The sequence below is a fragment of the Sporosarcina obsidiansis genome (genome assembly GCF_009651005.1).
GTDB lineage: Bacteria > Bacillota > Bacilli > Bacillales_A > Planococcaceae > Sporosarcina > Sporosarcina obsidiansis.
Genome location: NZ_WHVW01000024.1, coordinates 1 through 50,902 on the forward strand (window position 1 = coordinate 1; position 50,902 = coordinate 50,902).

Here is a 50,902-nt window from a genome sequence, read left to right on the forward strand (position 1 = left end):
TGGCGTTTACTCTATTGTAAAAGAAAATAGACTGTAGGAAAACTCCAAATTTCCGGAGTTTGTCTACAGTCTGAGAAGGTCTTGGCGTATTGCCAAGACCTTCTTTTCATTACTTCACTTTTACGCTTCCACCACGGACATCTTCCCTAGCTGTTCAATCGCCTGCTCAATTAATTCCACTTTCTGAACAAGTGCGATTCGTACATAACCTTCTCCTGCCGTGCCGAAAATACTGCCTGGTACCATGACGACGCCTGCTTTCTGAATCGCTTCGAAAACAAATTGTTTATCATCCATATCGAATGGATATTTTGCCCAGACAAACATACCGCCAGCAGATGGAGTGGTGTCCCAGCCAAGTTTCGAGAGACCTCCCATTAAAGCATGGTGTCGTTTGGAGAATTCAGCGCGCAGACGATCTGTGATTTCTTCTCCATGATCAAGAGCGACCGCTGCTGCTTCTTGAATCGGACCAAATGTGCCGTAATCGAGATTGGATTTCAATTCTTGAAGAACTTTAATCATCTGTGCATTCCCAACGAAATACGCGATTCTTGCGCCTGCCAAACTGAAACTTTTTGATAGAGAGTTAATTTCCATACCAACTTCCATCGCGCCAGGCGTAGTCAGGAAGCTAGCAGGTCGATCTCCGGTGAAATAGTATTCCGAATACGCTGCGTCATGCAAGACAATCACTTCATATTTTTTTGCAAAAGCCACGACCTCTTTGAAATACTCTTCACTCGGCATAGCCGGTACTGGATTTCCCGGTAAGTTTAAAATAAGAAGTTTGGCTTTTTTCGCTACTTCCTCCGGTACTTCATTCAAGTCGGGCAAGAATCCATTTTCTGCAAGTAACGGCATGTAATATGGTATCGCTCCAGCCAATTTAATTCCTGCGTCATAGGCGACGTATGCCGGATTTGTCGTGAGGACGTAATCTCCTTCATTACAAAATGCGAGCGGCAAATGAACGAGGCCTTCCTGCGAACCCATTGTCTGCAAAATTTCCGTTTCTGGATCGAGGATCACACCCGTACGTCTTTTATAGTAATTCGCAACGGCTTCATGGAAACGCTTCGTCCCACCTAATGTATAGCCGTATGACGAGGCCAAGGCACTTTGCTCTGATAGGGCTTGACGTACGCGCTCATCAGGCGGAAGATCAGGACTGCCTAGACTCAGATCGATGACGGTGGCTCCTGTTGCTTGCTTTGCCACCGCGGCTGCTTTCAACTCACCGAAGATGGCAGGTGGAAAGATGGACATTTTTTTGGATGGTTCGAAATTCATGAAGACGCACTCCTTAGCTGTTATAGAATAGTTGATTGACCTATTGTAACATGCAAAGTTGCTGCTTGGAAAAACTTTTATTGCAAATGTAATATGTTTGTCTGCTGGCAATGCGGGAATACTACGTATAGCAAAATTCTGAGGAGGATGCATAATGGCTAAAGATAAATATGAGAAAATAGACGATCAAGTACCTGGGCAGACACAATCCGAACAGCCTGGCGTAGAAGAAGAGATGCACCCGGCTCCGATTTATGACGATCCGAATTTTAAAGGTGCGGATAAACTGAAAGGGAAAACTGCTTTGATTACAGGCGGCGACAGCGGAATCGGACGAGCAGTGGCGGTTGCCTTCGCGAAAGAAGGTGCAGACGTAGCGATCGCCTACCTGGCCGATCAGGAAGATGAAGATGCGGATAAAACGATTGATTTAATTGAACATTATGGTGGAAAAGCAAAGAAATATCAGATAGACATTAGTCAGGAAGAGAATTGTCAGCAACTGATCCAACAAGTCATCAAGGACTTTGGCCAATTAAATATTTTGGTCAATAACGCAGGGAAGCAATTTCCTCAGACATCCATTGAAGATATTACGAGTGAGCAGTTGCAGGAAACATTTGAGACGAACTTCTTCGGACTGTTCTACCTTTCTAAAATTGCCGTAGGACACATGAAAAAAGGAGATTGCATCATTAACACGTCCTCTATCACAGCGTACAATGGATCACCTGGTTTACTGGATTATTCCGCAACAAAAGGTGCGATTACCAGCTTTACGCGTTCATTGGCTCTCAACTTGTCTGAGCAAGGCATTCGAGTAAATGCGGTGGCACCCGGTCCAATTTGGACACCGCTCATTCCGGCTACATTTGATGCGAAGACGGTGGCCGAGCACGGATCAGACACACCGATGAAACGTCGTGGCCAGCCTGCCGAAAATGCACCAGCTTATGTATTTTTAGCATCACAGGATTCGAGTTATATGACAGGACAGACCATTCATGTGGATGGTGGAAATTTTGTCGGTTCATAATTGATAATGAAGTTACGGTTTCGCTTGGTTTGAATGGGGTTTGGTGCGGTTCGGACGCACTTTCGATCGGTTTGAACGGACTTTGGCGCGGTTCGGATGCACTTTCGATCGGTCTAAATGAAGTTTCGCGCGGTTCGGACGCACTTTCGATCGGTCTGAATGATGTTTCGCGCGGTTCAGACGCACTTTCGATCGGTCTGAATGAAGTTTCGCGCGGTTCAGAATCCAATTTCATTCCCCCTATATCTAAAAACACGCATAGTCGCGCAGACTATGCGTGTTTCTCGTCATTCCTCAAACGGCCATTTCGGCAACATGCGATTCAGCTTCTTATCGCTACGTTCACCCAATACATATTCCGCCTGCATGATCGTATGAATCTCTCTCGTACCTTCATAAATAACAGGAGCTTTTGAGTTTCGCAAGTATCGAGCAACAGGATATTCATCTGAATAACCATACGCACCGTGGATTTGCAATGCATCATCTGCAGCTTGATTGGCGAAATCACAAGCTTGCCATTTAGCTAAGGAGGTTTCGCGCGTGTTACGTATTCCTTTGTTCTTCAACTCACCGGCGCGATAGACTAAAAGGCGGCTCATCTGATAGCCTGCCTCCATCTTCGCAAGCATTTGTTGAACGAGTTGGTGTTCCCCAATTTTCCGGCCAAATGTTTCGCGGGTTTTGGCGTACTCAATGCTCGCTTCCAAACAAGCATTCAGTAAACCGACTGCCCCTGCCGCCACGGTAAATCGTCCATTATCTAGGGCCGCCATCGCAATTTTGAAACCTTCTCCTTCTTCGCCCACTAAATTTGAAGCTGGCACTCGCACATCCTCAAAGAATAACTCACCCGTGTTCCCTGCCCGTATTCCGTACTTTCCTTTTATCGCTTTCGAAGAAAATCCGGGCATCGTTCGCTCGACAATGAAGGCACTGATGCCATGATGTTTTTTAGACTTATCCGTATAAGCAAATACGAGGAAATGGTCGGCTACGTCACATAGAGAAATCCACGTTTTTTGTCCATTTAATACATAGTCATCACCATCACGCACCGCGGTCGTTTGAATGGCTGACACATCCGAACCAGCACCTGGTTCCGTCAATCCGAATGCACCGATCTTTACACCATTCGCTTGCGGAACTAAAAACTGTTGCTTCTGCTCTTCCGTTCCCCATTGCATGAGCGTCATACAATTCAAACCAATATGCACGGACACTGCTGTGCGAAACGCTGTATCCCCGCGCTCTAGCTCTTCACATAAAATTGCCAATGAATTATAATCCATGCCACTGCCACCATATTTCTCAGGCACGCACACACCCATGAAACCGAGATCCGCAAGACGCTTCCAAATAACTGGGTCAAATCCACCTTGTGCATCCCATTTCGCGATATGCGGTAGTATTTCCGCATCTACAAATTGCTTAGCTGTTTGTCGCAACATCTTTTGTTCATCTGTAAAGGTAAAGTCCATCTTCGTATCTTCCTTTCCAATGAATCTATTGCGCTACAATCACGACGCCACGTTTTTTCATTTCTTCAATATATAGTTCACCTGGCACGATTTTCTCTGGCGGATAAGCACCACGCTTCGTAATGATGCCATTGCCGATCATTTGGGCGACAGCGGATATGGTATTCGCTGTCGCTCTTGCCATAGCAGTTTCATTGGTGGACTGGTCTTTTTCGGTAATCATATTGAATGTAATCGTTGCAGCTTTGCCATCCTTCATTCCGCTCACCAGCACGCGCAACAAGACCGCATCCGACTTGTCTCCTAAACGTAATTGCGGAGATAAGTGAGCCATCATAACATCTCGCACGCGCAGTGGTTTGCCATCGACATAGATAGCAGAATCCCTCGACAACAATCCTACATCAACAAATAGTTGGAATTTCTCCGCGTGACCTGGATAACGAATGGTTTTATATTCTAGAGTCTCTACATCAGGAAACGATTCAAGTAATGTGGACGTGCCACCTGACGTATGGAAAGCTTCCATCGTGCCGTAGCCATCAAACGCAAGCGCTTCTACTTCCGACAAAGAAGGCAGTTCCACAACTTGCCCTTGCCGAATGACACGAGACGGATCGGTATAATGATCGAATAATCCTTCCAATGAAAACACGACGTTGTAGTTTAAAGGTGGCTCAGGCTTCACAGGTACTCCACCTACATATAGCTTGATGGCATCCGTTTTATCGAGTTTGGAAGCACCATACCCTGCTAGAATATTAATCATTCCAGGGGCAACACCGAGATCGGGAATGAGCGTAACGCCTTTAGCCGTTGCTTGCTCATGCAAGGCCAACACTTTTTCCGTCGCCCCACCGATATGACCACCCAAATCGACGACATGCACACCGCGCTCTACCGCACAGCGGGCAACTTTTTCATTGAATGTATAAAATAACGCATTGACCACGATGTCTCCAAGTGCGATGACATCGCTCAGCTGCACGTCATTATTTGCATCGAGCAATAAGATATCAAGTTTATCGGACATCAACTGCTCCGCAAAGTCCTCGGCCTGTCGAATTGCACGGTCCGCTAAATAGACTTTCTTCACTTCATCTTGCTTCACTAAATCCCGCACGACTTCCTTGCCCATCAAACCTGCACCTAGTACGACAACTTTCATCCGCTCATCCCTTCTTCCTGTAGTTCATTCCGTGTCAATTTGTGCGCGTTGCAACTTCCCGCTGTAATCGATATACACGCTCTTCCATTCCGTAAAGACATCAAGTGCCGCTACGCCAGAATCACGATGCCCATTGCCAGTTCCTTTTGTCCCACCAAACGGCAAATGAATTTCCGCACCTGTTGTTCCCGCATTAATATAGACAATACCGGTATCAAGGTCCCGCTGCGCTCGGAACACATTATTCACATCCTGCGAGAAAATAGAACTCGACAAGCCGTACGCCACGCTATTATTCACGTCGATCGCTTCTTCGAGACTACCGACAGTTATAAGGGATACGACTGGTCCGAATATTTCCTCCTGCGCCAAACGGCTATCCCACGCGACATCCGCAAACAATGTAGGTTCGAAGTAATGCCCTTTAGCAAAGTCGCCTTCATGTAAGACATTCCCGCCTGCTACCAGTTTAGCTCCTTCCTGCTTGCCAATTTCAATATAGCTTTGAATTTTCTCTAACGCCTTCGCATTGATCACAGGACCGACTTTGACCGATTCATCGAGCCCATTTCCCATCGTCAACTGGGGCATACGCTCGACTAATCGCTGTTGCAGTTCCTCTTTGATAGCTTCATGTACAATCACCCGGCTACATGCTGTACAGCGCTGCCCAGCCGTACCGAACGCACTCCATAAAATCCCTTCTACCGCCAAATCCACATCCGCATCATCCATGACGATCACCGCATTCTTCCCACCCATTTCCAATGAAACTTTTTTCAAGTGACGACCACCAAGTTCCGCAACATGCCGTCCCGTTTCCGTTGAACCCGTAAAGGAAATGACTCGCACATCTGGATGCTCGATCATCGCGGTCCCCACGTCAGAACCTGATCCAAAGACGATATTCGCCACTCCATTCGGCAAGCCTGCTTCTTCAAAAATCAATGCCATTTCATAAGCCATCATGGGCGTCTCTGTTGCCGGTTTCCAAATGAAGGTATTGCCTGCAACGATCGCAGGAAACGACTTCCATGTAGCAATCGCAATTGGAAAATTCCATGGGGTAATTAAACCGACCACGCCAATCGGTGCACGAACACTCATGGCAAATTTATCCTGTAGCTCAGACGGTACCGTTTCCCCGAACAATCTGCGGCCTTCCCCTGCCATATAATAGGCCATGTCGATTCCTTCTTGCACTTCACCGCGCGCTTCTTCTATGACTTTGCCCATTTCTTTTGTCAGCACTTGCGCAAGATGTTCTTTCTTATCTTTCATGAGTCGCCCAATTTTATATAAATAATCGGCTCGTTTAGGTGCCGGAACGGGTGCCCATTTCTTTTGAGCGTTTTTGGCGGCTTGCACTGCTTTTTCCACGTCTTGTACAGAAGATAACGGAACTTGCGCCAGTTCCTCTCCATTTGCCGGGTTCAGTACAGCCGTATAATTGGCAGCTTCTTTTTGCCAAGCACCATCCACATAGTTTGTAAGTTTCATTCGTCCTGCTCCTTCCTGTTCTGTATAGTTTTCGTTATTGCCTCTAGTAGAATTGTTCGACAATATACTATCCTATTCCTTTAAAGCGCTGGATATTCTGAACCCTACTATATTAAAATGGAGGGAAATAACATTTATGAGTGGTCTTGATAATTAATGGACTATTGGGGGAAGTAAAAGCGAAACGGAGCACAAGATGAGGATGTAATATAAGGTGCGATACTATACCCCGTCGGATATTACATTGTCCAAAAGGTATTGTTATGATAAAAATAATAGAACTTTATACCATAAACGAACCATTATTACTGGCACTCCCTTACTTAACCAAAACTTAATTTTTAAAAAGGGGTGAATACTTATGTTTTACGTAATTTTATTCGAAAATGATGTACCAGGAGTACTCTCCCGCACGTAACGGAGAGATAGCTGCTTCTCTCCGTTACGGCATATAAAGCTTAAATGAAAACGGAGGATATAAAAATGAAAAATACACTTATTGGTTCTTTATATTTAATAGTAGCTTCGAGTATCTGGGGAGGTATGTATGTTGTCGTTAAAGTAGTCGTAGCAGTCATACCACCAGTAGAACTTGTATGGATGCGTTATGTAATAGCATTGGTTGCATTAGTCATAATTGGCCTGGTGACTAGACAAAACTGGATAATTGAAAGACGACACTTTGGCATGATAATTGCTATTGCTATTATAGGATACGTCATCTCTATTGTTACCCAAGAAACAGGCACAATGCTTTCTACTGCACAAATGGGGGCTATTATAACTTCTACAACGCCAGCATTTATGGTTTTGTTTGCCAGCTTGATCCTTAAAGAACGTTTAACTATAAAGAAGGTTGTTTCAGTGAGTTTAGCCACTATTGGTGTGGTTACCATTGTTGGAATTGATGATATTGATATGTCCAGCATGCTTGGAGGAGTATCACTTATTATCGCGGCATTAACTTGGGCGTTCATGTCTGTGCTCATAAAACGTATACCAGATGAGTATTCACAAATTGTCGTTACGACCTATGCTACTTTAATTGCTGTTGTTGTTTTAACTCCTTTTGTGATTCCAAAATTACCACAAATCGATATAAATGATGTAACTAATCCAACCATTTGGGGAGGATTAATTTATTTGGGTGTCATATCGACCTCTATTGCATTTCTATTATGGAGTCGTGGATTACAAATGTTAAATGCCTCCAGTGGTGGAGTTTTCTTTTTCTTTCAACCTATTGTTGGAACATTATTAGGGTGGTTACTATTAGGTGAAACGATCAGTATTCCCTTTTGGATAGGTTCTATTTTAATTCTCGTAGGGGTCTTAATCGTTATTAAAGATAGACAAGAAGAACAAAAACAAACTAACCATTCTTTATCTCCATAAATAGTAGGTAATTATTGCTATTCTCTTACATTTTGCGATTTTCTTACTTAGTAAAAAGTAGATCAAACGGATTTCACACATACTCTCAACTTGTGTCTACTAAAGTAGTAAGACTTTATAGACGTCCCCATCTACAACGCATCCGGGCCATTTAGTAAGCGATGAAACATAAAAAATGCGAAAAGGGTAATGTGAGTGAAACGGGTTGGAATTTTCTTAGGTATACTTGTAGTTATTGCAGTTATGTTTATATTTGTAAACAAATCATTTTATCCATCTCTATTTATCGTGTAATGGGATGGTGTTAATCAGAAGGGAAAAAATAAAGTAGATGAAACGTTTAAAGAAAATAGTAACATATCTTGCCATCGTTATTGTACTAGTACTCGTAATAGCACTTTTCTTTCCCACCTGGACGTCAAATATAAAAGGTGATAACAGTATAAGTACATTAGAACAGGTCCAGATAAATGGAAGCGGTCACGAAATTATGATACGCGGCAATGATAAGGATAACCCTGTCATTATAGTTGTACATGGAGGACCTGGGTCGCCGGAAATACCATATGCTGACCAATACAATGATTTATTGGAAGCCAATTTTACAGTTGTTAATTACGATCAAAGAGCAAGTGGGAAATCACATCATTTTTTTGAGGACTATTCAAATTTATCAACGGATTTATTGGTGGAAGACTTATTGGCTTTGACGGATTATATAGCGGAAAGCCTTGATAAAGAAAAGGTGATCCTAATGAGTCATTCTTCTGGTACATACATTGGAATTCAAGCTGCCTATAAATCTCCTGAAAAATATGAAGCCTATGTTGGTATTGGGCAAATGAGTGATACGAGAGAAAGTGAGATCGAAAGTTTGAATTTCTGTATCACTCAAGCGCAAAAGGCCGGCAATATGGATGATGCTTTATATTTACAGGGTTTAACCGAACAAATCAAACATGGTGATACGGTTACACCAAGAGAGTATGTTATGAAATACGGTGGGTCTACCCGACTCATTGATAATCCTGACGGTGATACCTTAGGTGTTTTATTAAGCAGTGAGTATAACTTATTAGACGCCATTCGTTATCACTATGGGATGGGATATTCTCAAGAAAAATTGGTACCTCATATGTTACAAAATCCATTACCTCAATTAGTAACAAAACTTGAAATTCCTTTATATTTTGTTATGGGTACATATGATTATATGACTTCACGTCATGCAGCGAAGAATTATTTTGATATGCTTGAAGCCGAACAAAAGGAATTTATTGCGTTTGAGAAATCGGCGCATTATCCACAATTTGAAGAAAAAGAAAAATTTAATGAATGGATGTCCGCTACTTTTATTAATAATGAAAAATAAATAGTGTGCCGTCCACACAAAAAAATGCACCACCAATTGGTGGTGCATTTCATTTCTGGACAGCCTCATGACAACTTATAAATTTACAATAGATACCAAATATACTGTGCTTCTTCTGGTGTACCTGGTTTTATATCCGCGCTTCTCGGATACGCGATTCGATCTGCTGATGTATGAATCAATGCCCCTACATACGGATTGGCCTGCTCTGCTTTTTTAAATAGGTCAGCAGTGCGTTCGGAACCTTCTTTCGTTTTTTCCATTTCAATCAACCATGCCAAATACAAATAGGTTGCGTCATGATCGGAAATCTCAGCACAAGCCCTCAATACTTGGCTCGCCTGTCCGATTTCATTTTGATGAATTAATGAAGAAATGGCCAGATAGCGGACGCCTTGGTGATCATACAGATCGAGAGTTAGAATGCGCAAAAATATCTCACTCGACTGGGTGTAGCGTTCTTCCTCGTAAAGCCAGACGCCGTAACTAAGCAAGGCACGCAAATATGGACGATTTGTCGCAAACGCCCACACGTCTTCTGCTTGATCATCGAACTGTTTTTCGCCAGAGAAAATAGCCTGCTTAAGAAATTTCTCTTGTTGTTCACTTGAATTCGTCATCTGTGCTTGCAGCAACAACGCGTCGACATTCGTTTGATCTGCACCATAGGCTTGTTGTGCAAAGTCATGACGTTGTTCAATCGTTTCTGCTGCATACGCCATATAGCAAAGCATCTGCGCTTCTTGCTGTCGATTCGCTGGCTCAAACGGTTGCTGCATCGCTTGCTGGATATAAGTTTGTGCTTCTACTAACGTCTCGAAATTCTGCTGTTTCGAAAGCATATGAATCTGCCAGTTCGTCTTTTCAGTTGGACGCGGATCAGTGCCTACATAATAAGCCGTTCCTGAAGCATTCCCTTCTTGCATCATCTGGTCTAGCTCTTCTACAGCATCTCTTAATACTTCGGTATGTTTTTTGAAGGACGAAACAGAAACATTGAACATCTTACCGACTTCCGCTTGCGTGTACGTAATCGGCATCATCCCCACCTCGACGGCTAGCTGGAATGCTGCAGCCGCTAACACTTCAGGCTTACGGAATTTCGGCTGTCGATCCGTAAAGTAGTATGCCATCAATGAAAGCAACATTTCGTATGCACCCGGGAATAATTCTTCATTTTGAAGCTTGTCATCCAAAATCGTAATCACTTCTCGCTGTAAGGGGATGAAGTTTTGCTCCACTACTTCCATCAACGTCTGTGCATCTAACTTACAAACTACTTCAAAAATATCCACGAGATAGTTCTTGAAAAATTCAAAGCTATTCTTTTCATTGCTTGTTTCGGCAAGCGCCTGAACTTTCGTCACCAGTTCACCGCTCACATGTTCATTGACAGCTACCGCGGAAATTGGCATTACCCAACGCTCTTCATTACGCCATTCTTCTAGCACAATGGCTAGCACAACACGAACGTCCTCTGGCTCGTCCGCCTCTCTCGCCAAGAAATACTCACCATCTCCAAGAATTTCTTTCATTGTATATACATTCTCACGGATCGATGTTACTTCAGCAAACGTAATGAAAGCGTTCTGCCAGCTTTTCAGGATATGACGTACCGCTTTATTTTGCGTGCGATTCAGTGCTTTCACTACATGTCGTCGCCAGAGATCTTTTCGAGCAATGAAGAAATAGTAATCACTCACATTCGAGGCTAGTTCTTCCTCTTCCATCCACTCGCCAAGACGCTTGCCCCATTGCGCCAAAAGACCTTCCAGTTCTTTGACTTCTACTGGTGACAAAGAAGTTTCATAATAGCTGTTCAGAACTTTTTTCAATTCTTCCTGGATTTGATTAACTCCAGGCTCATTCGTTCTGCCACAGCAGTCCTGTACAATCTCCCCGCTTCCGCAAGGACATTTTTCTTTATTCCCTATCACATCGAACACAACCTTTTTCTTTTTACTATAACATAAAAAAAAGAAGCTTCGCATGCTAGCCAGCATGCGAAACCCCCTCTTCTATTTCTCGGATTCTTGCTTTGTTTCTGCCACAGGTTCAAATTGTTGAGGTGTCACGCGTTTGATGAAAAGAGCTAATACTAACGCACCCACTGTAATAATAGTGGAAATAAAGAAGGCATGATTGACACCATCCAGCATTGCCATACGCCCTATTTCTTCTTTCATTGTCGAAATATCTACACCCGCACCCATCAATTCTTTCGCTTGATCGGCAGCCGATTGATCCAACCGATTGGTCATAATTGTCAGTAATAACGCTGAACCAATGGCCCCTGACACTTGCTGGAGTGTATTGTTCATCGCTGTACCATGCGGATTCGATTTCATCGGTAGCGAATTCATACCGTTTGTCATGATCGGCATCGTTACCATCGACATCCCGAACATCCGCACTGTATATAGCATCATTAAATAATAATAGCCAGTATCCAGTTGCAGGCGACTAAGGAAATAGGTCGTGACAACGGATATGGATAAACCTGTATACGCAAGTGCACGAGGTCCATACTTATCGAACAGCCTTCCTGTAATCGGCGACATAATCCCCATGGCAATCGCTCCTGGCAACATGAGGAGTCCTGCATGAAATGGTGATATTCCACGGACGTTCTGCACATAGAGCGGTGTCAAGATCATCCCAGAGAACATAGCAATTGATAAGACAATCGAAATGACAGAAGCCAAAGCAAACATCGGATGCTTATAAATCTTGAAGTCCAACATCGGCTCTTCCATGTTCAGCTGCTCAACGACGAAAATAATTAGCGCAATCGTCCCGATTCCGATCGTACCATATACTTCTATTGCTCCCCAGCCCATTTCACCTGCGGAACTGAAACCATATAACAGTCCGCCGAAACCAATACTCGATAGCACGAGCGACAAGACGTCCAATTTGACATCACGATTCGGTGTAATATTTTTCAATTTGAAAACTGCGAGAATGATCGTCAAAATCGCGATCGGCAAAACAATTTCAAATAGTGTCCGCCATGAGTAATGCTCCACAATATACCCTGATAATGTAGGCCCAATCGCTGGAGCCGTGAACATTACTAATCCGAACATTCCAAGCGCTGATCCTCGCTTCTCGACCGGAAACGCGGTTAACATGACATTCATCAATAAAGGCATCATCAGTGCAGAACCTGATGCCTGCACCATACGAGCTACGATTAATAAACCGAAAGTCGGTGCAATGATTGCTAGGAATGTCCCTAATGTAAACAGCACCATAGCCGTCAAGAAGATCTTTTTATTCGTGAACTTCTGAATGAAAAAGGCACTAGCCGGAATCAAGATCCCATTGACCAACATAAAACCTGTCGTCAGCCATTGGACATCGGACGGACGCACTGAAAACTCATCCATGATGACCGGTAGCGCTATATTGAGCAGTGTATTGTTCAAGATGGCGACAAAGGCACCAATGAATAGAATGGCAATAACCCCATAAGGAGGTTTTTCATGCATTTTCTTAATATCTACTGATTCTTCCATTTCTTCCTCCTATATTTTACTATGAATTTATATCAGAGATTCATTTTATACTGTCGGTCTAATTATTTCAACTAAAAAATATTAACAGATTTGAGAAGTTGATATAATAACCTTATTTGTATATCATACTGTTTATACCAATAGTATAATCAAAATCCGAAAACATAGGTGAGAGACAATGAATGATCGAAAACGGCATGTATTACTAACTGCTAAACAACTGTTCATAGAGAACGGTTTTCAAGCGACATCCATTCAAGACATTTTGGGTGAAGCCCATATTTCAAAAGGAACATTCTACAACTACTTTTCCTCAAAAAATGAATGCTTGATGGCCATCCTAAGAGATGCCTATCACCTATCATTTTTACGCAGGAATGAACTAGCCATCGGTAAAAATCTAACTGATCCACAACTTCTCGCAGATCAAATCCACATTCGTCTGACAATGAATCGAGAACAAAATTTATTACCATTATTTGAAACGGTCGTGCACTCACCTGATGATGAGCTACGACAATTCGTCAAGCATATGCATTTTAGAGAATTGGCCTGGATCGCTAAACGATTAGTGGATATCTACGGTGAGGAAGTGAAGCCGTTTGCTTACGACTGTGCTTCTCTGATTTTCGGCTTTATCCAACATTCACTACATATCTGGAAGAGTTCAACTTTAGAACGTTTGGATACGAAGCATCTCGTCGATTTCGTTATGCAACGTATGGAAGTCGTCGTGCCTGATATTATAGAACGAGACGCGCACTTTTTATCACAAAACTTGTTGGAGACGATTATGACAGGGGCGGAATTTTATCCAATGACGCAAGACGTATTGGTGAGTAAGTTACGAGAATTTATCGAGGCTTTACCTGACAAGGATGATGCTGGAAAGCTATACGGGCAATTTTTGCTAGAAGAACTTTCGACCGCAGCACCACGAATTCATTTATTAGAGTCGGTTGTTCGTTCTTTCCGTCAAGCATTTGAAGGAACTGACCTGCAACTTCAAGCTGTGGAGTTGTCGGCAGCCGTATGGTTGTTTATTGATAAAACAGAATAACGGTGGGTTCGCGCCAAACTATTGCTGGACATAGCGAAACTTTCCAATCAAAAAAGAGGCTGGTGCAGAATATACGATATATTCCGTACCAGCCTCCTGTCTATTCATTTAACAAACCCGATGACTTGGCTCTTCACCTTTTGCCCATGATTGTAACGCTTCTACATTCAACTTCATCATCGCCATTCGTGTTCGTATGGAGGCGCTTCCAATATGCGGCAATACAGTCACATTAGGCAACGTCAACAACGGATGATCAAGTGGAACAGGTTCTGTCTCAAATACATCCAAGCCGGCTGCATAGATTTTCTTCGTATGCAACGCATGGAACAAATCCTCTTCATCGACAATACCGCCACGTGCCACATTGATCAAAATCGCCGTCTCCTTCATTTGATTCAACTCTTTTTTACCGATTAATCCTTCTGTTTCAGCAGTATATGGGACCAATATGAGCACGAAGTCGGATTTTGCAAGCAAGTCCGGTAGCTCCACATACTGACAGCCATACATCTCTTCTGTCTCATGTTTTCTACTGCGATTATGGTACAACACCGTCATGTCAAACCCTTTCGCACGTCGCATAACCGCTTCACCAATCCGACCCATTCCGACGATTCCAAGTGTCGCGCCAAAGACGTCTACTCCAGTAAAACCAAGCGGCTCCCACGATGTCCATCTACCTTCGCGCAATGCGTTTTCGGCACCCATCAGATCGCGAGCAGTGGCCATCAATAAAGCAAATGCTAGATCAGCTGTTGTTTCCGTCAGCACATCCGGTGTATTGGTGACCATGATGCCTCGCTCTTTGGCAGCTTTCACATCAATATTATTATAGCCAACAGCCATGTTCACAATGATTTTCAAATGTGATGCAATATCGAGCACTTCTTCAGTAATTTGATCAGAAATCACTGTCCACAGTGCATCTGCAGTAGCAACTTTTTGCAGTAGCACATCACGCGGAACAGCTTCGCTCGAAGAATGCCACATGTCCACTTCGTACACATCGCGAAGTGGCACAATGACTTCTTCTGGCATCTCCCGACAAATATATAATGTTGGTTTCACGGACATCCCTCCTGTTAGCCACCTATATAGTTCATATTAATTTTTTTGCGATTTTTCACCGTCTGTTCAGACCGTTCATCTGAATAACGATCCGTTCTCCGACTCCACATACCCGCAATTTCATCTAGCAGTTCTTCATCTGTTTTACCCGAGCGAATCAACCCGCGGATATCAAAGCCTTCTGATGCGAATAAACATGTATATAGTTTTCCTTCAGACGATAAACGGGATCGTGTACAAGTCGAACAAAACGATTCCGAAACCGACGTAATGAAGCCGACTTCCGCGTCCGTATCTAAGTAGCGATAGCGTTTCGCCACTTCTCCATAATACTCTTCTTCCGCTGGCTCCATATCATAGACAGCGGCAAGCATGTCATAGATTTCCTTCTTCGTGACCACTTTATCGAAACTCCAGCCGTTGTCATTGCCGACATCCATAAACTCGATATAGCGCAACGTGATGCCCATGTCCTTAAAATACGCGGCCATCGGGACGATTTCGCTTTCATTGACACCTTTTTGCACGACCATATTCACTTTGATCGTAAAACCGATGTCTTGGGCTTTTTTGATGTTTTTGAGAACAAGATCAGGTGAAATGCCACGGCCGTTGATGCGACCAAACAGCTCTGCGTCGAGCGCATCCAAACTAATGTTCAGACGCCTCAAACCCGCATCATAGAGAGGTTGCGCATATTGACCGAGAAGCACTGCATTCGTCGTCAATCCAATATCTTCAATTCCTTCGATGTCATGTAACTTCTGGATCAACTCAGGCAAATCGCGGCGCATTAACGGTTCACCGCCAGTCAACCGAAGTTTTTTTACACCGAGCTTGGCAAATATCCGAGCTAGACGTTCCAGCTCTTCAAATGACAGCAGTTCATTTTTCGCCAAAAACAGAAAGTCATCACCAAATATCTCTTTCGGCATACAGTACGTACAACGAAAATTACAACGATCCGTCACGGAAATTCGCAAATCTCTGATCGGGCGTCCTAGTTGATCAACGACGGCATCCATCTTCTCCATCTCCTTTCAGTTCACACGGCGTGTTAACATTTGTAAAAACTAATCCAGGCAGTGTAGTCAGCATACTTCCTTCAATCCATCGGCCATCATGTCGTGCTTGAACATGCATTACTCGTCGATTGCCTTCATTCAGGGCTTGCCGAATCGTCGGTTTCACGGTCGCTTGCCAAACAGCTACGAGCGGATGGCGCTTCCCTTCCAATGTGACTGCGGAAACATCACCACAATGCGCATCCAACAAACGCTCGATCACATTGGCCTGAATGAACGGCATATCGCACGGCAACACAATATAACGATCAGCCGCTACTGCTTCCATTCCCGTCAAGATTCCTGCTAACGGCCCCAATCCAGCAAACCCTTCCAGGTCTGTCATCACGCGCAAATCTGCAGGGAACCTACCAAGGAACTCAGGTCGCGTAACAATAATAATTTCATCACAAAATGGCCGTAATGCGTCTAATGAATAATGATAAAACTCTTGTCCTTGATATTTTGCAAACGCTTTAGGTGAACCAAACCGTCGTGACTGTCCCCCTGCCAACAAAATACCGACCGTCTTCTTCATCCGCCACTCACAGGAGGGATGAAAGCACACACATCACCCGACTGAATGACATCTTCTTTTCTAGCATACTCTTCATTTATCGCCACATGAATCGTGTCTTTACCAAAACCGGGATAGGTCGCTTCTGCCCAATCCAATAATTCTTCCACTGTTAAAGGCGCACGATCCAAAGATTCCTCTCCTTTACCTGTCAACTCTCGCAGTCTCGCAAAATAATGAACTGTAATCATTGCTACCTACTCCCTTTCTCTGGATATTTCTTTTGCGCTCCGATCCACTCTTCGCCATCTTCCCAAATTTCCTTTTTCCAAATGGGCACCACTTCTTTAATCCGTTCAATGGCATATTCATTCGCCTCATATGCTTCTTTTCTATGAGGAGAAGAAACCGCAATAACTACGGCAATGTCTGAAATTTTCAATTCACCAATTCGATGTGCCATCGCAACTTGAACACCCGGCCATTTTTCTTCCATCTCCGCACCAATTTCCGCGAGTTTCTTCTCGGCCATCGGGATATATGCTTCATAAGCAAGATACAATGTTCGAACTCCATGCGTCCACTCCCGCACATGCCCTGTAAAAACCGTCACCGCCCCAGCTGCTGGATGCAAGACCAGATCGCTGTATGTTTGCGGATTAATCGGTGTATTCACTATTTCAAATCGTTTCATTTATTGTCGCCTCCCAAAGCCACTCTTGTAGCCATTCATCCAATGAAGTCTTATCCGTAAAGATTGCTTGCGTGCTGGCTACCTGGACAATATCCGAGAGTGCCTGCAATTCTGCCCAATCTTCATCACTCCGAACGAGCACTACTTTTTCACCAACTTCGTATTTATATCCTTCGATCAATAAAACGTCTGGATTCCCCGAAGCAGCCAGTGCCTTTAGCTCTCGAAATGAACGTACCTCTTGTTGAACCCATTGTATCATACCCCCACCTGCCACTACAGTGGAGGTGGCTCCCGCTTGAAGAAATTGACTAGTATCTGTATGAGCAGGAGGCAGTTCAGGTGCGCCACCATGTCCATGATGTTTCAACACAGCCACTTTCAGCCCCAAGCCTTGAAGTACAGTAATCCAATGAGAAATAAGCATCGTTTTTCCACTGTTTTTAAAACCAACGACATGCAGCGTTTTCACAGCTCCCACCGTTCTACACCTTGTTCCGCACCAAGTAATAAGATGTCTATCGTCATTCCTTTTTCATAACCGCGTGTTCCACTCGGCAAGACGATGATGCAATTGCCACGTGCGATAGAAGACACGGCGCTCGATTTATTGAATCCAGCAGGAGTTGCCACAATCCCTTGCGGTGTCATACTCCAAGAGGCCCGAATGAAACGGGTAAATGGATTGGGCTTCTTGAAATCTTCTCCGAGCACCGCCTGGGTTCGTGGCATATACGGAGCATGGCAGCCCATCATCGTAAGAATGGCGGGACGAGCAAACAATTCAAATCCTGTAAAACATGCAGAAGGATTACCCGAAAGTCCAAACAATAGCTTGCCACCAAGTACCGCTACTGTCGTCACACTTCCTGGACGCATCGCTACTTTATTGAACAGCACTTCCGCACCCAGACGCTCATAAATAGTTGGCAAATAATCGTAATCGCCAACGGACACACCACCCGTTGTGATGAGTAAATCTGTCTCGCGCAGTGCACGCTCGACAACTTCGGTACACGCATCCAAATCGTCTTCCATCATGCCATAGGACTTATACCCAATGCCCATACGTGTCAATTGCGCACGGATCATCGGACCATTGGAATTCCGAATTTTCCCCGGCACCAATTCATCCGACACATCGAGTAATTCCGTTCCTGTAGCCAACACACCAGCAATTGGCTGTCTCGCTACCTTCACCTCCGAATAACCAAACGTTGCAAGCAGCGCAATCGTCCCGGGATGAATGAGGGTTCCCGCCTCGATCAATTGCTCTCCTTTTCGAGCCTCTTCTCCTTTAAATGAAATATTCTCCCCTACCTGAAACGGTTTACGCAATGTGAATCCGCTTTCATTTTCTACCGTCTGCTCCAACATCACTACTGCATCCGCTTGTTCAGGAATCAATGCGCCCGTCATGATGCGATAGGATTCCCCCGCTTGAATCGGTCGATCGGCTACATGACCCGCACCAATTTCACCGACCACATGAAAAGACTTTCGTGTATCTCCTGATGCCCCTGCCGAATCCTCTGCCCGAATCGCAAAACCATCATATGGTGAACGATCAAAGGGCGGAACATCATGCTTTGCAACAATCGGCTCGGCCAGCACTCTGCCATATGTATCTTCTAATGAAAGTATTTCGGTCCCTATTTTCTGTGCATGTGCTATCACAAGTTCCACTGCTTCCTTCACTTGAATCGGTTTTCGTATTTCTACCACTTACATCTCCTCTTTCTTTTGTTATACTAGCCTGTACAATGTAATGAAATGAAAGGATGATCTGTATGTCTGAACTTACTCACTTTAATGAACAAGGTCGAGCCAAGATGGTCGATGTCTCCGGCAAGGAAATCTCCTTGCGCACAGCTATTGCTACATCATCAATCCTAGTTAACGAATCCATTCACGAACAAATTACCCATGGAACTAATAAAAAAGGGGATGTCTTCGCAGTCGCACAAGTAGCAGCGGTTATGGCAGCAAAAAACACTTCTACTATCATCCCTATGTGCCACCCTCTGCCTCTAACCGGTGTCGACGTCCGTTTTGATTGGGCGATCGATCAAGAAAACGCACATTACGAAGTGCTAATCCAAGCGGAAGTCAAAACAAAAGGCGTCACTGGTGTTGAAATGGAAGCATTAACAGCCGCTTCAGCCGCCGCCCTCACTATTTACGACATGTGCAAAGCGGCCGGCAAAGAGATGGTCATTGGCCCCACTATGCTACAGAAGAAAACAGGCGGAAAGAACGGAGACTACCAACGCGCGGATTAAATCTCGCGCGTTTTTTTATTTGATATAGTTGGCAACCGCGCCAAACCACTATTGCATCGAGCTAACCTTCATGCCATCCGCGCCAATCAACCACTACATCGAACCAAACACTCGCACAACCGAGCATTACCACCATCAAACCAAGCCAAACCCACGTCAGACCGAACCAATCCGCCACTATCCCTTCAAGTGCTTCGTCAACTCATGCACAATATGGGGCAACTCGGGTAAGATCAACTTATCCATCGCGAGCGCCACTGCTTTCGAAGATCCTGGCAACAAAAACACCACTTGCTCTCCAATCGCCCCCGCTGCCGCACGACTCAACATCGCTTTCGATCCCACATCCTCGGTATAGCTCAAAAAGCGAAACAATTCGCCAAATCCATCAAGCGGTTTCGTGAAATATGGTGTGACCATTTCCACCGTAACATCTCGCAAGCCGATTCCCGTACCACCTGTAAAAATCATCGCTTGAATCGTTGCATCCGACAGCCAGACAGACAATTGCTCCGTAATATGCTCGCCTTCATCCAAACAGATGCCATATTCCTTAACATGATGGCCCGCATTCTCCAATTTCTCTCGAATTATCTTCCCACTCTTATCATCCGCTTCTGTCCTTGAATCACTAATCGTCAACACAGCCACCGCAATCGATTTCTCGCGTGCCAACTGTGGTAAATGAGACTCTTCCAAATCCCGTTCCCCCTATCCGAATAATGAATGATACAATTTTCTTCCAATCTTCATATCTTTCAGACCATGAATGAGTAGCCGTCCGTTGCCAAATAAAATGCAACGATAGCCATCCACGTGAAATTCTACAAAAAATGGCGTTTCACGATATTCCGTCTGCAATTGCTGCGCGACCCGCACACCATCAGCCACGGTTAACTCACGTCCGGCATCCGGTATTATCTGCACGGTATCACGCCCACATAACACCGCATATTGCGTGCCAGATTGCTGATGCAGTGAAGGATAGGTCGGATGACTTCCACACGTCTGGCATTGCGAATTTTTCATCCGGCTAATTCCAGCTTCAACGGACGTATTATTCCACACATCAAAATGCAGAAGCTTTGTGCGCATGGCGGACGTATTTCCCGTCAGCCATTTCAACGCTTCAGCACTTTGATGAGCAGCGGAAATCTGGACGGCTGGAGCAATAACTCCTACTGTATCACATGTTTCATTTACAGCTGGTAACACAGGGAGCAAGCAGCGGAAACAAGGCGTCTTGCCTGGAATGAAAGGAAATACGCTGCCAGAACTACCAACCACCGCACCATAAATCCATGGAATATTCAGTTTCCATGCTACATCATTCAGCAATAGCCGCGTCTCAAAATTATCCGTTGCATCTAGCAGAAGATCTGCTTCGCCAGTAATCTCCTCCAATACAGGACCATCTACATGGTTGAGCACTGTATGGATTTCTACATCTTCGCGGATCGTACGCAATCGCCGCTCAGCCGCGATCACTTTCGGCATACTGTGTTGCGCATCTGCTTCAGTGAACAATTGTTGCCGCTGCAAATTGGAAGCTTCTACATAATCACGGTCCGCGAGCGTCACTTTGCCGATACCTGCTCGCACAAGCGTCTCGGAAAGAGAGGAACCAAGTGCTCCACAGCCGATAATAACAGCATGCGAATCAGATAATTGTTGCTGTCCATCTTGTCCAATCGGCTGAAACAATGTCTGCCTTGAATAACGATTCTCCACTTCATCTACTCCCTTTCATTCGACAAGAAGTGAGGCAATCGGTCAGTTTAACCGATTGCCCTTACTTGTAGTGGGACTGATATCGCTGAACGACCCAACATAACGTACGATATCGCCCGTTCCATCTTTTACAGCACTGATAGATAGAAACTCCAAATACTCTTCGCCATTTTTCTTCTTATTCCAAATCTCACCCTGCCAAACACCTTGTTCTTCAATCTGGCGCCACATGTCGTCGTAATACGCTCGATCATGTCGACCAGAACTTAAGATATTCGGGCTTTTTCCTAGCACTTCTTCTTCACTGTATCCTGTGAGACTTGTAAATGCCGGATTGACCGAAACGATCACGCCCGACTGATTCGTTACGAGAATTCCTTGTCTAGTCGAATCAAATACTTCTTTCGAAAGACTCGCACGATCCATAAAGTACAGCCATACAACCAATACGAGACTCGCAAGCGATATCTGCGAGAATGCCATGAAGCCAATCGAATAAGAACCTGTCATCGAGAAAATTGCTGCCAACAACAAAGGAGGGAAAAATCCACCCAAACCGCCCATCATCGAGACAATTCCGTTAACAGTTCCGGCTTGTTTACTGAAATAAAGCGGTACCAATTTAAAAATGACACCGTTCCCAATTCCAGCCGATGCAGCGATCAAGATACTTCCCACCGTATACAACGCAATATCTGGTGAAAAAGCTAATACGATAGATGCAACAGTCAAACCCGCGAAACAACCCATCAATAAGAATAACGGCTGGAACTTATCTCCTAACCAACCACCGAGTGGTCGCAATAAGGTAGCAACCACAATGAAGCCAGCCGTGCGAAGCCCCGCATCCACTTTCTCTAATCCGAAATAATTCACAAGAAAGTTTGGCAAGAACACGGTAAACGCAACAAACGAACCAAACGTAATGAAATAAAATAGCGAGAAGAACCATAGTTTCTCATTTTTATAGACACCTTTGATCTGCTCGACGATCGGTGCTTTTACTTTCACTTCCTTGCGGTCACCGAAGAAAAAGTTCAGCGCGATGAATACAAGCAGTAACACAAGATACATTTTAACAGTCAATGACCAGCCAAACTTCATAGCCAGTACAGGGGCGGAAAACGTCGTGATCGCCGTACCAATATTCCCCATTCCATAGATTCCATTGACTAAACCGTGCTTTTCCTTAGGATAATATTTCGGTAACGATGTAACCCCTACAGAGAAAATCGCACCGCCTACCCCAAGCAATGTACCACCAATCAATAGTCCTGTCACTGTCGATGTTTCACTAATGTAGTAGACAGGAAATAGTAAGACGATAAAACTGATAAAGAACATTACACGCGCTCCATACACATTAGCATAATAGCCGAGCGGAATACGTAAAATCGAACCGAGCACTACAGGAATTGCTGTAATGATGGCCACACGTTCAGGTGGGATATTGATGTCTTCACTGATAAATGGCAATAGTGAAGAGATGAGCACCCAAACCATGAAACCGACAACTAGATTCGCCGTCTGTAACGGCAATTGGATCTTTTGTGTCATATGAACCCATCCATTCTAAAGTTAGTTACTAAACAACTGCAATCACTCTCTCCCTTTTCACTTTACTATTCTATATTCTTACGACTTTGGCAAAATTGAAGTATACATTTGGTCAAACAACCGCTCTTGTTCTTCTGCTCGTAAAACAGACTCTACCATTGGAAAGATCACATTCTCTTCTTTGACGAAATGAATCATCATGACTTCAAATGCTTCTCCCGCATCTTTTACTACATCAGTCATCATCTCGAGTGTGAATGCCGATAGATCTCCTCTTGTATGGTGAAGAAAATGACCGATATACGCATCGATTTCCTCGTGTTCTTCTTGCACCGCCTGAATCGGCCCTTGCTCACTACCTACATATTTCGATAACATCGGAAATAGATAGGTTTCTTCTTTTTCTGTATGGTTTTTTAGAGGATCAATGAATTCTATAACTAGCTTGCGCAATTGCTTCAGCGCAACTAGCCCTTCTTCACGTGAATAGACTTCTTGTTCAAATTCTAGGACGATCGCATGCCATTCGTTCATAATATGCGTTAAGAAACGGTGTTCGTTTTCCAACACTCGTAACACCGGCAATGAAAAGGTAAAACTTGGATTATTCATCCTTCTTCACTTCCCCATTAAAAGTTCAAAAACTTCTTGCGTAGCGCATACTCCACTAATTCAGGACGGCTCTTCAAATGAAGTTTGTCCATCATCTTGGCTTTATGGGCCTCCACTGTCTTCACTGAAATATAAAGCATTTCCGCGATTTCCTTATTGCCATAGCCTTTCGCAACAAGCGGCAGAATTTCAATTTCCCGTTTAGATAAAATCTTGAACGGATCATCTTCATTTGATGCTTGCGAACCTTTCTTCACAAACTCCCGCACAAGCGATGTTGCCATGGAAGGATGTACATAAGTTCCTCCGTCATACACTTCGCGAAGTGCATTGATCAACTCTTCGTCTGGTGCATTCTTCAAAATGTAACCCGATGCTCCATTTTTCAAGACATGGAACATATATTCCTCGTCATCGTACATCGTCAAGATCACTATTTTGGTATCAGGAAAGTCTTCATGTATTTTCCCTGTCGCAATTAGCCCACTTTGACCTGGCGGCATGCTCAGATCAAGTAAAATGATGTCAGGCCTATGCTTGGCAACCAATTCATATGCTTCCAATCCGTCTGCTGCTGTCGCAACGACTTCCATATCGCTCTGATAATTCAAGATATGCATGAATCCTGTTCGGACGACTGCGTGGTCATCAGCGATTATGATTTTCACTCGTTGCTCTCTCCTTCTTCACCGGAATCTCTACTAGGATTTTTGTCCCTTCTTGGGCACTAGAAGCAATCGTCAAGTTTCCGCCAACCAATTCCACACGTTCCTTCATTCCGTAAAGACCAAGACCCGTTCCTTGCGGCGTAAAATCATTGACGTTGAAGCCCACTCCTTCGTCATATATCTGTAATTGTAAATTCTCTTGTATTTCTTTCAAACTTACGAAAACATCTTCCACCTCTGCATACTTCATTGCATTCAAGATCGCTTCTTGACCAATGCGGTACACGACGGTTTCAATTTCACCTTCATAACGGCTTCGCTTTAGATCCGAATTAAAATGGACAGTTAATCCATAATTCTTCTCCAAGGTTTTAATGTGAGTCCGAAACGCCGCCTCCAAACCGAAGTCATCCAAAACAGCTGGTCTCAACTCTACAGACAAATGTCGGATATCGTCCAACAACCGCATCAATGAGCCTTCCGTTTGACGCAACTTTTCCAAGACGTCTTGATCCACATTCATATATTTCAAAACACGTAGATCAACGAGCGAACTTAACATCTCTTGCGCCACACTATCATGTAGTTCTCTAGAAATACGTTTTCTTTCGTTTTCTTGCGCCTGGATCACTTGCTGCACGCGTATTTTCTGGTTCAACACTTCCTGTGTCTGCGTCTGTCTCGTCAAGTTCCGCAACATTAATACCGATACCTGTTCTTCCTTATCAATCACTTGGTACGTTGCACTATAAGGCAACACTCCAAAATCTCTAGTATTTAAGTACAGTTGGAAGGACGTCAGTGTCTCTTGCGGATTGGTCATAAAACAAGAGACACAAGTCATTTGTTCATCCTCACTCGTATAGCCACGGCAGGTGAGACATATCGAGTTCGCTTCTCCTTCAAGTAGCTTCTCATAGAGTTGTGGTTCGATAATTTGTTTGGCCGCTTCATTCATGGAGAGAATTTGACCATTTGCAGCGAAAAAGAACATTGCTTCCGTCGTATGATCATAAAGTTTCTGCAACAAATCCGGCAGTTTATCATTGTTCGATAACATCATCTTTCAATCGCTCCTTATGATGAAACGGTCCAAATTGCGGGCCAACTGCTTGCTTAAACTGCTCAAACGATTCCACCGTCAATTTTTTCGGTTCACGATATCCGATGAGTAGCACACCTTGAACGTGATCATCTCGAAATAAAGGAATCGCACCAAAACTTTTGAGTTTTTCAAATACGACAACGGGATAGTTATAAAGATCTTTCTCGCCCAGTCGTTCTTCAGCGTCTTCGACTAGCATTGGTTTACCTGTCTTGAAAACTAGTCCAGCGATCCCCTTCCCTGAATTCAGGACAATTTTTCGATAACGCAAACTCAGATTTCCAGCCACAAACCGCCACTTTAATTCATAATGGTGCTTACTAAAATCCACAAGCGCTAACCCGATAAAGTCAACACGAAGAGTTTCTTTGAGCTGTTCAATGGCTAACTGGAAATTAAAACTTTGTTGTCCTTTCATAGACATGATCTCCTATTTTCATCATTCGCTCATCGCGGTGTATGTTGTTTCGTAGCCTGATGTTTTCTATATAGAATATAACTTCTACCAACATAATTCAACGGTACACTCCAGACGTGTACCAGTCGTGTGAATGGCCACATCGCAAAAATGAGAAAACCAGTGAAAATATGCAATTTGAACGCAAGCGGTACAGCTGCCATATAGGCTGCTTCCGGCTGAAAAATAAGCAATGATCTGAACCACACAGAAATCGTCTCGCGATAGTCAAATCCTGGCGTCATTGTATTTGTAATCAATGAACTATATACACCAATGAACACGATAAATAGCAATAAAGAATTGACAACTAAGTCGGAAGTGGAAGAAAGTTTTCGAACACTCGCTTTCGTAAAACGGCGCGAAGTTAAGATCAACATCCCTACAAGCGTCATGACACCGAAGAAACCTCCGCCCCACACTGCGCCGATATGGTACATATGATCACTAATTCCCATAGCACGCGTCCATTCATTTGGAATCCCAAGTCCAGCGACATGTCCCAAAATCACTGGAAATATTCCAATGTGGAATAGCAAACTACCGATCATTAATTGTTTCTTCTCAATAAATTCACTCGACTTAGCCGTCCAACCAAACTGATCATTACGGTAACGGAAAATATGACCTACAATAAAAACTGCCATACAAATGTAAGGAAAAATGACCCACAAAAATTGACTAGTCATTGGCAGAAACCTCCCGTTGAATACACGATTTACATGTTTCACGTAGCGCCCGAATTAAATAAAAATATGGGCTTTCATACTTTTCTAGGGCTTTCATTAAAAAGTATGTTCCATCTTCGATTACCGCGAGCAGCATAGAAAAACTTTGCTGTGCTCGCGGGTCACCTTGCCATTCGGCTGCGTAAATAAATTCGCACATTAATGGAAGTAAGTCAGACAGTTCATGGTTCGGCATGTTCAAGCCAAACATTTCATACAAAACTTTTAATCGGGCGAGCATTTGACCACGCTCTTTAGAGTCTTCAAACTTCACAAATGTCATAAAGAGCGTCGCATCTTTTTGAAAATCAAAGGTGTACGTATACATCTCTTGTATTTCATTTATGCTGTAGGTTTGCATCTTTTCCCAATACGTTTGCAAGTCATCATAGCCTACTGTACCGACTGTCACAAATTCATCCCAAACGGAAGGATGAAAGGTCAATTTTTCAGGATAGTTTAGTTGATTGGAGAAAAAACCGAAAATGTGCTTCTTTTCATATAAGAGATCGAGATTAATCACGCCAGATCCCCCCATAGAAATTCTCCTCGTATATCTCCTTGCCTGTTTTCACAGGCGCTCCTGGTGATGCAGGTCCACAACCATCACAACCTCCATCCGATCCCATCACAGAATAGGAATACGGACTTTGATGTGGGGCTTGTTCTCCATATGTGCCCATGCCATCATAACCGGCCGAACCTTGTGATCGATAGACGTTCATTTGCCCCTCTTTATGCGAAGTCGGGATGACGAAACGATCTTCGTATTTGGCAATTGCTAGTAAACGATACATTTGCTTGGTCTGTTGTGCCGTCAATCCAACTCGTTCAAGCTTTGATTCATCAAATTCTTTACCTGAAGAGATGGCACGCATATACGAACGCATCATGGCCATACGTTGTAAACCGCCTTTCACCGTTTCTACATCTCCTGCTGTTAGCATATTCGCTAAGTATTGAAGTGGAATACGCATTTCTTCGATGGCCGGGAAAATCATATCCGGATTTTTGATGGAGTCTTTTCCTTCGAAATAGTTCATAATCGGGCTAAGTGGCGGCACATACCATACCATTGGCAATGTCCGGTACTCCGGGTGTAACGGGAACGCTAATTTATATTCAATTGCTAACTTATAGACAGGCGAGTTTTGTGCCGCTTGAATCCAGTCCTCCGAAATCCCATCTCGAATTGCCTGCTCTATGATTTCTGGATCATTTGGATCTAAGAACAAGTCACACTGCGCTTGATACAAATCTTTTGGATCTGGTGTAGACGCTGCTTCCTGTACACGATCTGCATCATACAGTAAGACCCCCAAGTACCGGATACGTCCTGTACATGTTTCAGAACAGACTGTCGGCAATCCAGATTCCACGCGTGGGAAACAGAATGTGCATTTCTCTGCTTTATTCGTTTTCCAGTTAAAATACACTTTCTTATACGGACAGCCCGTCATACAGTAACGCCAGCCACGGCAAGCTTCCTGGTCGACTAAGACAATACCATCTTCATCTCGCTTATACATTGCACCTGAAGGACAAGATGCCACACAACTTGGGTTCAAACAGTGCTCACATAGTCTAGGCAAGTACATCATAAATGCTTGTTCAAAATTAAATTTGATTTCTTCCTCAATCTTTTCGATGTTCGGATCAGTTGGTCCTGTAATATGCGCTCCCGCTAACTGATCTTCCCAGTTCGGACCCCATTCTGGATCCATATATTCACCTGTAACGACAGATTTCGCACGTGCAACCGGTGTATGCTTCTGATCCGGTGCTGTCGTTAGCTTTTCATAATCATACGTCCAAGGCTCGTAGTAATCTTTCATTTCCGGCATATCTGGATTGTAGAAGATTTTCCCGAGTGCGATTTTGGAGAGCTTCGAACCCGATTTCAGTTCCAGCTTCCCCTTCCGCAACTGCCAACCACCCTTATAAAGTTCCTGGTCTTCCCATCGTTTCGGATAACCGATGCCTGGTTTGGTTTCCACGTTATTGAACCACATATACTCTGCACCTTCACGATTGGTCCATGTCGTTTTACATGTTACACTGCACGTATGACACCCAATACACTTGTCTAAGTTCATCACCATTGCAACTTGCGCTTTAATTTTCAAGCCAGTTGACCTCCTTCATCTTGCGGACCGCGACGTAGACATCACGTTGATTTCCGATAGGTCCGTAGTAGTTGAATCCATAACTGAGCTGTGCATAGCCGCCTACCATCTGAGTCGGCTTCATATGAATACGCGTTGGTGCATTGTGGCTTCCTCCGCGTTGCTCGGTAATTTCCGAGCCCGGCATCTGAATATGCTTGTCCTGTGCGTGATACATAAACATCGTTCCTTTAGGCATCCGGTGACTGACGACAGCACGGGCATTGACGACACCATTTCGGTTGTACACTTCAAGCCAGTCATTATCATCGATTCCATGCTCTTCCGCATCTAGATTCGACAGCCAGACAGTCGGACCTCCGCGGAAAAGCGTTAGCATATGCTGGTTGTCCTGATAGGTCGAGTGAATATTCCACTTGCCGTGCGGTGTTAGATAGCGCAACACTAATGCGTCCTGTCCTCCGACAATTTCTTCATCGCGATCCGCAAAGACGAAAGGCGGAAGTGTCGGTTTATAGACAGGCAGTGATTCACCAAATCCAAGAAAGAATTCATGATCCAAATAAAAATGCTGTCTGCCCGTCAACGTTCTGAACGGAACCAAACGTTCGATATTCGTCGTGAATGGCGAGTAGCGGCGCCCTAATTTATTCGATCCACTAAACACTGGTGTCGGAATAACTTCCCGCGGCTGGGCGGTAATGTTGGCGAAAGTGAAGCGCTCGGCTGCCCGGTCAGCTGAAATATCCTTGAGTTCCACTCCCGTGTCCTGCTCGGCAGCTTCAAATGCTTTCTGCGATACTCTTCCATTCGTGGCGGAAGACAGTGTCAACATGGTTTCGGCTGCGTGTTTCGCTGTATACAGTTTTGGCAGCCCGTTTTTAATCGTGTCATCCTCGTATACACCGTTGATTCCTTTCATCAACTCATACTCTTCCGCAACTGAGAAACTAACACCATGCGCTCCCGTTTTTCCTGTTGATAATAGCGGTCCGAGTGTAATGTATTTGTCGTATACTTTCGTGAAATCACGTTCTACGATGGTCATACCTGGCATAGTTTTGCCTGGAATCGGTTCGATCTCGCCTTTTTTCCAATCACGAACTTCCCCAAATGGCTGGGCGATTTCTTGAATTGAGTCGTGTGCTAGCGGTGACGTGACGAGATCTTTATAAATGCCCGGCAAATGCGTTTTCGCTAATTCTGAGAATGTTTGAGCTATCGTCCGGTAAATATCCCAGTCTGAACGTGATTCCCATAGCGGATTGACCGCCGGATTGAATGGATGAACAAACGGATGCATGTCGGTAGACGATAAATCTACTTTTTCATACCATGTAGCTGCCGGTAATACGATATCTGCGTACAGTGGCGTGGCCGTCATTCGGAAATCCAAGGCGACAAGCAAATCCAATTTGCCTTCCACTTCATCTCGCCAAACCATCTCTTCTGGTTTCATGTCTTCATTCGGACTGGCTAGTAACCCGCTAGAAGCTCCGAACAAATGCTTCATGAAGTATTCCTGACCTTTTGCTGAACTCGAAACGAGATTGGAGCGCCAGACAAACAGCGAACGCGGAAAGTTTTCAGGTGCATCCGGATCCTCTGCTGCGAAATGTAGCTCCCCCGATTTCAGTTGCTCGACGACATGTCCCACAACTTCATTCTGTTCAGTCTTCCCAAGTTTCGCCGCTTCTTCCACGAGCAGTAAACTATTTTTATTGAATTGCGGATAAGAAGGCAACCAGCCAAGACGCGCTGCCAACACGTTATAATCCGCAGGGTGTTTATATCGTGCTTCTCCTCCAAGTGGTGACATGAGCGTATCGGCACCCGCTTCTTCGTACTTCCATTGATCCGTTGCAAAATAGAAAAATGAAGTAGCATTTTGTAGACGCGGTGGACCTTGCCAGTCTTTTGCAAACGCAATGGTGCTCCATCCTTCAATTGGACGGCATTTTTCTTGCCCGACGTAATGCGCCCAACCTCCACCGTTGACACCCTGTGATGCCGTCAGTGTAACCAAATTCAGGATCGCTCGATAAATCGTGTCGCTATTGAACCAGTGATTGATACCCGCTCCCATAATAATCATCGAACGACCACCTGTATCGATGGCATTTTGCGCAAACTCCATTGCGATTTGGATGACAAGTTCCGGTTTTACATTCGTGATTGACTCTTGCCAAGCTGGGGTATAGATAGACGTAACATCATCATAACCAGTCGCCTCTAGCTCACTGCCAATCCGGTTTACTCCATATTGACTCAGCATAATGTCATAGGTTGTTGCCACTAAGCGTTCCGAGCCGTCAGCAAATTGTACTTTCATTGCGGGTATCGGGCGTTTGAACGTACCGTTACCTCGCTGATCAAAATATGGGAAGTGAATTTCACGCCATTCGGCTCCATGTTTTTCAACAGACAGAGCAGGTTCAACACGAGTACCGTCTTCATTTTCTAGCTGCAAGTTCCACTTCGCATCCTGTTCCCAGCGCTGCCCCATCGTTCCGTTTGGCACAATAATTTCACCTTTCGCTTCATCAAATAACACTGGTTTCCAATCTGCATGTTCTGACTGTTGCCCCAGATCACTAGCACGCAAGAATCGACCTGCCTTGTAGGAATCTTCATGAGGTTCCAATAAAATGAGAAACGGCATATCCGTATACTGCTTCGCATAATTTAAAAATGTCGGCTCTTTTCGCTTTTCATAAAACTCGTCCAAGATAACGTGTGTCATCGCTTGCGCAACCGCTGCGTCTGTACCTGGATTTGCTGCGATCCAATCGTCTGCATGTGTCACACTTTCTGCATAATCCGGTGCCACTGAAACGACTTTCGTTCCTTTATAACGAACTTCTGTCATAAAGTGTGCGTCTGGCGTCCGAGTTAACGGGACATTGGAACCCCACATAATGATATATCCTGCATTGAACCAATCACTGGATTCTGGAACGTCCGTCTGCTCGCCCCAGATCTGCGGGGAGGATGGCGGTAAATCCGCATACCAATCATAGAAACTCAACATTTCTCCACCAAGCAATGAAATGAAACGCGCACCTGATGCATAACTGACCATGGACATTGCGGGAATAGGGGTAAACCCTGCTACACGGTCGGGTCCGTATTTTTGAACGGTGTAAATGAGTTGCGCTGCGATGAGTAGCGTGGCATCACGCCAATGAATACGAACATGACCTCCTTTTCCACGCGCTTTCTTGTATTCATTTGATTTCACCGGATCTTCCACAATAGCCGTCCATGCTTTTACAGGATCTTTCGTTTCCTGAAGCGCTTCATTCCACATACGCCATAGCTTCCCCCGGATATAAGGATATTTCACACGCAACGGACTGTACTCATACCAAGAAAATGATGCACCGCGTGGACAACCACGAGGTTCAAATTCTGGCATATCAGGACCACAAGAAGGGTAATCGATCTGCTGATTTTCCCACGTGATGATGCCATTCTTAACAAACACTTTCCAACTACAAGAACCGGTACAGTTCACACCATGCGTCGTACGCACCACTTTGTCATGTGACCAGCGTTGACGGTACATGTTTTCCCAATCACGGCTTTTTTCCTCCAACACCGACCAATTTCCGGAATAACTTTCGACAGGTTTAAAATATTGCAATCCAAATCTCTTTTTCATCGAACATTTCCACTCCTTTTCAGAATGTCGCAGCAAATGAACACAGACATATTTTAACTACTACCCTACATTTGACTAATTAATCTGATTTTTTGTAAGGGTTTTCCCTAATTCGATATCTATCTCTTATGACTATTCGTCTATATTCAAAGAATTATCCTTATATGTATTGATTATACGTACATTTCCTACTGTTACCATTAGGGGAAGCCCTATTATCCCAAATACATATAGTATTTTCGAGGATCCGACTAGGGAAAACTCCTAGTCTTAGATTAGTGGTATAATAATCTATGGGCTACTCTCACAATAATGGATACTAGATATATAGCTATATTAGTTTCTTTTTAGCATGCTTTTTCTATCTTGGTAACTTTAGTCCATTTCTCACAATATTATGTTGATTTTATTTAGATAGCTGATAGAATAATATATAAAATGAAAGGTAAGGTGGATGATACCGTGTCAAACGAATTAAACAAAGTACTTCGTTGTGAAGCTTTAAAAGACAAAATTGTTACAGCAGAAGAAGCAGCTTCTTGGATCGAGGATGGAATGTCTCTAGGTTTAAGTGGATTTACTTTGTCAGGAGATGCGAAAGCGGTTCCATTGGCATTGGCGGAAAGAGGAAAGACTGAGAAATTAAAAGTAAACGTTTTCACCGGTGCTTCTCTTGGGCCAAACGTAGATGAGTTAATGGCAGAAGCAGGTATGATTAACTTACGTATACCTTACCAAGGTAACCCAGCAATGCGCGGAAAGATCAACTCCGGAGATTCTTTTTACATTGATCAGCACCTTTCCCATACAGCTGAATGGGTACGTCAAGGCGTTATCGGGCCTATTGACTACGCAATTATCGAAGCAGCTGCAATTACAGAAGATGGGCAAATCATCCCGACTGGTTCAGTTGGTAACTCACCAATTTTCGTTGAGCAGGCAAAGCATGTCATCATCGAACTAAACGTGAACGTACCGGCTGAATATGAAGGCTTACATGATATTTATATTCCTGCAAAACAAGGCGAGAGAAAAGAAATCCCTGTCTATAACGTAACGGACAAAATCGGTACACCAGGCATCCAAGTGGATCCTGCAAAAGTACGCGGAATCGTCATTACAGAGAAGATGGATATTCCTTCCCCTATCGTTCCACCGGACGAAGAGACACAGGAAATCGCCAATCACTTGCTAAACTTCTTCCGTGACGAAATTAAATTAGGACGCATGGACGAATCACTAATGCCGCTTCAATCAGGTGTTGGTTCTGTCGCAAACGCTGTTCTGGACGGTATGAGAACTTCTGAGTTTAAAAACATTGAAGTGTATTCTGAAGTACTTCAAGATGCGATCTTCGACTTGATTGATGATGGCGTTGTGAAATTCGCTTCCGCTACTTCTTTGACACTTTCTAAAAAGCGTTTGGATAGCTTAAAAGAGGATATCGGTAAATACCGCGATAAGCTAGTATTCCGTCCGCAAGAAATTTCTAACCACCCAGAAGTTATCCGTCGTTTGGGTATTATTTCATTCAATACAGCGCTTGAGCTCGATATCTACGGAAACGTTAACTCTACACACGTTAGCGGTACACGCATGATGAACGGGATCGGTGGTTCTGGAGACTTCGCACGTAACGCGCGTATTGCGATCTTCGTTACGAAATCGTATGCAAAAGGTGGGGACGTTTCATCTATCGTACCTTTCTGCTCACACGTAGATCATACAGAGCATGATGTAGACGTTATCGTTACGGAACAAGGCTATGCGGATCTTCGCGGCTTGGCTCCACGCCAGAAAGCGGAAGCATTGATCGAACACTGTGCACACCCTGACTTCAAAGAAGAGCTTCGCGACTACTTCAACAGAGCGAAGGACCAAGTTGGCGGACAAACACCACATATCTTGGAAGAAGCACTCTCTTGGCACGTAAATCTTGCAAAAAACAAAACAATGCACAAAGAAGCACCTGTTCAAAAATAATAGTTCTATATGAAAGCGAGCGGATTTGATCCGCTCGCTTTTTTCGATCGGGCGTGGACGGGGGTTGGCGCGGTACGACTCGACTTTCGATCGGTCCGGACGGGGGTTGGCGCGGTGCGACTCGACTTTCGCTCAGCGGGGTAATCTTACATACGCAAAAAAGGGAAGCGCTATAAGCGCTTCCCTCCCCTTCTCACTTCTTACAAATCATCAAAGCCATTCAAGTCACTCGTCTTCACGTATTGACGGCTTGTTTGCTCGAAGAAATCAGTCTTTGTATCATCGAAGTTATCCACATACGCACGTATCCACTTCATTGGATTGTCGGTGAACTCTGGATAGATTTCACTTAATCCAAGCATGCGCAACATTTTATTGGCGCGATACTTAATATAACCTTCCATTTCATCCAACTCTAGACCATCAATTTCACCTAGTACGTAACGACTCCAAATGACTTCCTGCTCAACGGAATGGCGGAACTGATCATAGATCCATTCTGTGAATTCATCTGTATTGTACTCCGGGTTTTCAGCAAGCGCTGCACGGAAGATGTCGCTAATGGCTTTTCCATGCTGCAGTTCATCACGATTAATATACGAAATCATCGTAGACGTTCCAACCATTTTCTGGTGACGTGCTAAGTTGTAGAAAAAGGCGAACCCACTATAGAAGAATAAACCTTCCAGCAATGTCGTATAGACCATCGCTTTTAGCACCGTTTCAATCGTTGGATTTTCTGCAAACTCGTTATAGACTTCCACAATTCGTTCGTTGCGTTTCATGAGTACTTCGTCCGTCCGTCCCATTTCAAACGCCGCCATTTGCTTGTCCAAGTTAGTGACAGAAGACAGCACATATGCGTAACTGTGATTATGCTCACTTTCCTGATCTGCAATTGTCGCCATGATGGACTTGACGGAAGGGTCGGTCGTGAAATCCGCTATTTTCATGGCAATGACCGTTTGCGGACCATCTAACGTCGCAAGTAGCCCAATAATTTTCAAGAATGCGGATTGCTCTTCTTTTGAAAGACGGGAAAACTGTTTAACGTCTTGTGTCATATCCACTTCATTTGCTGTCCAGAAAAGGGAACGGATTCGCTGACGCAATGTATAAAAATGTGGATGAGCCAAGTCATTCCAGTTCAGGATGCCGCTTGCTTCTCCGCCGAAAATAGCTGTCGCTTTATTCGGGTTTGCCGGATTCAATACTTTTACTCTTGTAAGTGTCGCCAATGGTCGAGCACTCCTTTCGTCCAGTTCGTTACTAATTGTTCTTGTTTGCCACGTGGACTTTGTTCGATTTTCAATGGTTCAAAGGGAGAATGATAAAAGCGCGCCAGTTTTTCCGCCGCTTTGCAAAACAAATCATCTCCACCAAACTGCGTGTCCCCTGTCCCGAAAACGTAAACGGGTTCGGGCTTGAATCCAATGTCCGCTACAAAGTCCTTCACTTCATCAGGTGTCGCACCTTTTTCCCATGTAAAAGAACCGATACAAAATGCATCATATTTCTTCACATTAGGAAGGACGTCAATGCCGATGCGATGTGTGTCAACTTTGACCCCTTCACGGCTCAGGTTTTCCGCGATTAATTCTGCCACTTCCTCTGTATTACCGCTCCACGAAGCGTAGGCGATCAGGAATGACACCACTCGCACTCCTCGATTTCAGAAGCAGTGGATCGCATATAATATGTCGTTTTCATACGGGATTTCCATGCCTGCATATGCAAGTCAAGCAAGACAGACGCGCGGATGGAGTTCGGCACGTATATGTTGAATGAAATCGACTGATCAATATGATGTTGACGCGCGGCATTCTGCTTAATCGACCAGCGCTGATCGACGATATAAGCGGAACGTCTGTACACATCATACGTGTTATGATCCAAGTCCGGTGCGATAACCGGCAACTTATAGTCTTTCTTCTCTTCATGGTAGAACGGCTTGAACACCGGATCAATGGATGCAGTGGAGCCTGCGATAACAGACGTTGAACTGTTTGGTGCTACTGCCATCAGGTAGCCATTACGCATGCCGTTCATCGCTACATCCATACGAAGTTCGCGCCATTTATTCGAATCATATTCCCGCTGTTCGAAGTAATTCCCTGTCTCCCAGTCTGAACCCTCAAATAACGGATAGGCACCTTTTTCCTTCGACAATTCCATAGATGCTTTGATCGTTAAATAGGCGATTTCTTCATATAGCTTGTCTGCATATTCAACGGCTTCATCGGATTCCCACTGAATGTTTTTCAGTGCCAATAAATGATGCCATCCGAATGTGCCGAGTCCGATTCCACGGTAGCGCGCATTCGTCCGCTGTGCTTGTACAACCGGAATCTTGTTCTGATCGATGACGTTATCCAGCATCCGCACTTGAATTGTGATCAGGCGTTCCAACACGTCCGCTGTCACTGCTTTCCCCAAATTGATAGATGACAAATTGCACACGACGAAATCACCTGGCTTCGTACGTGTAACGACTAGATCGTCTTCCAATGAAACGGATTCGAATGTCGTAGCTGACATATTTTGCAAAATTTCTGTACATAAATTACTGGAATAAATGATTCCCTCATGTTTATTCGGATTCATTCGATTCACTTCATCACGGTAGAACATGAATGGAGTACCTGTTTCCAACTGGCTACGCAACACACGCTTCATGATTTCAATTGCAGACACCGTTTCCCGTGACAACTCCGGATTGCGTACACATTCTTCATACTTCTCACGGAACGAACCATTTCCTTTTGTTTCATCATAAAAGTCTTCCAATGAATACCCCATCTTCGTCCGAACTTCATGCGGATCAAACAAATGCCAGTCTTCTCGTGATTCCACTTTTTCCATGAACAGATCCGGTAGGCAAACGCCAGTGAAAATATCATGCGCGCGCAAACGATCGTCGCCATTATTCAGTTTCAAGTCCAAGAACGTGAAGATATCTTTATGCCATACATCCAAGTATACCGCCACCGCGCCTTGTCTTTGACCGAGCTGATCCACACTGACCGCTGTATTATTCAACTGTTTAATCCACGGCAACACACCACTTGATGCACCTTCAAAACCTCGGATGGACGCACCGCGCGAACGGACTTTGCCCATATAGACGCCAATACCACCACCGAATTTGGACAAGTTAGCGATATCCGTATTGCTGTTATAAATGCCTTGCAAGGAATCATCTACCGTATCGATAAAGCAACTGGATAGCTGACCATGCATCTTACCCGCATTTGATAGCGTTGGCGTTGCAACTGTCATATAGAGGTTGCTCATTGCCCAGTACGCTTCTCCAATTTTATGGATGCGATCTTCTGTTTCGTCCTGCATCAACGTCATCGCGATCACGAGCCAACGTTCTTGTGGAAGTTCCACTGGCTGCTTGGAAAAATTCACGGTAACATAGCGATCCACTAATGTTTTCAGCCCGATATATGTAAATAAAAGATCACGGGATGGTTCAAGCAAACGACCGATTTCATTGAGTTCTTCACGGCTGTATTTCTCGGTGAGCACTGGTGTATAGAGTCCTTGCTCCACTAGGCGTTCTACATTTTTCGCAAAGTCGGTATAAACATCCGCACCGCGCAACGTTTTCTGCTTTGCGTACACATCGAATAAATAAATTCTAGCGGCCACGAACGTCCAATAGGTATTCGCTTCATCAATCCTGCTCAACGATTCCAAGACCATTGCTTTCGTCCAATCCGTTGCGGAACTTTCCGGATGACGCTCCTGATAACGCTGACTCGCTTCGATTAATGGCTCGATTTGCTGCTTCCCGAATTCTTCCTGTAAATTTTCCAACAATAGATGTAGACCGACTGTTTCATGAATGATAGCCATTGTATCCGCTCCCTTTGAGTAAGTTATGTAAAGTAAAAAAACTCCCTGTATATCGGAAGTCATCATGTGACGAATGGTAGTAAGTGGAAAGTTATAAGCAGACAAAAAATCCTCTGCTTTTCGCTTTCACTCTCCAACCCCGAAGAATGTATTGCTGAATGAAAGGCAGGTCTCCTGGCTGGCATATCGTCCTCTTGTCTTTCCTTCCCGCTCATGGCAGTGGATTTTACAGACAGTCGTCAATGCCCTCAGTTGCGGGGGCAGCTCCGTTTTTAGCGGATTCCCTTTTAAACCGTTAATGGGTACCATTTCATCGAAAATACTATATATAGTGTCTTAACTTCATGTATAACCCTAACATATTGTGGTCAAACATACAAAGCAAAAAAAGAATCGCAGTCCAGATTTGCATCTTCTGAACTACGATATGGTTATTTTCCTAGCAATGCTTTTCATTATATCAAACTTTTTGTGCCTTGACTAAAAGATTTTCTGTGAACGAGTAATATGCTATTTGACTTATTCAAAAGAGAGAACGCTTCCCCTTTCATTGTCAGTTAACAACTCGAGTTCACAATTGACTCATCCAATTCCGATCTTCAACGCACTCTGTCTTCCGGCTTGTTCGCTGTTTCTTCCCAACATTCCGCGCCTTTTAACCCCGGGACAGTGGAAGCTTTAAATATAGGATTTTTTCCTGCACGACGCTGGATAGTAAAGTCGTCGAGGACTTGAAATGCTACTTTTCCTAGCAGAAGAATGACAACTAAGTTGATAATGGCCATCAACCCCATAAAGAGATCGGCCATGTCCCATACGACTTGAACTTTCGCCACTGCGCCGAAAAAGACCATGCCCAGAACTAAGATCTGATACACGAACTTCCATCCTTTATTCGCATTGATAAATTCAATATTCGTTTCACCATAATAGTAATTTCCAATAATCGAACTGAATGCGAAGAACATAATCGCGATAGCAATGAAATACGGAGCCCACGCCCCTACATGTACCACCATCGACGCTTGCGTTAGGAGAATACCGTTCGTTTCACCACTTTCATACAATCCACCAAGCAAAATGATAAACGCAGTCGCTGAACAAATGATGATTGTATCGAAAAACACGCCAAGACTTTGTACTAAACCTTGCTTTGCTGGATGTGATACATTGGCGGTTGCCGCAGCGTTCGGCACACTCCCCATTCCAGCTTCATTGGAGAATAAACCCCGACGAACTCCTTGCATAATCGCCGCGCCGACTCCCCCTCCGACCATTTCTTCGATCCCGAATGCATGCTCAATAATTAACATGAACATGGCAGGAACCTGTGTAATATTTATTATGACAATGAATAACGCAACAATGATATAGAACGTCGCCATCACCGGCACAATCGTCTGCGTCACTTTTACAATCCGTTGAACACCACCGAAAACAATAACGGCTGTCAACAAGATTAGTCCAATCCCGACACCCCAATCTGGAATGCCGAACACATCCATAAATGATTGACTAATCGTATTAGATTGCACTGCATTGAAAATAAAACCGAAACACAGAGTGAGTAAAATTGCGAACACGATCCCTAGATTCCGCTTACCTAGCGCCTTTTCCATATAATAAGCAGGACCCCCACGGAACGTCTCCCCATCTTTCACCTTATACACCTGTGCCAGTGTACTCTCAATGAATGCAGTCGCCATGCCGATGATGGCAATGATCCACATCCAAAATACTGCGCCCGGTCCGCCAATCCCAATCGCCAAGGCAACCCCCGCTACGTTACCAGTCCCGACACGCGAAGCCGCACTGATGGTAAACGCCTGAAAAGGAGAAACCCCGTCGTTACTGTCTTTCTTCTCGACGATTAAACGAAACATCTCTCCGAATAAACGTACCTGTACAAATTTCGTTCGAATTGTGAAATACAATCCCGCTGCTAATAAAAGTCCAATTAAAATATATGTCCAAATAAAATTATTTGCTGGTCCTACCAGCCAGTCCAAAGCATTTTGAATCATATGCCCACCTCCTTGTTTTATCTATACCCTGCTAGTCCACTATGTACGCATGGCATAGCAAAAAACCTTGTCTCAAATGGAGTAAGGTTCTTGTACTATACTATATTTCAATAACTTTCGGGTACTAGGACGATTGCTCAAATGTCTTCATCAAAATTTCCGTTTTCAAAGATAACAACTCTGAAGCATTTGTCATTAGCTCTGCTAACGTCTGACTCCCATCATCTAAAGCATGCAATTCAGTAAACCATTCATCCAGTTGAATTCTAGCACCTTCTTCAATTGCACCTGAAATAACAAAGACGGGAACTTGATAAGACTTCGCTAATCTCGCAACTCCCATCAACGCTTTGCCATCCAGCGTCTGAAGATCCGTCTTCCCTTCCCCTGTAAAAATAATATCAGCAGATGGCAAATGAGTAGAAAAGTTCATAGCCTCAAGTACTACATCAATTCCACTTTCCAAACGTGCGTCACAGTATGCAATCAATGCACCCGCACTTCCTCCCGCGGCTCCTGCACCTCGAAGTTCATGAAGACGAACCCCAGTGAGATGTTCCGTTTCATCTGCAAAATAACGCATTCCTTTATCTAGCAACTTTACTGACTGTGCGTCTGCTCCTTTTTGTGGCCCAAATATATACGAAGCACCCTTCTCTCCAATGAAAGGATTTTCTACATCTGAAGCGATCCGAATATCTGTCGCTTTTACTCGCGGATCCAGATGAGACATATCTACTTTGTCAATTTGCAAAAGTGAAGCTCCATTCATCTGCAACAGTCTTCCTTCATTATCAAAAAAACTGACACCGAGCGCTTCTAATAATCCAGTGCCTCCATCATTCGTTGCACTGCCACCTAGTCCAATGATCAACTTGCGAAAGCCTATATCAAGAGCATGACGTATTAATTCTCCAGTACCATAAGTGGATGTCCTCATTGGATTTAACTCATCTGGAGCCAGTAAGGTCAATCCCGATGCTTGCGCCAGCTCCACCACCGCTGTTTCTCCGTCACCGAGAATCCCTAGCTGCGCTTCTATTGGGCGTCCGAGTGGATCACGTACGATAAACGTTTTATACGCTCCACTTGTAGCCGATACAAGGGCCGACAATGTCCCTTCCCCACCATCCGCCACTGGCAAGCACACTGTTTCTGCTTCGGGAAATATCTCTTGAATACCGATTTGCATCGCGTTAGCAGCCTCATCAGCCGTCAAACTTCCTTTGAACGCGTCCGGTGCAATGATCACCTTCATATTAATCGCATCCTTTTATGAGCATTATAACAGTTTGAGAGCATGGTGAAATGTTACACATTTTAAATTTCATATCTAAGTAGTATTAGATATAGATTATTTACATGATCTGAAATTTATCCAAAATAAAAATGGATCATCACCAAAATATGTGCTTGAAAACATGCTTAGTGAGTGGTCCGGGATTTGCGCTCCAGAGGCACGCTTTTCGGGGGACGCGGCTTGAGCCTTCTCGTCCGCTACGCTACCTGTGAGGTCTCAAGACGCACGCTAATCCCCCAGGTGTCGACCATCTTCTGCTCCAATCCTAATTTTAGAATATAAGAAATCGATCGTAGGCTCTAAATAACTGTAAATATTCAGCTAACTATAAAATCAAGCAAAGAACATATTTTGGTTTAGAGTCATAAAAATTAACTATTCAAGTTGGCTCTTTATAAGCATTTTTCATCTTAATGAAACATATAATGTTGACTGGTTTATTGAATAATCTTGGTATTAGGGTCAGAACCATTTAATTAAATACTGAAATTCAGTCATGAAACGGTTTCTATTTTCATTATAATATTTCTAGTTTAATCTCTTACTGAAGTAATATAGTTTCTTTAGTCAAGTTCCAATCATCCCTCCCTATCTTGTTTTAAGTATCGAATTAGTTCTTCTTCACGTGCAATATTTATCTTTTCGGAGAAAGCAGGATTCCACTTGTAGTAGCCTTCCATTGATTTAGCTCCCAACTTCCCCTCCTGCACATACTGATTCAAACTTGATGCCGACTGTTTCGCAGTGGATAAATCCTGATACAAGTAATTTGATATATTTTTGTAAATGTCCAGTCCACCCATGTCTGCTGATAAAAATGGGCCTGTCACAGGTAACCTTCTGCCGATACTATAAGTAACCGCTGCATCGATATCTTCCTTCGAAGCTATGCCTTCTTCTAAAATATATTGAGCTTCACGTAATAAGGCAAACTGCAAACGATTTCCTACAAAGCCCGGAACTTCTTTTTTCACTTCAATTGGCTTTTTATCCATCTGGCTCATTAATTCCAATGAGCGTTTAACAGTTGAGTCGCTCGTTTTCTCGCCCCGTACCACTTCTACAAGAGGAATCAAGTGAGCCGGATGCCAAAAATGAGTGATTACTAGGCGTTCAGGATATTGAAGGCCTGCTGCTATTTCAGTTGGACTGAGTGCAGAGGTATTGCTTGCTAAAATGACAGTTGGATCGCAGAGTTCATCCAGTTTCTGAAATATTTCCCTCTTTAATTCTAATTGCTCAGGCACTGCTTCGATAACAAAAGTTGCACCCTTGACCGCATGTTCGATTAAAGTCAAAGGGGTCACTCTGTTTTGAACTAATATTGCTTCTTCTTCTGTCATGAAACCATTACCGACAAGTATTTGTAATTTACTGACCATACTTGTTAAGGCACGATCTAAGTCATCCTTATCCATCCCCTGCATTTTCACATCGAATCCTGCCCATGCCGCACTTAAAGCAATTAAATGTCCCATCGTACCGCTGCCAATGATTGCTATTTTCTCCATCGAACAACCTCCTTATTTAACTAAAAACGATACCCGAAAAATCTGGTATCGTCACAAGATTATTGCATCATAAGATTTGGTACTATTGTAAAGCTAGCCTCGGTTTTTTCAATTACTTCTTCTACCGTGACACCAGGAAATACTTCAACCAATACCATACCTTCATTGGTAAAATCAAAAACCGCTAAATCTGTAATGAGCCTGTTTACAACACTTTGGCCCGTCAATGGTAACGTACAAGTTTTTTTAACTTTGGATTCCCCGTGTTTGTTAACATGATCCATAATTACAACAACACGTTTAGCACCGACTACTAAATCCATAGCACCACCCATTCCCTTGATTACTTTCCCAGGAATCATCCAATTGGCTAAATCTCCATTCTCCGCTACTTCCATACCACCCAGAATCGCCAAATCTATATGACCTCCCCGAATCATCGCAAAAGATTCAGCACTATCAAAGAATGATGAACCTGAAACGGTCGTGATGGTTTCTTTTCCTGCATTGATTAAATCAGCATCCTCATGACCTTTTATGGGATAAGGCCCTATTCCAAGCAATCCATTTTCCGATTGTAATAACACATTGAAGTCTTCCGGGATTTCATTAGCGACAAGTGTCGGCATCCCAATTCCAAGATTCACATTCATCCCATCTTCAATTTCCTGCACTGCCCGCTTCACAATATTTAGTCGTCTTTCGACCATCTTGAACTCTCCTTTTTACGCTTCAGCCACTGTTAAGCGTTCAATACGTTTTTCATAGTCTGTTCCTAGTAAAATACGTTGTACAAAAATGCCTGGCGTATGAATTTCATCAGCACTCAGCTCACCAGCTTCTACAATTTCTTCCACTTCAACAATTGTGATTTTTCCTGCCATGGCTGCAAGCGGGTTAAAGTTTCTCGCTGTTTTCCTATATACCAAATTACCAAGTGTGTCGGCTTTCCATGCCTTCACCAACGCAAAATCACCAACGATCGCTTCTTCAAGTAGAAAGGTTTTGTCATTAAACTCTTTCGTTTCTTTTCCTTCCGCAATCGGAGTACCGACCCCAGTTGCTGTATAGAATCCAGGTATTCCTGCGCCTCCTGCTCGAATTCTTTCTGCAAGTGTTCCTTGTGGGCACAATTCGACCTCAAGCTCCCCGTTCAAAAATTGCTGTTCAAAAATCTTGTTTTCCCCAACATAAGAAGCAATCATTTTTTTGATTTGCTTAGTTACGAGTAATTGTCCTAGGCCACTATGATCTGTACCACAATTATTGCTAACTATTGTTAAATTTTTTGTCCCTCTATTATGTAATGCTTCTATCGATTTTTCCGGTATGCCACAAAGACCAAATCCTCCTACAATGATCGTTTGACCATCTTGAATATCTGAAATCGCTTCCGAAAATGAATGAAATACCTTATTCATATACTAACCTCCTCTTATAGTAATACTTTACATAGTTAGTAGTTGTATGTAAAATATTTATAATGAATTATAAATATTCCGAGACAGAATAAAGAAGGGTGACCCCTATGGAACTCAAAGATCTTAAGGCGTTTATAGAAGTTGCAAATCATACGAGCTTTACAAAAGCCGCAGATTCTTCATATATTTCTCAGCCTTCTCTAAGTAAGTCCGTAAAAAAATTGAAGAGGAACTGAATGTCACATTGTTCAATCGTTCCACCCGCAATTTGAAGCTGACTGACGCGGGGAATATCGTCAATGAGCGGACAAAACAAATATTCCACTTATTAGACGAACTACCTCTTTTATTGGAGGATCTTGCTGAAGGTGTTTCAGGAGAACTTAAAATCGGCATGCCCCCTTGATCGGTACACTTTTCTTTCCTCAGATTGCTATGAACCTCAAAGAAAGTTATCCTCAGATCACAATTGAGTTGCATGAGCTAGGAGCCAGAGTAATCGAAGAACTGGTTGATAAAGGGCAAATAGATGCTGGGATTATTGTTTTGCCGACTGATACGAGCAGTTTTCATGTACAGCCTTTCATTTCAGATAAGTTCTATTTATTTGTTCATAAAGACCATCCGTTTGCCGAAAAGGATATGGTTGCATTATCAGATTTACAGGATGAAAAACTCATTCTGTTTTCCAAAAGTTTTGCACTGCACTCCTACATAATTTCCGCGCGTAAAGAAGCTGGTTTCAACCCTAATATTTCATACGAAAGTTCTCAATGGGATTTAATAATCGAACTTGTCGCATCGAAGTTGGGGATCACACTTCTTCCACAATCCATTTCTGTAAAACTCAATAACGATCAAGTTAAGATGGTACCTTTGAAAGAGCCACCTTTATTATGGAAGTTAGGGATTATTACAAAAAAAGACACCTATAACTCTTTTGCTCTCAAAAAATTTATGGAAATGTTTCAAGATGAAAAATTGTCGCATCACTTTCCCAAAGTAGCTGAAACACAGCAATAAAATCACCCGTGACGACACCAATTCCGCGAATACGATTAAAGCCAACTTGGAAATTCACTATCCAATTGGTTCAAGTCATAGCCGAGGTAAGGGGGCGTTGGAATGGACACCAACAATACCTATATGGAAATCCACTTTTACATATCGATATTCAACTCTTAACCATCAAATAAATACAAACCTCTTTTCACAATTCAACACGACCTGTACAAAACAGTACTTTTTATTTAACTGACGTGAATCTTCTAGAAGGCAACGAAAAGATTTCTTCTGCCTCTTCAGGAGTGGCAACTTCTCTTCCTAGTTCTTTTGCGATCATTACTAGACGCTTAATGAAATCTGCATTCGATTTCGCTAATTCCCCTGGACGTATTTCTATACATTCCTCCATACCTACTCTAGTATGTCCGCCTAGTCCGATAGCGATCGTATGCATCAGCAATTGATTTTGCAGTGCAATGACACCCCAAGTCGAACCTTCCGGCAAATGATCGATCATGCTCAATAAAGCTTTCGGTGTTGCAGGTGCGCCACCCGGAGCACCAACGATCAATTGAAAATGATACGGCGCCGAAATAAGACCCTCAGCGATTAACTTTTTTGCATTTTCTATCATCCCCAGATCAAACACTTCTAACTCAGGCTTCACTTTGCATTCTTGCATTTTCTTTCCTGCCGCACGTAGATAGTCAGGAGAATTCATAAAGGCAACTTCGCCAAAATTCAATGAACCCATGTTTAATGATGCTAATTGGGGAGACAAGTCACAGACGCTGAGACGTTCTTCGTCAGGCGCATTTAGTTTAGATGCAGTTGTCAGTCCAATTAGAATATCACAACGTTCTTTAATTTTTGAGACAGCTTCTTTAAATACATTTAAATCACCTGTACCAGACCCGTCTTCTCCACGTACATGGAGGTGAACAATTGCTGCACCTGCCTCACATGATAGTCGGACCTCTTCTGCAATCTCTTCAGTTGTAATTGGTACATACGGTGTATCTTCTTTTGTAATCAATCCACCGTTAGGCGATACGGTAATAACAAGTTTCTCCATTATACATCCTCCTCATGAGTTAAATCTTTACTGTCGTTCAATCCAGTTTTGAAGAACCTCTGCAACTGCAACCGGTTGTTCTAGTGGCATCATATGACCCGTATCCACAATCATTTTAAACTCTGTATTAGACGCACTTGCCGCCAACTCTTGTAATTGACCTGCCGGAACAACTCCATCTTCTTTTCCTGCAACTACCAGTTTAGGAATGGCAGCTTCTTTAAAAATAAGTGTTCGATCCCGTCTCCCCATTGTTGCTTTTACATGTGCAATAAAGCGTTTAGGACCGTAATCATTAACTATTTTCCGGCGTGTTCGCATCATCTCTTTATTTTTCAAACTGTTTGGATGGAATGTTAGCGGTCCGTTTGCTTCCATCATTTCAAAGTACTCACCATTTTCTGCCCGACCAATCGCCTTGTTTCGAACGATTTTTTGCTGTTCCGAATCGGCAGTCGTATTGGATCCAAGCAAGATGAAACCCTTTATAAGTTCAGGTGCCTTTTCTAGCATCGCCAATGCTACATATCCACCGAAAGAAAATCCGCAAAGATAAACAGGTTCCTGCATTCCTTCCAGTAATTGATTCGCAATCTCATCAATATCTGAAATCGGTGGAATGTCAACGGCTTGAACATTCCAGTCGGCAGGCAAATATTGCTGCACTTGACTCCACGTCTCAGCTGTATTATTCAATCCCGGAATTAGAACTACATTTGTCGTCAACTAACAGCACCTCTTTTTTATAAGCATTGCAAATTGCAATTTACTATTACGAAATCTCATACAGGGAATGCCTGCTCCTTTTATTTCGCAGGTCTTTCTCCATAAATCCGATCCCCGTCTACCCAGCAAGCATGAGTTCCAGTTTGGATAACATGCGGCAAGATAATAGTGGCAACTGGACCTCTTTCAATTTCTTTTGCATCCAGAATAATGCATTCTGACTGATTTTTCTTCATATCCACTACCATCGTAATGACATAGCCATCATCTTCCTCGACAGATTTTGGGGTTCGAGCAATATGAGGCTCGTCTCCATATCTTCCTTCCCCATATTCATAACGTGTCGAAGTTCCTGTCAGGAGATCATATTTTTTAATACCCGTGAACAACCAATCTCCTTTTTTGAACAATGTATTATAACTGTATCGATATTTATATCCAACGTAATCATTGTTGACAACCGGAAATTCAGTCACCTCGTCGTCAATACATTCTTCTGTTGTCTTACCTGTTTTCATATTAAATCGGAATCTCCACATATGTGTCTTCGTTCTATGTTTATCCAAATGGGCAAGAATTCGTTCAAATGGATCTGCATTCTTTTCTCCTACCCCCGGTGCTTTTGGTTGGAAAGACACGCAAGCGTCCATCACGACTTCATCTCCATCTTCATACGAGTTTGACAAGTGAAGAATATAGCAAGGTGTCGCTTCAAACCAACGAATTTGTGAATTATCTCCAAAACGTGGGATTACACCAAATCGGCTTGGAATATCCTTAAAGAACTTTGTTTGACGTATGCCCTTCGCCAGATCTTTTTCGTCAAAGAACATAGGCAAATCGTGTAATATCGTATAATTTTGGGTGATCCCCATATCATGCGGCCAGCGTGCTCCCGGCAACTCAACCGGAACATAATGAACCATTTCATTATCACGATTAATAACACCATAATGCATGTATGGATAGGTTTCTCCAAAATTAAAGAACATCATATCCCCCGTGTACACATCCACTTTGTAGTGAGAGCTGATTCCCTCTTTACCTAGGTGCTTCCCCCATGCACTTGCACCAGTCGTTTCCAATGTAAGCGGATTCAAACGATAGGGTTCACTACCCTGTGACATGGAAGCAAGTAGCTGACCAGCATGCGCAATGACATCTGTTCCTGCATTATCTTTCATGGAACCGATTGCACCCCAGCCCCGGTACGTATACATTTCAGGTTGAAGAAGTCCAGGCCATATCGATCTGCCAGCAGCCTGTTCAGCTAAAAATCCGACTGTTTCGACAAAGCGGTTACGGTACGTAGCTTTACCATTCTCAAAATGAATTGCGTGTAGCATACCATCTCCATCAAATGGGTGATATAAGCCAAGCGCTTCGTGTACTTGATTGTGCGTGTTACGTACATAAATCCCATGTAAATCTTTTGGAATCTCACCAATTACCTGCAGACTATCTGTATCAGCTGTATATTCAGTATCATTTGGTTTAAATGCACCTTTTAGAAAAGGATTTCCTTCAGTTTTCAGACTGGACAGTTCGTATTTCTTATGGACCTCTATCATTCTATTTCCCCCTCAAATATTTTAATTTTTTAATACTTCTAATTATATATAAAACTCCTTGTATGTCAACCGTTATATATGTATATTTATATATAGTCATCTTTTAATCGTTTTAGTTAATAATGTCGAAAGAAAGGAATTGATCATCATGACAAAAGAGATTAAATTTGGTGAAGAAGTACGAAAGTTGATGTTAAATGGAGTTAATCAGCTAGCAGATACAGTAAAAGTTACGTTAGGACCCAAAGGAAGAAATGTATTATTACAACGGGACTATGGTCCTCCACTCATCACGAATGATGGAGTAACTATTGCGGGATCTATTCAACTCGCGGATCCATATGAAAATATGGGTTCCATGCTAGTAGTTGAAGTCGCCACTAAAACGAACGAGAAGGCTGGCGATGGTACTACAACTGCAACTGTTCTGGCCCAGGCGATGATTCGTGAAGGCTTGAAGAATATTACGGCCGGAGCAAATCCAGTAGGCATTAGAAGTGGTATCGAAAAAGCTGTTGCAATCGCAGTCAATAAACTAGAAAATATCTCGAAAGATGTTCATGATAAAAATTCAATTAGACAAGTTGCTGCTATTTCTTCAGGAAGCCATGAAATCGGTGAATTGATTGCAGAAGCTATGGATACTGTAGGAAAAGATGGGATCATTACACTAGAAGAATCTAACGGCTTTGCAACCAATTTAAAAATTGTGGAAGGGATGCAATTTGATCGAGGATACAGTTCGCCACATATGGTGACAGATTATGATCGCATGGAAGCTGTCCTGGATAATCCCTATATATTAGTGACAGATCATCGACTGATAAATTTACAAGACATCGTAGGAATTTTAGAGAAAGTATTAGAAGAGCAAAAACCACTTCTCATCATTGCAGATGATATTGAAGGAGAAGCCCTATCTACCTTAGTGGCAAATAAGTTACGCGGTGTGCTAAGTGTTGTTGCCGTCAAAGCCCCAGGATTCGGAGAACGACGTAAGGCAATACTTGAAGATATAGCTGCCTTAACGAATTCTCAGCTAATCGCGGAACATGTAGGGCTAGAATTAAAAAATATAATCATTGAAAATTTAGGCAGTGCCGCGAAGGTGATTGTCACAGAAAACCATACAACCATCGTGGATGGAATAGGTGAAAAAGAAGACATCCAAAAAAGAGTGCAACAAATCCGAAATCAAATCGAGAGCGAGGTTTCTGCATTTGAAACAGAAAAATCAAAAGAGCGTTTGGCACAATTAACAGGCGGCATTGCGATTATAAAAGTCGGAGCCCACACGGAAACCGAATTGCAAGAACGCAAACTTCGTATGATTGACGCATTAAGTGCCACCCGAGCTGCGGTGCAAGAGGGCGTGGTTCCAGGTGGAGGCACTGCATTGATGAATGTTTATAAAACAGTAGAAAGTCTTCTTAAAACGACTGAAGGTGACGAAGCAACTGGTGTTAATATCGTTTTACGTGCTTTAGAGGAACCTATTCGTCAGATTGCAACTAATGCCGGTTATGAGGGATCTATCATTTGTGAACGAATTAAAGAAGAAAAATTAGGAATCGGGTTCAATGCAGCGAACGGAACCTGGGTGAATATGTTGCAAGAAGGAATCATTGATCCAACTAAAGTGACACGCTTTGCATTGCAAAACGCAGCCTCCGTAGCGGGCATATTTTTAACAACGGAAGCCGTTGTCTCAACGATTCCTGGAACTGAAGAACATGACAACTCACACGGTGGCACGCATCATCACCATTAATATAGTAGGAAATCATTCAGTAAGCTTTTAAATTAAATGAGGCTGGGACATAAGTAGAAAATCTATTGCAATTAACAAAAAAGGCAAAATTAAAACCGCGTGAAACCAAGGTTCTTGTAACTTGGATTCACGCGGTTTTTTCATTTTATTGAGTTTTGTCCTAGCCTCTTTTTATGATAATGGGATAAAATGATTGAATGTACACAAAGAGCCGCCATAGGAAATTAGTACATTCCTTCCTTGGCAGCACATAGTTCTTCATTTGTTTGTAGATACACTTATTTGTTTACTCTTCATTTTTTTTATGAAAGGCACAATAATGACTGCAATGATAACTATTAAGATGGCTAATGACATAGGTCGGATAAAGAAAATTGAGTAGCTTCCTTCTGATAAGATTAAAGCACGTATAAAGTTTTCTTCAATTATTGGGCCAAGAACAAAAGCGATAACAAAAGAAGCCAATGAATAATGAAGTGACCCCTTAAAGTTAGACACGGTTATTTCATCAGGCAGCTTTGGTAAAATGAGTTCGGTATTGCACCGGAC

Annotated in this window: 43 protein-coding genes, 2 pseudogenes and 1 riboswitch; of the genes and pseudogenes, 9 read left to right on the forward strand and 36 right to left on the reverse strand. The window is 43.4% G+C overall.

From position 1 onward, the window contains the following. Positions 1-120: 120 nt before the first annotated feature. On the reverse strand, positions 121-1,293 hold the full coding sequence (locus GD002_RS15290; protein WP_153733235.1) for an aminotransferase class I/II-fold pyridoxal phosphate-dependent enzyme: 1,173 nt from the start codon (positions 1,291-1,293) through the stop codon (positions 121-123). A gap of 154 nt (positions 1,294-1,447) precedes the next feature. On the opposite strand from GD002_RS15290, the gene GD002_RS15295 reads away from it, so the two are divergent. After that, complete coding sequence (locus tag GD002_RS15295) at positions 1,448-2,329, forward strand: SDR family oxidoreductase (RefSeq protein WP_153733236.1); 882 nt, start codon at positions 1,448-1,450, stop codon at positions 2,327-2,329. A 287-nt stretch (positions 2,330-2,616) separates the two neighbouring features. Here the strand turns inward: GD002_RS15295 and GD002_RS15300 are convergent, their stop codons facing one another. The 3 genes from GD002_RS15300 to GD002_RS15310 are packed head-to-tail and all read right to left on the reverse strand — an operon-like array spanning position 2,617 to position 6,478. After that, positions 2,617-3,810: an acyl-CoA dehydrogenase family protein gene (locus tag GD002_RS15300; protein ID WP_153733237.1), complete on the reverse strand. Its 1,194-nt coding sequence runs from the start codon at positions 3,808-3,810 to the stop codon at positions 2,617-2,619. A 25-nt stretch (positions 3,811-3,835) separates the two neighbouring features. After that, a complete protein-coding gene (locus GD002_RS15305) occupies positions 3,836-4,978 on the reverse strand; it encodes a saccharopine dehydrogenase family protein (protein WP_153733238.1) in 1,143 nt (380 codons plus the stop codon). 24 nt (positions 4,979-5,002) lie between these two features. After that, complete coding sequence (locus GD002_RS15310; protein WP_153733239.1) at positions 5,003-6,478, reverse strand: aldehyde dehydrogenase family protein; 1,476 nt, start codon at positions 6,476-6,478, stop codon at positions 5,003-5,005. 483 nt (positions 6,479-6,961) lie between these two features. Between GD002_RS15310 and GD002_RS15315 the strand changes: the two genes are divergently transcribed. Next, positions 6,962-7,873 carry a DMT family transporter gene (locus GD002_RS15315; RefSeq protein WP_153733240.1) on the forward strand — a complete coding sequence of 304 codons (912 nt, stop codon included), beginning with the start codon at positions 6,962-6,964 and terminating at the stop codon, positions 7,871-7,873. 331 nt (positions 7,874-8,204) lie between these two features. Further along, complete coding sequence (locus GD002_RS15320) at positions 8,205-9,245, forward strand: alpha/beta fold hydrolase (RefSeq protein ID WP_153733241.1); 1,041 nt, start codon at positions 8,205-8,207, stop codon at positions 9,243-9,245. An 83-nt stretch (positions 9,246-9,328) separates the two neighbouring features. Here GD002_RS15320 and GD002_RS15325 read toward each other — a convergent pair whose 3' ends face one another. Continuing rightward, entirely contained in the window at positions 9,329-11,248 is a 1,920-nt protein-coding gene (locus GD002_RS15325) for a hypothetical protein (RefSeq protein WP_153733242.1), read from the reverse strand. A gap of 15 nt (positions 11,249-11,263) precedes the next feature. Further along, positions 11,264-12,766, reverse strand: a complete 1,503-nt coding sequence (locus tag GD002_RS15330) for a DHA2 family efflux MFS transporter permease subunit (protein WP_153733243.1) — start codon at positions 12,764-12,766, stop codon at positions 11,264-11,266. 178 nt (positions 12,767-12,944) lie between these two features. Here GD002_RS15330 and GD002_RS15335 point away from each other — a divergent pair, with 178 nt between their 5' ends. Continuing rightward, a complete protein-coding gene (locus GD002_RS15335) occupies positions 12,945-13,826 on the forward strand; it encodes a TetR/AcrR family transcriptional regulator (RefSeq protein WP_153733244.1) in 882 nt (293 codons plus the stop codon). A 108-nt stretch (positions 13,827-13,934) separates the two neighbouring features. On the opposite strand, the gene GD002_RS15340 is transcribed toward GD002_RS15335, so the two are convergent. The 7 genes from GD002_RS15340 to GD002_RS15370 are packed head-to-tail and all read right to left on the reverse strand — an operon-like array spanning position 13,935 to position 18,897. Continuing rightward, on the reverse strand, positions 13,935-14,897 hold the full coding sequence (locus GD002_RS15340; RefSeq protein ID WP_153733245.1) for a 2-hydroxyacid dehydrogenase: 963 nt from the start codon (positions 14,895-14,897) through the stop codon (positions 13,935-13,937). Between the two features lie 14 nt (positions 14,898-14,911). Next, positions 14,912-15,931, reverse strand: a complete 1,020-nt coding sequence (gene moaA / locus GD002_RS15345; protein WP_194841637.1) for a GTP 3',8-cyclase MoaA — start codon at positions 15,929-15,931, stop codon at positions 14,912-14,914. Then, positions 15,906-16,499 (reverse strand): molybdenum cofactor guanylyltransferase, encoded by a 594-nt coding sequence (mobA, locus tag GD002_RS15350; RefSeq protein WP_153733247.1) that lies wholly within the window; start codon positions 16,497-16,499, stop codon positions 15,906-15,908. Before mobA ends, moaA begins: the two co-directional genes overlap by 26 nt. Further along, the gene (moaD, locus tag GD002_RS15355; protein WP_153733248.1) at positions 16,496-16,729 is read right to left on the reverse strand and encodes a molybdopterin converting factor subunit 1; all 234 of its coding nucleotides are present in this window, start codon (positions 16,727-16,729) and stop codon (positions 16,496-16,498) included. The genes mobA and moaD overlap by 4 nt, the downstream gene beginning before the upstream one ends. 2 nt (positions 16,730-16,731) lie before the next feature. Continuing rightward, complete coding sequence (locus GD002_RS15360) at positions 16,732-17,172, reverse strand: molybdenum cofactor biosynthesis protein MoaE (RefSeq protein ID WP_153733249.1); 441 nt, start codon at positions 17,170-17,172, stop codon at positions 16,732-16,734. Next, entirely contained in the window at positions 17,159-17,653 is a 495-nt protein-coding gene (gene mobB, locus GD002_RS15365; RefSeq protein ID WP_153733250.1) for a molybdopterin-guanine dinucleotide biosynthesis protein B, read from the reverse strand. The genes GD002_RS15360 and mobB overlap by 14 nt, the downstream gene beginning before the upstream one ends. Then, entirely contained in the window at positions 17,641-18,897 is a 1,257-nt protein-coding gene (locus GD002_RS15370; RefSeq protein ID WP_153733251.1) for a molybdopterin molybdotransferase MoeA, read from the reverse strand. The genes mobB and GD002_RS15370 overlap by 13 nt, the downstream gene beginning before the upstream one ends. Before the next feature lie 65 nt (positions 18,898-18,962). Here GD002_RS15370 and moaC point away from each other — a divergent pair, with 65 nt between their 5' ends. After that, positions 18,963-19,454 carry a cyclic pyranopterin monophosphate synthase MoaC gene (gene moaC, locus GD002_RS15375; protein ID WP_153733252.1) on the forward strand — a complete coding sequence of 164 codons (492 nt, stop codon included), beginning with the start codon at positions 18,963-18,965 and terminating at the stop codon, positions 19,452-19,454. Positions 19,455-19,631: 177 nt separating this feature from the next. Here moaC and GD002_RS15380 read toward each other — a convergent pair whose 3' ends face one another. From GD002_RS15380 to GD002_RS15430, 11 genes are all read right to left on the reverse strand, one after another. After that, positions 19,632-20,153: a MogA/MoaB family molybdenum cofactor biosynthesis protein gene (locus GD002_RS15380; RefSeq protein WP_153733253.1), complete on the reverse strand. Its 522-nt coding sequence runs from the start codon at positions 20,151-20,153 to the stop codon at positions 19,632-19,634. Positions 20,154-20,165: 12 nt separating this feature from the next. Continuing rightward, positions 20,166-21,185, reverse strand: a complete 1,020-nt coding sequence (locus GD002_RS15385; protein ID WP_153733254.1) for a ThiF family adenylyltransferase — start codon at positions 21,183-21,185, stop codon at positions 20,166-20,168. A gap of 42 nt (positions 21,186-21,227) precedes the next feature. Then, positions 21,228-22,742 (reverse strand): nitrate/nitrite transporter, encoded by a 1,515-nt coding sequence (locus tag GD002_RS15390; RefSeq protein WP_153733255.1) that lies wholly within the window; start codon positions 22,740-22,742, stop codon positions 21,228-21,230. A 78-nt stretch (positions 22,743-22,820) separates the two neighbouring features. Beyond that, a complete protein-coding gene (locus tag GD002_RS15395) occupies positions 22,821-23,354 on the reverse strand; it encodes a hemerythrin domain-containing protein (RefSeq protein ID WP_153733256.1) in 534 nt (177 codons plus the stop codon). Between the two features lie 17 nt (positions 23,355-23,371). After that, entirely contained in the window at positions 23,372-24,022 is a 651-nt protein-coding gene (locus GD002_RS15400) for a response regulator (RefSeq protein WP_153733257.1), read from the reverse strand. Then, the gene (locus tag GD002_RS15405; RefSeq protein ID WP_153733258.1) at positions 24,003-25,085 is read right to left on the reverse strand and encodes a sensor histidine kinase; all 1,083 of its coding nucleotides are present in this window, start codon (positions 25,083-25,085) and stop codon (positions 24,003-24,005) included. Before GD002_RS15405 ends, GD002_RS15400 begins: the two co-directional genes overlap by 20 nt. Further along, positions 25,066-25,545, reverse strand: coding sequence for a GAF domain-containing protein (locus GD002_RS15410; protein WP_153733259.1), 480 nt, complete (start codon positions 25,543-25,545; stop codon positions 25,066-25,068). The genes GD002_RS15405 and GD002_RS15410 overlap by 20 nt, the downstream gene beginning before the upstream one ends. Positions 25,546-25,574: 29 nt before the next feature. Continuing rightward, a complete protein-coding gene (narI, locus tag GD002_RS15415; RefSeq protein ID WP_153733260.1) occupies positions 25,575-26,273 on the reverse strand; it encodes a respiratory nitrate reductase subunit gamma in 699 nt (232 codons plus the stop codon). Beyond that, the gene (gene narJ, locus GD002_RS15420; protein WP_153733276.1) at positions 26,266-26,835 is read right to left on the reverse strand and encodes a nitrate reductase molybdenum cofactor assembly chaperone; all 570 of its coding nucleotides are present in this window, start codon (positions 26,833-26,835) and stop codon (positions 26,266-26,268) included. Before narJ ends, narI begins: the two co-directional genes overlap by 8 nt. Then, positions 26,828-28,438, reverse strand: coding sequence for a nitrate reductase subunit beta (narH, locus tag GD002_RS15425; protein ID WP_153733261.1), 1,611 nt, complete (start codon positions 28,436-28,438; stop codon positions 26,828-26,830). The genes narJ and narH overlap by 8 nt, the downstream gene beginning before the upstream one ends. Further along, positions 28,428-32,102, reverse strand: coding sequence for a nitrate reductase subunit alpha (locus tag GD002_RS15430; protein WP_153733262.1), 3,675 nt, complete (start codon positions 32,100-32,102; stop codon positions 28,428-28,430). The genes narH and GD002_RS15430 overlap by 11 nt, the downstream gene beginning before the upstream one ends. 438 nt (positions 32,103-32,540) lie before the next feature. On the opposite strand from GD002_RS15430, the gene GD002_RS15435 reads away from it, so the two are divergent. Beyond that, positions 32,541-34,085, forward strand: coding sequence for a succinate CoA transferase (locus GD002_RS15435; RefSeq protein WP_408020101.1), 1,545 nt, complete (start codon positions 32,541-32,543; stop codon positions 34,083-34,085). A 200-nt stretch (positions 34,086-34,285) separates the two neighbouring features. Here the strand turns inward: GD002_RS15435 and GD002_RS15440 are convergent, their stop codons facing one another. From GD002_RS15440 to GD002_RS15475, 8 genes are all read right to left on the reverse strand, one after another. Further along, a complete protein-coding gene (locus GD002_RS15440; RefSeq protein ID WP_153733264.1) occupies positions 34,286-35,323 on the reverse strand; it encodes a ribonucleotide-diphosphate reductase subunit beta in 1,038 nt (345 codons plus the stop codon). Beyond that, the gene (locus GD002_RS15445; RefSeq protein ID WP_153733265.1) at positions 35,302-35,739 is read right to left on the reverse strand and encodes a flavodoxin; all 438 of its coding nucleotides are present in this window, start codon (positions 35,737-35,739) and stop codon (positions 35,302-35,304) included. Before GD002_RS15445 ends, GD002_RS15440 begins: the two co-directional genes overlap by 22 nt. Continuing rightward, positions 35,727-37,949 (reverse strand): ribonucleoside-diphosphate reductase subunit alpha, encoded by a 2,223-nt coding sequence (locus GD002_RS15450; protein ID WP_153733266.1) that lies wholly within the window; start codon positions 37,947-37,949, stop codon positions 35,727-35,729. The genes GD002_RS15445 and GD002_RS15450 overlap by 13 nt, the downstream gene beginning before the upstream one ends. A 147-nt stretch (positions 37,950-38,096) precedes the next feature. Continuing rightward, positions 38,097-38,274, reverse strand: a riboswitch (cobalamin riboswitch). A gap of 274 nt (positions 38,275-38,548) precedes the next feature. Then, positions 38,549-39,973 (reverse strand): alanine/glycine:cation symporter family protein, encoded by a 1,425-nt coding sequence (locus tag GD002_RS15455; RefSeq protein WP_153733267.1) that lies wholly within the window; start codon positions 39,971-39,973, stop codon positions 38,549-38,551. Between the two features lie 124 nt (positions 39,974-40,097). After that, entirely contained in the window at positions 40,098-41,231 is a 1,134-nt protein-coding gene (locus GD002_RS15460; RefSeq protein WP_153733268.1) for a glycerate kinase, read from the reverse strand. Positions 41,232-41,851: 620 nt separating this feature from the next. Continuing rightward, positions 41,852-42,784 (reverse strand): 3-hydroxyacyl-CoA dehydrogenase family protein, encoded by a 933-nt coding sequence (locus tag GD002_RS15465; RefSeq protein WP_153733269.1) that lies wholly within the window; start codon positions 42,782-42,784, stop codon positions 41,852-41,854. Positions 42,785-42,843: 59 nt separating this feature from the next. After that, positions 42,844-43,494, reverse strand: coding sequence for a 3-oxoacid CoA-transferase subunit B (locus GD002_RS15470; protein ID WP_153733270.1), 651 nt, complete (start codon positions 43,492-43,494; stop codon positions 42,844-42,846). Positions 43,495-43,509: 15 nt separating this feature from the next. Beyond that, positions 43,510-44,205: a CoA transferase subunit A gene (locus GD002_RS15475; RefSeq protein ID WP_153733271.1), complete on the reverse strand. Its 696-nt coding sequence runs from the start codon at positions 44,203-44,205 to the stop codon at positions 43,510-43,512. A gap of 107 nt (positions 44,206-44,312) precedes the next feature. On the opposite strand from GD002_RS15475, the pseudogene GD002_RS18145 reads away from it, so the two are divergent. Together GD002_RS18145 and GD002_RS15480 are read left to right on the forward strand one after the other, a co-directional pair. Continuing rightward, positions 44,313-44,611, forward strand: a pseudogene (locus GD002_RS18145) (LysR family transcriptional regulator). After that, positions 44,608-45,228: a LysR substrate-binding domain-containing protein gene (locus GD002_RS15480; RefSeq protein WP_228548399.1), complete on the forward strand. Its 621-nt coding sequence runs from the start codon at positions 44,608-44,610 to the stop codon at positions 45,226-45,228. Before GD002_RS18145 ends, GD002_RS15480 begins: the two are co-directional and overlap by 4 nt. Positions 45,229-45,451: 223 nt before the next feature. On the opposite strand, the gene GD002_RS15485 is transcribed toward GD002_RS15480, so the two are convergent. The 3 genes from GD002_RS15485 to GD002_RS15495 form a co-directional block, all read right to left on the reverse strand. Beyond that, on the reverse strand, positions 45,452-46,285 hold the full coding sequence (locus GD002_RS15485) for a BKACE family enzyme (protein WP_153733272.1): 834 nt from the start codon (positions 46,283-46,285) through the stop codon (positions 45,452-45,454). Between the two features lie 27 nt (positions 46,286-46,312). Then, positions 46,313-47,011: an alpha/beta fold hydrolase gene (locus GD002_RS15490; RefSeq protein WP_153733273.1), complete on the reverse strand. Its 699-nt coding sequence runs from the start codon at positions 47,009-47,011 to the stop codon at positions 46,313-46,315. Positions 47,012-47,091: 80 nt separating this feature from the next. Then, positions 47,092-48,582, reverse strand: a complete 1,491-nt coding sequence (locus tag GD002_RS15495; RefSeq protein WP_153733274.1) for a carotenoid oxygenase family protein — start codon at positions 48,580-48,582, stop codon at positions 47,092-47,094. A 148-nt stretch (positions 48,583-48,730) separates the two neighbouring features. On the opposite strand from GD002_RS15495, the gene groL reads away from it, so the two are divergent. Beyond that, a complete protein-coding gene (groL, locus tag GD002_RS15500) occupies positions 48,731-50,353 on the forward strand; it encodes a chaperonin GroEL (RefSeq protein WP_153733275.1) in 1,623 nt (540 codons plus the stop codon). Positions 50,354-50,611: 258 nt separating this feature from the next. Here groL and GD002_RS17975 read toward each other — a convergent pair. Further along, positions 50,612-50,902: pseudogene (locus GD002_RS17975) on the reverse strand (hypothetical protein); the annotation flags it as partial.

Excerpts from the sequence above, each read along its gene's own strand:
- GD002_RS15430 (WP_153733262.1), bottom strand. The coding sequence starts at position 32,102 with ATGAAAAAGAGATTTGGATTGCAATATTTTAAACCTGTCGAAAGTTAT.
- mobA (WP_153733247.1), bottom strand. The coding sequence starts at position 16,499 with ATGAAGAAGACGGTCGGTATTTTGTTGGCAGGGGGACAGTCACGACGG.
- GD002_RS15310 (WP_153733239.1), bottom strand. The coding sequence starts at position 6,478 with ATGAAACTTACAAACTATGTGGATGGTGCTTGGCAAAAAGAAGCTGCC.
- GD002_RS15485 (WP_153733272.1), bottom strand. The coding sequence starts at position 46,285 with ATGGAGAAACTTGTTATTACCGTATCGCCTAACGGTGGATTGATTACA.
- GD002_RS15460 (WP_153733268.1), bottom strand. The coding sequence starts at position 41,231 with ATGAAGGTGATCATTGCACCGGACGCGTTCAAAGGAAGTTTGACGGCT.
- GD002_RS15290 (WP_153733235.1), bottom strand. The coding sequence starts at position 1,293 with ATGAATTTCGAACCATCCAAAAAAATGTCCATCTTTCCACCTGCCATC.
- GD002_RS15390 (WP_153733255.1), bottom strand. The coding sequence starts at position 22,742 with ATGACACAAAAGATCCAATTGCCGTTACAGACGGCGAATCTAGTTGTC.
- GD002_RS15470 (WP_153733270.1), bottom strand. The coding sequence starts at position 43,494 with ATGGTCGAAAGACGACTAAATATTGTGAAGCGGGCAGTGCAGGAAATT.
- GD002_RS15410 (WP_153733259.1), bottom strand. The coding sequence starts at position 25,545 with ATGAAAGGACAACAAAGTTTTAATTTCCAGTTAGCCATTGAACAGCTC.
- GD002_RS15465 (WP_153733269.1), bottom strand. The coding sequence starts at position 42,784 with ATGGAGAAAATAGCAATCATTGGCAGCGGTACGATGGGACATTTAATT.
- GD002_RS15320 (WP_153733241.1), top strand. The coding sequence starts at position 8,205 with ATGAAACGTTTAAAGAAAATAGTAACATATCTTGCCATCGTTATTGTA.
- GD002_RS15405 (WP_153733258.1), bottom strand. The coding sequence starts at position 25,085 with ATGATGTTATCGAACAATGATAAACTGCCGGATTTGTTGCAGAAACTT.
- groL (WP_153733275.1), top strand. The coding sequence starts at position 48,731 with ATGACAAAAGAGATTAAATTTGGTGAAGAAGTACGAAAGTTGATGTTA.
- narI (WP_153733260.1), bottom strand. The coding sequence starts at position 26,273 with ATGACTAGTCAATTTTTGTGGGTCATTTTTCCTTACATTTGTATGGCA.
- GD002_RS15450 (WP_153733266.1), bottom strand. The coding sequence starts at position 37,949 with ATGGCTATCATTCATGAAACAGTCGGTCTACATCTATTGTTGGAAAAT.
- GD002_RS15300 (WP_153733237.1), bottom strand. The coding sequence starts at position 3,810 with ATGGACTTTACCTTTACAGATGAACAAAAGATGTTGCGACAAACAGCT.
- GD002_RS15455 (WP_153733267.1), bottom strand. The coding sequence starts at position 39,973 with ATGATTCAAAATGCTTTGGACTGGCTGGTAGGACCAGCAAATAATTTT.
- GD002_RS15325 (WP_153733242.1), bottom strand. The coding sequence starts at position 11,248 with ATGCTGGCTAGCATGCGAAGCTTCTTTTTTTTATGTTATAGTAAAAAG.
- GD002_RS15335 (WP_153733244.1), top strand. The coding sequence starts at position 12,945 with ATGAATGATCGAAAACGGCATGTATTACTAACTGCTAAACAACTGTTC.
- GD002_RS15475 (WP_153733271.1), bottom strand. The coding sequence starts at position 44,205 with ATGAATAAGGTATTTCATTCATTTTCGGAAGCGATTTCAGATATTCAA.
- GD002_RS15360 (WP_153733249.1), bottom strand. The coding sequence starts at position 17,172 with ATGAAACGATTTGAAATAGTGAATACACCGATTAATCCGCAAACATAC.
- GD002_RS15395 (WP_153733256.1), bottom strand. The coding sequence starts at position 23,354 with ATGAATAATCCAAGTTTTACCTTTTCATTGCCGGTGTTACGAGTGTTG.
- GD002_RS15495 (WP_153733274.1), bottom strand. The coding sequence starts at position 48,582 with ATGATAGAGGTCCATAAGAAATACGAACTGTCCAGTCTGAAAACTGAA.
- GD002_RS15315 (WP_153733240.1), top strand. The coding sequence starts at position 6,962 with ATGAAAAATACACTTATTGGTTCTTTATATTTAATAGTAGCTTCGAGT.
- GD002_RS15435 (WP_408020101.1), top strand. The coding sequence starts at position 32,541 with ATGAAAGGTAAGGTGGATGATACCGTGTCAAACGAATTAAACAAAGTA.
- moaA (WP_194841637.1), bottom strand. The coding sequence starts at position 15,931 with ATGGAGAAGATGGATGCCGTCGTTGATCAACTAGGACGCCCGATCAGA.
- GD002_RS15295 (WP_153733236.1), top strand. The coding sequence starts at position 1,448 with ATGGCTAAAGATAAATATGAGAAAATAGACGATCAAGTACCTGGGCAG.
- moaD (WP_153733248.1), bottom strand. The coding sequence starts at position 16,729 with ATGATTACAGTTCATTATTTTGCGAGACTGCGAGAGTTGACAGGTAAA.
- GD002_RS15305 (WP_153733238.1), bottom strand. The coding sequence starts at position 4,978 with ATGAAAGTTGTCGTACTAGGTGCAGGTTTGATGGGCAAGGAAGTCGTG.
- GD002_RS15330 (WP_153733243.1), bottom strand. The coding sequence starts at position 12,766 with ATGGAAGAATCAGTAGATATTAAGAAAATGCATGAAAAACCTCCTTAT.
- moaC (WP_153733252.1), top strand. The coding sequence starts at position 18,963 with ATGTCTGAACTTACTCACTTTAATGAACAAGGTCGAGCCAAGATGGTC.